This is a genomic window from Pseudomonas sp. FP1154, assembly GCF_030687245.1.
Taxonomy (GTDB): domain Bacteria; phylum Pseudomonadota; class Gammaproteobacteria; order Pseudomonadales; family Pseudomonadaceae; genus Aquipseudomonas; species Aquipseudomonas rhizophila.
This window is the reverse complement of record NZ_CP117465.1, coordinates 515448-573118: the sequence shown is the minus strand read 5'-3', so window position 1 is coordinate 573118 and position 57671 is coordinate 515448. Positions and strand designations below refer to the sequence as shown.

Here is a 57671-nt window from a genome sequence, read left to right as displayed (position 1 = left end):
CCCCTGCGCCATATGTTCGGCATTGCCTAGCGGAAATAAAATGCCGACACCCTCCACCACTTCCTTTGCTCCACCGCAGGCGGTGGCCAGTAGCGGCACACCGGCGGCCATGGCTTCGAGCAGCACCATGCCGAACGGCTCATGGTCAGAACTCAGAGCGAATACATCAAAGGCGCGAAAATAGCGACGCGCTTCAGGCACCTGACCGAGGAACAGCACACGGTCGGCAATGCCCAGTTCCAGCGCCAGTTCCTTAAGGTCTTGTTCCAGACGGCCCTTGCCGAGAATCACCAACTGGCTATTGGCGGGCAAATACTCCAGCGCCAGGGCAAAACCTCGCAACAGCGTGGCCTGGTCCTTGTCCGGGTGCAGACGGCCAACATTGCCGACAATCCAGGCCTGGGCATCCAACCCCAGGCTATGCCGCGCTTCGTCCCGGGACACCAGGCCAGCCTGTATGGCTTCCAGGTCGATACGGTTGTAGAGGGTCTGGATCCGGCTAGCCGGCCATTTCGGCAAGAGACGACGAATGTCGTCACGCACTGCATCGGAGACACCAAGCAGGCTCAGGCGTTTGCGGAAAAACTGGACGAACACCCGTCTGGTCAACCGCTGATAGTCCCCCAACGCGTGGTGCACTCCGATCACCGGCAGACCGGTAGCGAGCAAGGTGATGTAGATCGGCTTAAAGCGATGGGCGATGCAAAAACTGAAATTGCGCGAGGCGGCAATCTTTCTCAAATCGCTGATCGCGCCCAGCTTCAAGCCTCTGATGGCACTGGAGCTGTACTCCATGAACAGCACCTCGTCAGAGGCGCAACGGGCGGCCACTTCCGTATCGGCCGCCCCGGTAAGAAACACTGTCGTCACGCGATAGCCAGTGCCTGCGAACAGACTGGCATACTGACGGGCGCAGTCGAGGAACGGCCCATCGTAACCGTGACAGAACTGCAATACATGCCGCTCAGCCGAACGTGTCATATGCATCCACGCCGTCTTTGACCACCAGAATATCCTCCATGATCAGGTATTGCAGGTCAGAGCCAAAGAACATGTTCAGAGCGTCCGTAGGCGAGCAGATCATCGGTTCGCCACGGCGGTTGAGTGAGGTGTTCAGGGACACGCCGTTGCCGGTCAGTACTTCCAGGGCCTTCATCATGTCGTAATAGCGTGGGTTGTATTCACGCTTGAGTACCTGGGCCCGGGATGTGCCGTCTTCGTGGACGACTTCCGGCACGCGGGTTTTCCACTCTTCAGCCACTTCGAAGGTGAACGTCATGAACGGCGCGGGGTGATCGACCTTGATCATCTGCGGTGCGACCGTGTCGAGCATCGACGGGCAGAAAGGCCTCCAGCGCTCGCGGAACTTGATCTGTTCGTTGATGCGATCGGCCACGCCGCTGGCGCTCGGGCAACCGATGATCGAGCGACCGCCCAAGGCACGCGGGCCAAACTCCATGCGCCCCTGGAACCAGGCCACCGGGTTGCCGTCGACCATGATCTTGGCGATGCGCTCAGGGGTGTTGTCGATCTTGCGCCACGCAGGCTTGCTCGGATGGCGGGCGCAGGCGGCGATGACGTCTTCGTTGCTGTAGGCCGGGCCGAGGTAGACGTGTTCCATCTTCTCCACCGGCACGCCACGGGCGTGGGACACATAAGCTGCCGCCCCCACGGCGGTGCCGGCATCGCCGGAAGCCGGTTGCACGAACAGTTCCTTGACGTCGTCACGGGCGATGATTTTCTGGTTCAGCTTGACGTTCAACGCACAGCCACCGGCGAACGCCAGCTTGCCGGTTTCCTTGAGCACGTCGCCCAGATAGTGGTCGATCATCTGCAGCGCAAGTTTCTCGAACAGCGCCTGCATGCTGGCCGCGTAGTGGATGTACGGCTCGTCGGCGATGTCGCCTTCACGTTTCGGGCCGAGCCATTCGATCAGCTTCGGCGAGAAGTAGAAGCCTTTGCCCTTCTCTTTATATCGACGCAGGCCGATCACGTTGGCGTAGTCGGTATTGATCACCAGTTCGCCGTTTTCAAACGAGGCCAGGCGCGAGAAGTCGTACTTGCTGGCATCGCCGTAAGGCGCCATGCCCATGACCTTGAACTCACCGTCGAGCATCTCGAAACCCAGGAACTCGGTGATCGCGCCATACAGCCCGCCGAGGGAGTCCGGGTCGAAGAATTCCTTGATCTTGTGGATCTTGCCGTTTTCGCCGTAGCCGAAGAAGGTCGTGGCGTATTCACCCTTGCCGTCGATGCCCAGGATCGCGGTTTTCTCCTGGAAGCCCGAGCAGTGGTACGCACTGGAGGCGTGGGCCAGGTGGTGCTCGACCGGCTCGATCTTGATCTTTTTCGGATCAAAACCCAGCTGCTCCAGGCACCAGACAATCTTGCGGCGATAGCGCTTGTAGCGACGGTTGCCCATCAGGATCGCATCGAGGGCGCGATCCGGGGCGTACCAGTAACGCTTGGCGTAATGCCAGCGCGCTTCGCCGAACAGGCTGATCGGGGCGAACGGGATTGCCACCACGTCGACGTCGGACGGCTTGATGCCGGCCTGTTCCAGACAGAACTTCGCCGACTCGTAGGGCATGCGGTTCTTTGCATGTTTATCGCGTACGAAGCGCTCTTCCTCGGCCGCCGCGATCAGCTTGCCGTCGATGTACAGCGCTGCGGAGGGATCATGGCTAAGGGCGCCGGACAGGCCAAGAATCGTCAATGCCACAGGGGTCTAGCCTCTTAATGTCTGCATGCGAGGCGACAAACGCCTCGAAAAAAGATGTGCCGCACGCCGGGGCGCGGGGCAGCTAAAGGGCGGGATTATAGCTTAAAAGCGTTGGCAAGCCTCGTAGGAGCTGCCGAAGCTGCGATCTTTTGATTTTGATCTTTCCCTTGAACCTCAAGGGGTAAAACAAAGATCGCAGCCTTCAGCAGTTCCTACACAGAAGACGTGCCAAAGCAGCTATCGGGGCACCCTTCAAAAGCTTTTGGGCAACCGCTGATCAATCACCTGATACAACGCACTGTCTTGCGGCCAGTTGCGCATGAACCGCGCACGATCCCTGGCATAGGCGGGGGTGAAGCTGGAGAGGCTGCGGTGCTGGCACATGGAGTCCAGGTCGATCAGCGCCCAGCGATCGTCCTGCCAGAGCAGGTTGTGGCCCTTGAAATCGCCGTGACTGATACGCTCGCGGATCAGGCCGGCGAACAACCGGTCCAGCGCCAGCAACTCAGGCTCGGGAGCGGCGCCGTTTTCGACGTAAGGGGCCAGGCGTTCGATGATGTCAGGCCCCGACAGGTGCTCGGTCACCAGGTAGGCGCCGCGACGCAGCCACAGAAAACGCTTTTCCAGCAGCGCCAGCGGCTTGGGCGTGGCGATACCGAGGAACGTCAGGCGATGACCTTCGCGCCAGGCATGCCAGGCGCGGCTCGGACGCCAGAAGCGCTTGAGCCAGTGGGCGAAGTTTTTGATGTTGTAGCGCTTGATCAACACAGAGCGCCCGTCCACATCGACTTTACCAACGCTCGCCGACCCACCGGTCTTGTATAAGTGGCCTTGGTCAAGCAAGGCATCGGCCTGCTCCAGTACCGGCGCCATGACCGCCTCTTCATCACGACGAATCGCTCGCAAACCGAACGGACCACGCTGCACGCTGAACAGACTGCACTCACGCCCGACTTTTTCCAGAAAGTCATTCAGGCGCCAGGCGTACACCTTGTCGATCTGTTTTTGCAGCGCCTCCATGGGCAATGCGTGCTCGGCGTTGCCCAGCAGGTAATGCACCAACAACTCTTCGTTGAAAGGCTCGAGGGATTTGGGCAACTGGGCGAAAAATACCCCCAGGTTTTCAAGCACTTTGTTGCGCGACAATGGCTGGCCCGGGGTTTCGGCGCGGATGCCGCCTCCGTCGATCAAATAGAGTTTGCCGCCGTGACGCAACAGATTGTCCAGGTGCAAGTCTTCCTGCCACAGGCCTTTGCTGTGCAGTTGTGCAATCGCTCCCAACGCCTCGGCCAGTACCGCCGTTTGTTCGTCGGCGAGCAGTGGCAGGCCCTCGACCTGTTTCCAGGCGTCCCCGAGGCTTTCGGCCCCCTCGAGCAATTCGAACAGCAGCCAGCCACCCTCGCCTTCTTTCAGGCCATCGGCCAGCAACAGCGGCGTAGTCAGCCCCTGCTCGGCCAGCAGGCGCACGCCTTGCAGTTCGCGGTGAAAGTGCCTGCCCGCTTTACTGCCGACCAGCAACTTGGCCAACACCGGACGACCGCGCCAGACGCCAGCACCGACGTAGCGCTGTCCCGGCAACACACGCAACAGGGAAAGCAGCTGCAATTGCGCCGGGCCGGCGGCGTCCGCCAGCTCCAGGCTCAAAGGCAGGCTGGGACTGCGGCCGGCGTTCTTCAATTCGGATAAATGCATCAACGAGCCTCCTTATGGCTGCGCCGGGCGGTCAGACGAGTCATCCAGCGGTCAACCAGTGCACTCTTGAGCGGTTGATCCAGGTAGGTGCAGAGCATCTGGCGCACATCGTCGTCACTCCAGGCTCGCGCGCGACGCAGCAAGGGCTCCAGGTCCTTGATTCGATCCCGCTGACCGAACAATAGCGGCCGGGTCTTTTCGAGGTCGATCAACTGCGCCTGATAGCCACTGGCGGTGGCTTGCAGAAAAATGTGCTTGGGGTAGAAGCAACCATGGACCTGGCGCATGCCGTGCAGACGTCGCGCCAACTGCCCGCAAGCCTGCAGGACGGTGGCGCGTTGCGTCGCCGCCAGGCTGGACCAGCGTTGCAGCAATGAATCCAGGTCATCCCAACCGTCCAGGGCACGCGTCAGCAGAATCGCCCGCACCTCCCCGCCCACATTGCGCTGACCATAGAACACCGCTTGCAGGGCCGGAATCCCCAGTTGGCGGTAGCGGCTGATATTGCGAAACTCCCGGGAAAAGCTGGGCTCGCCGAAGGGGTGGGACCACGTCCTGGTGAGGTAATTACTCTGGCGCTTGAGGTAATAACCCCGCCCTTCCAGTTCCAGCCGGAAGACACTGCTCCAACCGCCGCCCGCGGTGTTGGGTTCATCCACCGCATCCAATTGCAGGTCCCAAAGGGCTTCGAAGCTATCCAGGCCGTGGCGTTGCAACAATGACTGGTCTTCAGTCGCCAGAAAATCAGTCATTCACGCCCCTCGAAAAATCTCACTACGTGACGGATGCGCTTCTTGTCACACGCATCGAGCCGGTTACGCTGGCGATACTGCAGGTAAAAACGCAGGCGCTGAGTGGCCGACAAATGATACTTGGCGACCTTGTCCAGGCACGCCAGGTCTTTGGTGATGCGATAGTTGAGCCAGAAACCGCGCCAGAAATCGCCGTTGGGGCAATCGATAAAGAACAGCCGTGACTGCTCGTCGATCAGCAAGTTGCGCCATTTCAGATCGTTATGGGTAAAACGATTTTCGTGCATGGTCCGGGTATAGCCGGCCAGTTGCCGACTCACCCCGTCGACCCAGGCACGATTGGCCAGCCTTGGATCGTGACGCCTTGCCAATGCCGAGAGGTCTTCGGTGCCCGGCAGCTCGCGCGTGATCATCGCGCCACGGTCATAGGCTGCGCCACGTCGCTCCAGCCCCCAGGCCACGACTTCGGCAGTGGGGATGCCCCACTTGGCGAAGCGCTTGAGGTTCTGCCATTCGGACTTGACCCGCGGCTTACCCAAGTATCGCCGCAGCCCCTTGCCGGCCCCGGTGTAGCGTTTGACATAGTAATTCACGCCGCTGCGCTGTACCCGAATCACCTCGGACAGCGGGTCCCGCGTCAGACGCTCGCCCTCGAGGGCGAACACTGCATCAAGACTGCCGAAATCCTCTGCCAGCTCAGCGTAGGAAGGCTCCAGTACCCAACCCGACATCAGAGCGCGCCCCCGTACCGCAGCTTGCGCGCATAAAGCCGGTTGGCTTTGCCTTCGAGCCAGGTCAGCAGCGAAGCTTCTTCGGCCAGGATCCGCCGTAGCGGCTGCTGGAAATAACCCTTGAGGAAGCGCAACTTGTCACGCCGGGTCAGACCGATGTCCAGTGCAGAGAAATACAGCGCCGCCAGGTCCTTGTTGCGCCAACGAAGGGGGATGGCCGGACGGATCTGCGCACGGTGCAGGTCAATCACAGAAAGTTTGAAATCCGTGGCGGTCACGGGCTTATCGGTGTGCAGCAGAAAGTGGCAGATGTAGCAGTCGCGATGGTTGACCCCGGCCCGATGCATCATGCCGGTCATGCGCGCCACTTCGGCGATCAGGGCCCGCTTGAGCTTCGGCTGTGGCGGCTGCTTGACCCAGTCCATGCTGAGATCTTCAAGACTGACGGTCGGCGCCAGTTCTTCGGTGACGATGAACGAATGCTGGTCGGCCGGGTTGCTGCCTTTCTCGCCATAGGCGACGGCGGTCATGGTCGGCACACCGACCTGCTGCAAGCGCTGGATGGCTTTCCATTCCTGTCCCGCACCCAGTACCGGCAACTTGGCGGTCAGCAGGTTCTTGAAGATCTCGCGCCAACCGATGCCACGGTGGATTTTCACGAAAAAGCCACGACCATCCACCTCCGTGCGCAAGGTGCGCCGGGCTTCCAGTTCGCGATAGACCTCGCCCTTGAGCGCCTCGACTTCGGCGAACGCATCGCGTCCGGCCCAAAGGCTCTTGAACGGTTCGGCCAGCATCAATTTCATTGTGCGTGCTCCGCCAATATCACATCGGCCGCGTGCTGCGGCATGCTGTAGAGGTCGGCCGTCTCGGCGAAGGCCAGACCGTTGCGGCTCCAGGCCGCGCGTGCGTCGGCGTCACCCAACATCCGCCCCAGGTACTCGGTGAGCTGCGCCTGTTCGAACGGCTCGTCCAAGACCAGGCCACTGTCGGCCTCGGCGATGTAATGGGCGTATCCACACACCGCGCTGACCAGCACCGGCAAGCCGGCCACCAGCGCTTCAAGCAGTACGGTACCGGTGTTCTCGTTGTACGCCGGGTGGATCAACAGGTCGGCGCCCAGCAGGAAACGCGGAATGTCGCTGCGGCCCTTGAGGAAGCGTACGTTGTCACCAAGCCCCAACGCGGCGCTCTGCAATTGGAATACTTTGGGGTCGTCCTGGCCGATTACAAACAGGCGGGTGCGTTTTTTAAGCTGCGAAGGTAGCGCGGCCAGGGCCTTGAGGCTGCGATCCACGCCCTTGGTCTTGAACCCGGAACCGATCTGCACCAGCAGCAGGTCATCATCGGCCAGATCGAATTCAGCACGAAACGCGGCGCGAACCTCATCGGCGTCGGCGGGCCGGCGACGATCCTGGGCGATGCCCGGTGGCAGCAGGTGAAAGCGCTCCAGCGGCGTGTCGTAGTGCTTGATGAACAAAGGCTGTTGCACTTCGGAAATCATCAGTATTTCGGTCTTGGCATCCTTGGCGAATACCGCTCGCTCGTACTCGGAAAAGTGGCGGTAACGCCCCCAACGCCGGTACAGCGAATTGCGCAGGTTCTGCGCCTTGTCTTCAAAGCAGCCGTCAGCGGCGTAATACACGTCCAGGCCGGGCATTTTGTTGAAGCCGATCAAACGGTCGACCGGACGCTTGGCCAGGTCATTTTCCATCCACGCACTGAGTTTTTCATTGCGACGGTGGTTGAACAGCGCCTTGACCGGCGCCACGAGCACTTCGAAGCCCGGCGGGACGTCACCTTCCCAGATCAGCGTGTAGACGCGGATCTGGTGACCACGCCGCTGGCATTCCAGGGCGATGCGCATGAAGTCACGCTGCAGGCCGCCGAAAGGGAAGTATTTATAAAGGACAAAAGCCAATTGCATCAGCGCGGCTCCTCAGCCAATAACGTGCTCAAGTGGCTGGCAACACGCTCGGGATTCAGACGCGTGAAGCACAGAGGCTGCTCGCGTTTCAGGTCAAACCGACGGGCATCTTCGGCGGTCGGCGGATAAGTGCATTGTTTCTGCATGCAGGGCGCGCAAGGGAAATCACTGGCGAGGTGAATCTGCCCCTTGCCATAGGCACCGGTCAGCACCGGGTTGGTGGGGCCGAGCAATGAAATGGTCGGCACATCCAGGGCCGCGGCCAGATGGCCAAGGCCGGTGTCCACGGCCACACAGGCCTGTGCGCCGGCCAACACCTTGCCCATCCCACCCAGATTCAGCTTTGGCAATACCAGGGCGTTGCGCAGGCCATTGGCAATCCGCTCGGCCCGGGCTTTCTCCAGCGGGCTGCCCCATGGCAGCTTCACCACGACGCCGAACTGCCCCATGCGCTCAACAAGTTGACGCCAGTAGAGCTCAGGCCAGTGCTTGGATTCCCAAGTCGTGCCGTGCAGGAACACCACGTAAGGGTAACTGCGCGGCAATTCAACCAGGCGATCGACATTCAGGCCGTAGCTGCCCATGGTTTTGGGCAGGTCATAACCCAGTGCCACAGCAAACAACTGGCGCACGCGCTCTACCGCATGCTGACCGCGAGCCACGCCCAGGCGACGGGAATAGAAGCGCGCTGCAAGGGGTTCGCGGGCCGATTCTTTATCCAGGCCTGCCACCGGGGCCTTGACGTAGCGGGTCAGCCAGGCGCTTTTCAGCAGGCCTTGGGCGTCGATCACCAGATCGTACTTCTTGGCACGCACGCTTTGCTTGAAACGTCGCCACTCGCCGCTTTTGATGGTTTGCCAGAGGTTCTTGCGCCAGCGACGAATCGCCACCGGAATGACTGTATCCACCGCCGGATGCCAGGTAGGAATTTCGGCAAAGCCTTCTTCCACCACCCAGTCGAACCTGATGCCGGGAATCGCCCGCGCCGCGTCGGTCAGCGCTGGCAGGGTGTGAACCACATCCCCCAGCGAAGAGGTCTTGATCAGCAATACCCGCAAGTTACTGAACCTCCACCGGTGCGCCCTGCAAACGCCCCAGGGCATCGTTCACCGACGGCGGCCTGAGCTGGCGCAGGCAGTTGTAATGACCGAAGCGACAGGTGCGGTCGAAGCACGGACTGCATTCGATGCCCAGGCGTACGACTTCGACTTTTTCGGCCAGCGGCGGCGTAAAGCCCGGCGAAGTGGAACCGTACACGGCCACCAGTGGCCGGTTCAGGGCGGCGGCCACGTGCATCAGGCCGGAGTCGTTGGACACCACCGAATCGGCGCAGGACAACAGGTCGATGGCTTCGGCCAGGGAGGTATCGCCGCTGAGGTTCACCGACTCCTCCCGCAGGCCCGGGATCAGGCGCGAGCGGATGTCCTCGCCCACCGAATGATCGTTTTTCGAACCGAACAACCAGACCTGCCAGCCTTCGCGAATCTTCGTCTCGGCGACCTGGGCGTAATGCTCCGCCGGCCAGCGCTTGGACTCACCGAATTCGGCGCCTGGGCAGAGAGCCAGTACCGGGCGGTCCAGGCTCAGACCGAACTTGGCCAGCGCCGCTTCGCGGGTCACCGGGTCGATCGCAAGACTTGGGCGCGGATACGGCTTGGGCAACTCGGCACCTGGCTCGTAGGCCAGGGCCATGAAGCGCTCGATCATCAGCGGGTAGCGTTCTTTGTCCAGCGTGCGCACGTCATTGAGCAAGCCGTAGCGGAACTCGCCACGCCAGCCGGTGCGTTTGGGGATACTGGCGAAGAACGGCACCAGTGCCGATTTCAACGAATTGGGCAACAGGATCGCCTGGTCGTACTGACCGGCCAGGGACTTGCCGATGCGTCGACGGGTCGCCAGCTCCAGCACACCGTGGCCGAGCGGGAAGCTCAAGGCCTTGCGCACCTGGGGCATGCGCTCAAGAATCGGCCGACTCCACTCGGGGGCCAACACGTCGATTTCGCACTGTGGGTGGCGCTGCTTGAGGCACTGAAACAGTGTCTGCGCCATCACCATGTCACCGACCCAACTGGGCCCTACGATCAGAATATTCATGTGGCTTCCAAAAACGATGCGGGGAGGCCTACGCCTCCCCGCCTCGACAATCACTGTGGCTTAGGACGTTGCCTGCTGCCGTCACTCTACAACTGCGGGAGCGAGCCTGCTCGCGATGAGGCTCTCACATCCAATATCAATGTCGCCTGACACTCCGCTATCGCGAGCAGGCTCGCTCCCACAGGGAAATTCATCTACTTCAAGTATGGTGCAGCACCACAAATCCATTGTGAGAGCGAGCCTGCTCGCGATGGGGCCGGCACATCCAACATCAATGTCGCCTGACACTCCGCCTTCGCGAGCAAGCCCGCTCCCACATTTAAATCTTCAGCTCAGCCCCAGTTCTCGCCAGATTCGCAGCACCTGCCTGCGCTCATCCACAAACTGGTCGCCTGCAATCACCCCGGCGTCTTTCTGTAGAGCCTGGCGGTGGGCGGCTGAGCGGTAGGCTTTGTAGGCCTCGCGCAGCAGGGTAGCGTCTTCGACCGGCATCAGCCCGACGTCCTGCAACCCTTCCAGAATGCGGATGTTATCGGTGTAGCGCAGCAGCGACGGGTGCTCCTCGGACCACGCCAGGGCCGCGTATTGCACCATAAATTCAATGTCGACGATACCTCCGGCATCCTGCTTGAGGTCGAACGGCGCGGTGGCTTCAAAGGCATTCGCTGCGGTTCCGGCAGCGGTGACCTTGCTGCCGAGGTTATCGCGCATCTTGGCGCGCATCTCGCTGACTTCCTGGCGCAGCGTCGACAAATCACGCTTGCGCCCCAGCACCTGGGCACGAACCTTCTCGAACGCCTGACCCACGTCCTGGCTGCCCACCAGCACCCGAGCCCGCACCAAAGCCTGATGCTCCCAAGTCCAGGCCTCGTTCTCCTGATAGCGTGCAAAAGCCCCGAGGGAGCTGACCAGCAACCCCGACGCCCCGGACGGCCGCAAGCGCATGTCCACTTCGTAGAGCTGTCCAGAGTTGGTCTGGGCCGTCAGCAAATGGATGATTCGCTGGCCGAGCCGGGTGAAAAACTGCGCGCCGTCGATGGGTTTCGGGCCATCGGTTTCCGCCTGCGGATCGCCATCGTGGATGAACACCAGATCCAGGTCGGAACCATGCCCCAATTCCAGACCGCCGACTTTCCCATAACCGACAATGATGAAGCCCGGATCGCACAGGCTGCCGTCAGTGCGCAGCGGCACGCCATACTTGGCCACGGTCTGGCGCCAGGCCAGGGCCAGCACTTGTTCAAGAATTGCTTCGGCCAGCCAGGTCAGGTAATCGCTGACTTTCATCAACGGCAGGCTGCCGGCGATTTCCGAGGCGGCCACCCGCAAACGGTGCGCGAGCTTGAAATGCCGCAGGGCCTCCATCTGCTGCTCGAGATCATCCTCGGGGATGCGTGTCAGGCGTTCACGCAACTCCGCCGCCAGTTCCGGCGCCAGGGGGGGCTTGAAAAGTCGCCCCTCGTTGAGCAATTCATCAAGCAACAGGGGAAAGCGGGTGATCTGCTCGGCAATCCACGGGCTCGCCGCGCACAGCGTCAGCAGGCGTCGCAGGGCGCCGGGATTTTCCGTCAGCAGCACCAGATAGGCCGATCGGCGCGCCACGGCTTCCACCAGCGGCAATACGCGCTCAAGCACCAGGTCCGGATTGGCATGCTCCACCGCCTGGGCCAACAGGCGCGGAATGAATGCATCCAGACGCTCGCGCCCCAGACGCTGCATGGCGCGCAATTGCGCACTGCCGCGCAGGGCGGCCAGGGCTTTGAGCGCCTTGGGTGCGTCGGCGAAGCCGCCCTCCTCCAGTTGACGACACGCCGCCCCTTCATCCTGGCTGTCTTCCCACAGCGGCAACCATTCGCCGCCCACCGTCACTTCGCTTTCGCCGTCCTGCTCTTCATCCGGGTCGGCGATGACCTGGCCGAAGTGCCAGGCTACGCGACCGCGCCAGTACATCAATTGCTCATGGAAGGCCGCCCAGTCGGCAAAACCCAGCATGAACGCAATGCGCGCCTGATCCTGCGGGGTGTCCGGCAGCATCTGGGTCTGGCGGTCGGCGATGGCCTGGATCGCGTGTTCGGTGTAACGCAAGAATTCATAACCCTGGCGCAGCTCATCGACCACCTTGGCCGGCAGATAACCCTGGCCTTCCAGGGTCGCCAGCACTTTCAACAACGGGCGCTGCTGCAAACTCAAGTCACGACCGCCATGGATCAACTGGAACGCCTGGGCAATGAACTCCACCTCGCGGATGCCGCCCGAACCCAGCTTGATGTTGTCGGCCATGCCCTTGCGCCGCACTTCCTGCTGGATCAACTGCTTCATGGTGCGCAGCGCTTCGATGGCGGAAAAATCCAGATAACGGCGATAAACGAACGGACGCAGCATGTCGAGCAGTTGCGCGCCGGCCACCTGGTCACCCGCCACCACCCGCGCCTTGATCATCGCGTAGCGTTCCCAGTCACGGCCCTGATCCTGGTAATACTGCTCCAGCGCGTTGAAACTCAGCACCAGCGCTCCGGCCGAACCATAGGGGCGCAGGCGCATGTCGACGCGGAATACGAAGCCGTCGACGGTCATCGGGTCCAGGGCCTTGATCAGGCGCTGCCCCACACGAATGAAAAACTCCTGGTTATCCAGTGCCCGCTTGGCGCCAACAGTCTCGCCGCCCTCGGGGTAGGCGAAAATCAGATCGATGTCCGACGACAGGTTCAGCTCCACCGCACCAAGCTTGCCCATGCCCAGGATAACCATGTGCTGCGGTTCACCACTGCGCCGCCCGGTAGGCGTACCGAATTGCTGACTGTGGCGCTGGTACAGCCATTGATAGGCCTGGTCGATGCAGGTATCGGCCATGTCGGAGAGATCGCGACAGGTCTGGACCAGGTCGGCCTGGCGGGTCAGGTCGCGCCAGATGATCCGCACCTGTTGGCGGCTGCGCTGGCGACGCAGGATGCGACCCAGTTCGTCTTCAGTCTCGGCGGCCTGGACGGCTGCGCCAATCTGAGCGCACATTTCGCCGGGAGCCAGGTGGCGGTCCAGTTCGCCGCTGCGCACCAGTTCCAGCAACATAGAGGGGTCACGAACACTCTGCTCGATAAAAAAATCACTGGCGGCGGCGACACGGTTGAACTCGCTCCAGCGTTCGGGCGCCCAGGTGGACAGCCCGTGGTCGTCGTCCAGGGAAGCGACCGCCGCACGGAACGACTGCTCGGCACGACTGACCAATGACTGGAGAATTGCCGGAACTTCGGTAAGCGGGGGCAGGCTCATGGTCTATCCTTGATCGGCGCGGGGAAAGGCTGGATGTAGTGTTTTTTCAACTGCCACTACCTGATCGACTGTCGAACAAAGATGATAAATAGCTGAAAATCTGATTTTATTGGCAGCCGACATCAAGTTTTTACCTGTACGAGTTGGCTAACGACCAACAGTAACGATTATTCTCACAACGAAACGAGGGGCCATAAGCCGCTCATGTGTAGTTTTACTACTCGTCTATACATTCGAAAGGCTGAAACGGCCGACGATTTGTAGTAAAACTACACGCCGCCGAAACAACCTTCGGCAATCCAAGAATTTATACCGTCTGCCCACAAGGCCAGTCGCAAACTCAGGCAACCGATTCTGGTAGCCTTTCCGCCCTGGAGCAAGCCATGCAAGACCTCGATCCCGTCGAAACCCAGGAATGGCTGGACGCCCTGGAATCGGTTCTCGACAAAGAAGGCGAAGACCGTGCTCACTATCTGATGACCCGTATGGGCGAACTCGCAACCCGCAGCGGTTCGCAATTGCCTTACGCCATCACCACGCCATACCGCAACACAATCCCCGTTACCCACGAAGCACGCATGCCCGGCGACCTGTTCATGGAACGCCGCATTCGCTCGCTGGTACGCTGGAACGCGATGGCCATGGTGATGCGTACGAACCTGAAAGATTCTGACCTGGGCGGTCACATCTCCAGCTTCGCCTCCAGCGCAACCTTGTACGACATCGGCTTCAACTATTTCTTCCAGGCCCCGACCGACGAACACGGCGGCGACCTGATCTACTTCCAGGGCCACACCTCGCCAGGCGTTTACGCCCGTGCATTCATGGAAGGCCGCATCAGCGAAGAGCAGATGAACAACTTCCGCCAGGAAGTGGATGGTCAGGGCCTGTCGTCCTACCCGCACCCTTGGCTGATGCCTGATTTCTGGCAGTTCCCGACGGTATCCATGGGTCTGGGCCCGATCCAGGCCATCTACCAGGCGCGTTTCATGAAGTACCTGGAAGCCCGTGGCTTCATTCCCGAAGGCAAGCAGAAAGTCTGGTGCTTCCTGGGCGACGGCGAGTGCGACGAGCCGGAATCCCTGGGCGCGATCTCCCTGGCTGGCCGCGAGAAGCTGGACAACCTGATCTTCGTCATCAACTGCAACCTGCAGCGCCTCGACGGCCCCGTTCGCGGCAACGGCAAGATCATCCAGGAACTCGAAGGCGTGTTCCGTGGCGCCCAGTGGAATGTGACCAAAGTCATCTGGGGCCGTTTCTGGGACCCACTGCTGGCCAAGGACGTCGACGGCATCCTGCAGCGCCGCATGGACGAAGTCATCGACGGCGAATACCAGAACTACAAGGCCAAGGACGGCGCGTTCGTCCGTGAGCACTTCTTCAACACGCCTGAACTCAAGGCAATGGTTGCCGATCTGTCCGACGACGAGATCTGGAAGCTCAACCGTGGCGGCCACGACCCGTACAAGGTCTACGCGGCGTACCACGAAGCGGTCAACCACAAGGAACAACCGACCGTCATCCTGGCCAAGACCATCAAGGGTTATGGCACCGGTGCCGGCGAAGCGAAAAACACTGCGCACAACACCAAGAAAGTCGACGTCGACAGCCTGAAGTTGTTCCGCGACCGCTTCGACATCCCGGTCAAGGACGAGGAACTGGAAAACCTGCCGTTCTTCAAGCCGGAGCCCAACAGCGCCGAAGCCCGCTACCTGAGCGAGCGTCGCACCGCACTGGGTGGTTTCGTGCCCCAGCGCCGCGCCCAGAGCTTCAGCGTGCCGACCCCATCGCTCGATACCCTCAAGGCCATCCTTGACGGCTCGGGCGACCGTGAGATTTCCACCACCATGGCCTTCGTGCGGATCCTCGCGCAATTGGTCAAGGACAAGGAAATCGGCCCGCGCATCGTTCCAATCATCCCGGACGAAGCCCGTACCTTCGGTATGGAAGGCATGTTCCGTCAGTTGGGCATCTACTCCTCCGTCGGCCAGCTCTACGAGCCAGTCGATAAAGACCAGGTGATGTTCTACAAGGAAGACAAGAAGGGCCAGATCCTCGAAGAAGGCATCAACGAAGCAGGCGCCATGAGCTCCTTCATCGCTGCCGGTACTTCGTACTCCAGCCACAACCAGCCGATGCTGCCGTTCTACATCTTCTATTCGATGTTCGGTTTCCAGCGTATCGGCGACCTGGCCTGGGCCGCTGGCGACAGCCGGACCCGTGGCTTCCTGATCGGCGGTACCGCCGGCCGGACCACGCTCAACGGCGAAGGCCTGCAACACGAAGACGGTCACAGCCACATCCTGGCTGCCACCATCCCGAACTGCCGCACCTTTGATCCAACCTACGGCTACGAGCTGGCGGTGATCATCCAGGACGGCATGAAGAAGATGACCGAAGAGCAACAGGACGTCTTCTACTACATCACCGTGATGAACGAATCCTACCAGCAGCCAGCCATGCCGGCCGGCGTGGAGGAAGGCATCATCAAGGGCATGTACCTGCTCGAAGAAGACACCCGCGAAGCGGCGCACCACGTCCAGCTGATGGGCTCCGGCACCATCCTGCGCGAAGTGCGTGAAGCAGCGAAGATCCTGCGTGAAGAGTTCAACGTCGGCGCTGACGTGTGGAGCGTTACCAGCTTCAACGAACTGCGTCGCGATGGCCTGGCCGTGGAGCGCAGCAACCGTCTGCACCCGGGCCAGAAGCCGAAACTGAGCTACGTCGAAGAATGCCTGAACGGCCGCAAAGGTCCGGTCATCGCTTCTACCGACTACATGAAACTGTTCGCCGAGCAGATCCGTCAGTGGGTTCCTTCCAAGGAATTCAAGGTGCTGGGCACCGACGGTTTCGGCCGTAGCGACAGCCGCAAGAAGCTGCGTCACTTCTTCGAAGTCGACCGTAAGTTCGTTGTGTTGGCAGCCCTGGAAGCCCTGGCTGACCGTGGCGATATCGAACCCAAGGTGGTGGCCGAGGCCATCGTCAAGTTCGGCATCGATCCGGAAAAACGCAACCCACTGGACTGCTGAGGAGAATTTCCGTGAGCGAACTCATTCGCGTACCTGACATCGGCAGCGGTGAAGGTGAAGTAATTGAACTGTTTGTGAAGGTCGGCGACCGTATCGAAGCCGAGCAGAGCATCCTGACGCTTGAATCGGACAAGGCCAGCATGGAAGTGCCTGCGCCGAAGGCCGGTATCGTCAAAAGCCTGAAAGTGAAGCTAGGCGATCGCCTGAAAGAAGGCGACGAACTGCTGGAGCTGGAAGTCGAGGGCGCCGCTGCCGCGCCTGAGGCGGCTCCTGCTGCCCCGGCAGCGGCTGAAAAGCCTGCCGCCGCACCGGTTGCCGAGGCGGCTCCCGCCCCTGCCGCCGCGCCTGCCGCTGCCACGGTCCAGGACATTCATGTTCCGGACATTGGCTCCTCGGGCAAGGCCAAGATCATCGAAGTGCTGGTCAAGGTCGGCGACACCGTCGAAGCCGACCAGTCGCTGATCACCCTGGAATCCGACAAAGCCAGCATGGAAATCCCGTCGCCGGCCGCCGGCGTGGTGGAAAGCGTCGAGATCAAGCTGGAAGACGAAGTGGGCACCGGCGACCTGATCCTGAAGCTGAAAGTGGCCGGTGCTGCGGCACCTGCTGCCCCAGCCCAGGCTGCTGCGCCTGCCGCCAAGGCCGAAGCCGCTCCAGCTCCGGCTCCGGCTGCCGCGCCTGCCGCCAAGGCCGAGACAGCTCCTGCTCCTGCCGCCACACCTGCACCCAGCGGTGCCAAGGTGCATGCCGGCCCTGCGGTGCGTCAGCTGGCCCGTGAATTTGGTGTCGAGCTGTCCGCCGTCAGCCCAAGCGGCCCACATGGCCGCGTGCTGAAAGAAGACGTGCAGACTTACGTCAAGGCCATGATGCAGAAGGCCAAGAACGCTCCGGCCGAAGGCGCTACCGGTGGTGCGGGCATCCCGCCGATCCCGGCAGTGGATTTCAGCCGCTTCGGCGAAACCGAAGAAGTGGCAATGACTCGCCTGATGCAAATCGGCGCGTCGAGTCTGCATCGCAGCTGGCTGAACATTCCACACGTGACTCAGTTCGACCAGGCCGACATCACCGAACTGGAAGCTTTCCGCGTCGCGCAAAAAGCCGTGGCCGAGAAGGCTGGCGTCAAGCTGACCGTGCTGCCCCTGCTGCTCAAGGCCTGTGCGCACCTGCTCAAGGAATTGCCGGACTTCAACAGCTCGCTGGCCCCAAGCGGCAAGGCTGTCATTCGCAAGAAATACGTGCACATCGGGTTTGCCGTCGACACCCCGGAAGGCCTGCTGGTACCGGTCATCCGCAACGTCGACCAGAAGAGCCTGCTGCAACTGGCTGGCGAAGCCGCTGCCCTGGCCGAAAAAGCCCGGAGCAAAAAGCTCACCGCCGACGACATGCAGGGTGCCTGCTTCACCATTTCCAGCCTCGGCCACATTGGCGGTACCGGCTTCACGCCGATCGTCAACGCGCCGGAAGTGGCGATCCTGGGAGTCTCCAAAGCCACCATCCAGCCCGTCTGGGACGGTAAAGCCTTCCAGCCGAAGCTGATGCTGCCACTGTCGCTGTCCTACGATCACCGTGTGATCAACGGCGCCGCCGCTGCACGCTTCACCAAGCGTCTGAGCGACCTGCTGGGCGACATCCGTACCATCTTGCTGTAACACCGGGCGGCCCTCCCCACGGAGGGCCCTTCGGACCGCTGTTTTCCGAGCGCCACGCTCGTACCTCAACCCCGCCCGTTTGGCGGGGCTTTTTTTTGCCTGAAATAAAGTCGAACTTGCAGAGCAGCCCGTTCCAGGGCCCAACTTTCCTACTGCACTTCACCTAGATGACTACGTCATCTATTGGACGTTTCCCACAACACGCGCCCCCTCTCCTATCAATATTTATCCCATGCATCGCTTTAGGATGAGTTCAGGGAAGCCATTAACTACTTACCTAAAAAACTTTAACTTCGAATGGACTCGAATGATGTTCAAACCCACTGTTGGCCCTATTGTCGGCCACACGACACCTCATCACACGCGGATATTCCTGCGAGGGGATAACGATAAGAACAGCCTGGTATTTGCCGCCATCCGTTACCGGCGCCAGGGAGATTCAATCTGGTCGAAAGGACACTTTGTTCAGTTGCATGCTTACCGCGACATGTCCGATGTCATCGTATTGAAGAACCTTCAAGCCGATACCGCCTATGAATACCAAGCCGGCTGGTTCAGCCGCCTGAGCCCTACTCATACAATCGAAACCGTTCAGGAACTGCCGCTGCAATGGCCTCGGGATATTTACCAGATGCGCACGCCGTCCAGCAAAATCGGTGCACCGCGCAGCTATATCGTGGGTTCCTGCCGCTACCTGCGGGTGACGGCCGGCGTCCCCTCCAGACCTGAACTGGGCGACCGGACTTTCGCTGGCATCAACCGCATCGTGGCCCAGGCCGACCCGCCGATCAGTGCTGTAGTGATGACCGGCGACCAGGTTTATCTAGACGATTTGAATATTGTCGCCCCGGACCGGAACCCAAAGGATATTCTTTTCAAATACCGCACCGCCTTTTCCCAGCCGCATATTAGAAAGTTGATAGCGGGAACACCGAGCTACATGATTCTCGACGATCATGAAATCAAAGATAATTGGCCTGCCAGCAAGAAAAAAGGCGACGAAAACTTTTATGCCAATGCCATGGACGCCTATGCGCTTTATCAAGCCAGCCATAGTCCGGCACATGAACTGTTAAGTGACGGAACATTAAGCAAACCATTGAGACAATGTTGGTATCAGTTCGCTCACGGCGATATCGAATGGTTCGTCACCGACAGTCGGACCCAGCGCAATCTATCGCCGGATGATCGACGTATCCTGGATCAAGCGCAGGAACGATCGCTGATCAAATGGCTGGTCAACAGTCCGGCGCGGGTCAAGTTCATCGTGACCGGCGTGATGTTCTACCCGGACCGCAAGCTCAATACCTCGGACGCCTGGCAGGCCTTCCCGGAACAGCGTCTGCGCCTGCTGGAAACCGTTCGCCGCCATCGGATCAAGAACGTTATTTTCGTGTCCGGCGACGTCCATGGCTCTCTCACCAGTCGCCTGAGTCACAGCCAGGACCCTGACTTCGAGGTACATACCATCGTTTCCTCGCCGTTTTGCAACAGCAAACTGCTTCCTTATGCCAGCGCCGCGAGTTTTATTTTTGGTGATGCCATGGCTCGGACGCCCAGCGGGGACTATCGCTATGGGTTGAGCGGCAAGGTCATCAGCCAGGACAACTTCGCCCACCTGAAAGTCACGGCGCAGAGCGTTCAGGTCACGTTTCACGACCGTGATGGCAGCCCATTACAGACAGTAGATATCCCGCTGCGCTGACGGGTGGTATAACCACCCATGCCGTCTGATCGGCGGGCGACTGGAGAAATCCCTTCGTCGGCCGATAAAAGGTTTATAGCACTTGGCCTTCATCTCTCTTGTCAGCCAGTGCCGCAATGATGCAACCTTGCGGCAGTCCGTAATAACGAGGGCGTCAGCCCGGCGCGATCAGCATTTTCGAAGCGAGTTTCCCCATGAAAAGCCAACCCGATGCCGCCAGCCGTATGGCGGCCGAGGTAGTGACGCAGTTACCGGTGCCCTCGCGGCTCGGCATGCTGCGTTTCGAACGGCTGAATGAAGCAAGCTGGGCGCTGCTGTTCCTCGACCCCAACTGCGAGCGTTACTTCGGTCTGCCGGCCGTCGAGCTTTGCTCGCTGGTCAGTTCGCCCTACGCCAGCCTGATGGAGCCCGAAGCGCGCTATCAACTCCACGATGCGATCCAGCAGCAGTTGGCCCAGGCCCCGCATTACCTGATCCGCTACACGCTCCACACCGCCAAGGGCGCCATGAATATGCTGGAAATGGGCGAGCCCTATAAACAGCACAATCGCCATCTACTACGCGGCTACCTGCTGGCCGTGGACGATTTGCTGGCAAGCGAGCCGTCGATGCCGGCCCTGGACCTGGAAACTCAAAACTCGCGCCTGCAAATTGCCCTGGAACTGAACCAGCGCGCCCAGCAGGAGCAGCTGCAACACCTGGACCGGGTGCGCGCCCAGCAGGACCTGATCCTGCTGCTGACCCGCCAGCGCTACAGCGCCAACAATTCCCTGCAGGAAGCCGCCGAGCTCATCACCCGCAGCGCCTGCGACATCTACCAGATTGATTGCGCCAGCATCTGGAACCTGGAAGATGGCCAGTTGGTGCCGATTTCGGCTTATAACCGCGCCTCCCAAGACTACTTTCTGCCGGACGTGATCAACGCCAACGAGTTTCCTGACTACATGGAGGCGCTGCAGACCTGCCGCGCCATCGACGCGCACAATGCGATGCGCGACCCGCGTACCCGGGAAATGGCCGCAAGCCTGCGCACCCGCGAAGTCAACGCCATGCTCGACGCCAGCGTTCGTATCGACGGCCAGGTGGTGGGCGTACTGTGCCTGGAGCAGATAGGCGTCACCCGCGCCTGGCAGTCCGACGAGATCGCCTTTGCCGGTGAACTGGCTGACCAGTTCGCCCAGGTCATCAACAACCACAACCGCCGGACCGCCACCAACGCCCTGCACTTGTTCCAGCGCGCCGTGGAGCAGAGCGCCAACGCGTTCCTGCTGGTCAATTGCGACGGCGTGGTGGAATACGTCAACCCCAGCTTCACCGCCATCACCCAATATTCCACCGAGGAAGTCCACGGCCAGCGACTGTCGGAACTACCGGCCCTGGAAAACCTCAGCGAGCTGCTGTTCGATGCACCGTCGGCCCTCGCCCAGAGCAATAGCTGGCAAGGTGAATTCAAGAGCCGACGCAAGAATCTGGAACCCTACTGGGGCCAATTGTCGATTTCCAAGGTCTATGGCGATAACCGTGAACTGACCCACTACATCGGCATTTACGAAGACATCACCCAGACCAAACTGGCCCAGCAGCGCATCGAGCGCCTGGCCTACACCGACAACCTGACCAACCTGGGCAACCGCCCGGCGTTCATCCGCAACCTCGATGAGCGCTTTGCCCGGGACAGCGATTCGCCCATCAGCCTGTTGCTGGTGGACATCGACAACTTCAAGCGCATCAATGACAGCCTCGGCCATCAGACCGGCGACAAGCTGCTGATCAGCCTGGCCCGCCGCCTGCGCAACAGCCTGAGCCCCAGCGGCAGCCTGGCACGGTTCGCCAGTAATGAATTCGCCGTACTGCTGGACGACACCGACCTGGAGGCCGGGCAGCAGATCGCCAGCCAGTTGCTGATGACGCTCGACAAGCCGATGTTCGTCGATAACCAACTGATCAGCGTGACCGGCTCCGTGGGCCTGGCCTGCGCGCCACTGCACGGCCGCGACCCCCAGACCCTGATGCGCAACGCCGGACTCGCCCTGCACAAGGCCAAAGCCAACGGCAAGCATCAGGTCCAGGTATTCACCGAGGCGCTGAACGCCGAGGCCAGCTACAAGTTGTTCGTGGAAAACAACCTGCGCCGCGCCTTGACCCAGAACGAGCTGGACGTGTTCTACCAGCCAAAACTGTGCCTGCGCAGCGGTCGCTTGCTGGGCATGGAGGCGCTGCTGCGCTGGAACCATCCCGAGAAGGGCATGATTCGCCCGGACCAGTTCATCAGCGTGGCCGAAGAAACCGGCCTGATCATCCCCATCGGCAAATGGATCGCCCGTCAGGCATGCCGCATGAGCAAGCAATTGACCGCCGCTGGCCTGGGCAACCTGCAAGTGGCGATCAACCTCTCGCCCAAGCAGTTCTCCGACCCGGACCTGGTCGCCTCGATCGCCAGCATCCTCAAGGAAGAACAACTGCCGGCCCGCCTGCTGGAACTGGAACTGACCGAAGGTCTGCTGCTGGAGGCCACCGAAGACACCCACCTGCAGCTCGACCAACTCAAGCGCCTGGGCCTGACCCTGGCCATGGACGACTTCGGCACCGGTTACTCATCCCTGAGTTACCTGAAAAAATTCCCGATCGACATCATCAAGATCGATCGCAGCTTCATCCACGAGATTCCGGACAACCAGGACGACATGGAAATCACTTCCGCGGTGATCGCCATGGCCCACAACCTGAAACTCAAGGTGGTGGCCGAAGGTATCGAAACCGCACAGCAACTGGCGTTCCTGCGGCGCCACCGCTGCGACGTCGGCCAGGGCTACCTGTTCGACCGACCGATCCCCGGCGCGGAGCTGATCGAGAAGCTCAAGCGTTATCCGCGCGGCCCAATTGCCTGACAAGCGGTGTAACACTCGGGCACACTGACGGTCTCATTGCTTACATTCGCTCAACTCAATCTGACTGAGAGGACTGATGATGGTCTTGCGCTCGGAAATCCTGGTGAACAAAAACGTGCTCCCTACTCAAGAACAAGCTCTGCCTGGCCGCGAAACCCCAATGACCGTGCCGGAAAAACACTTCGTCCACGATGCGCCGCTGCTGGGTCCGTTTGCCATGGACGTGGATTTCGCGATCTTCGGCCTGGGCTGTTTCTGGGGCGCGGAACGCAAGTTCTGGCAGCGCGAAGGCGTGGTCAGTACAGCGGTGGGTTACGCCGGTGGCTTTACGCCGAACCCGACGTACGAAGAAGTCTGCTCGGGCCTTACCGGCCACAGCGAAGTGGTCCTGGTGGTCTACGAGCCAGAAAAAGTCAGCTACGAGCAGCTTCTGAAGATGTTCTGGGAGCTGCACAATCCGACCCAGGGCATGCGCCAGGGCAATGACATCGGCACCCAGTACCGCTCGGTGATCTATGCCACCAACCCAACCCAACTGGCTGCCGCCAAGCACAGCGCGCAAGTATTTCAGGCTGAATTGACCAAGGCCGGCAAAGGCGTCATTACCACCGAAATCGAAGAAGCCCCGACGTTCTTCTTCGCCGAGGCCTATCACCAGCAATACCTGGCGAAGAACCCTGAAGGTTATTGCGGAATTGGCGGTACGGGCGTGACTTGCCCGATCTGACTTTTTGCCGCTGAAAAGCTTCGCGAGCAAGCCCGCTCCCACAGGGTTCTGAGTCTGACCAATGTGGGCGCGGGCTTGCTCGCGAAGGCGCCCTATCAGACGGTATCAATGCATCTGATCAGCTTTCAGCGATCAGCCAATCCATCTGCCAGCCGCCCTGGGTCTGCCCAAGCTTCTTCGACAACCAAGGCAGCAGCTCGCGCAATTCCTCCTCCAGCCCCCATGGCGGATTGGCAATCGCCAAGCCGGAGCCGTTCAGGCTATTGGGCGTGGCCAACGGATGCACCAGCAATTCCACTCGCAACAATTTCGGCGCACCGGTGCCGGCCAAGTCCTGGTAGAAGCGGCGCAACATCCGCTGGTCTTTCACCGGGTACCAGATTGCTGCCACAGTCTGGCGCATCCGGCCGATGGCCTCCTTGAGTGACGCGGCGCAGCGTTGCATCTCGTCCAGCTGTTCAAAGGGCGGATCGATCAGCATCAGGCCGCGCTTTTCCGCCACCGGCAGCAGCGCCCGGGGCACATGCCAGCCTTCGCCCAAGTGCACCGCCACGCGACGATCGCCTTTCATGTTGTCCTTGAGCAGCACACCGTCTTCTGGATGTTTTTCGTTCAGAAGTACCCGATCCTGTGGACGGGTCAGGCGCCGCGCCAGTTCCGGTGACCCCGGGTAGTAACGCAACTGCCCGTCCGGGTTCATTTCGTGCAGCACTTTCATGTAGTCGGCGGTCAGCGCGGGCAGATCCTCCTGGCCCCACAACCGCGCGATGCCTTCAAGGTATTCGCCGGTACGATTGGCCTGATCGCCCTGCAAGTCGTACAGCCCGATGCCCGCATGGGTATCGAGATAGGCGAAGGGCTGCTCCTTGCGCGACATCAAAGCGATGAGACGGGTCAAGGTCAGGTGTTTGAACACATCGGCGTGATTGCCGGCGTGGAAGGCGTGGCGATAATTCATGGCGGCTCCTGCGAAGGCCGAGGAGTTTACCTTGAAGCGCGCCCAACGTCAGGGGGTCGCAGCCGAGCGGACGGGCCGTGACCACACCCGGTGGTCATCTGCCCAACTCCTGCATCAAGTATTCTTGCAGGGGGGCTTTTGGCCCATGGACCATCCCTGGCTCCCCAAGAAAATGCCTGATCTTGCAGCGCAGGATGCTTTCGTCGGCCTGTTCGAACAGATACGGATGCTCTTCGCTCAACCACTTGAGCAGGTTATTGAGCAGACAGTCCGTCGTATCCCCGGCCAGTTCCTGCAACAACAGCGCAGGCACTTCCCACCAGGGGAACGCCCGGGCCGGGCGCAGGGCATTTCCCGGGATCTCGAAAGACCGACCGTTGATCAGGCAACGGCTGATGGCGGGCAACAGCTGGCTGACCTCCACCGCATCCGATCGCAGGATCGGCTGGATAAAACGCCCATCCCAAAAGCGGAAAAAAACCGACTTGCCACCGGGCAGCAGAACCTGGGTGAGCCCACGCAGATGTTCGGCAAGGCTTTGCTGGCTGCAAGCGGTCACCGCCAGCCAGCCCCAATCAAGCGAGTCGGTCGTCGCGACCCAGTCAAGAAACTCGCTGTCCGGGGCGACAGCTCCGACATAGGGCATGACCGTTTCCCAGTCGGCGTAAGGCGTATCGGCCCAGATCGGGCTGGGCGCCACCGTCATCGAACGCCTCCAGGCCATCAGCGGCCCGGCGGTGCTGGCGCTGCTGAAAATGGCGTAGAGCTGCTCGGATGCCTGCAAGGGCTGTTGCTCAAGCCAGGCGCGGGGAGATTGACCGGTACTCATGGACGCTCCTGGACACCAGCCCGCCTGGGCATCACCGGCAATGGTTCGCAGACGCCTCCTTTGCAACGCTCACACTCCTCACAGAATGGCGCCTGGCCCTGCAGGCTGAAAACTTGCGCGAGGGAAAGTTGCGCGGCTGCGGCCGCGACATGTGTTTCGGGACTGCCGGGTAAACCTGGCGCGGCACTCCTGGCCGTCATCGGTGCCCCACCCACCTGGATCGGCACGCTGCTGAAGATCCCCCCAGCCCCGATGTTGATCCAATGCCCGCCGGCCTGAATGGTCGCGCTGACGCCGCCATCCAGTACCACTTGCTGTCCGGCGTTGACGTGAAATTGCTGGGTGGCATTGAGGGCCTGACTGGTTACCCGAATATGCCGCTCGCCGGCCACCACCAGATGATCATCCTGCCTGACCTCAACCTGGCGCTGACCATGGGTAATGCGCATCTCATCGGCCTTGAGCTCATGCCGCGCGGTGCCGGTGACGACGATGCTGCGTTCGTGATCAACCTGAACCCGCTGATCATGTAGCACATGCTGGGTCCAGTTGCGTTGAGCCCGCAGGTAAATCTCCTCGGCGCCCTGGCGATCCTCGATGCGCAATTCGTTATAACCGCCCCCGCCAGGGCTGCTCTGGCTGCGCAATATGCTGCGGGTTTTATCGGCCGGCAGGTCCAGGGGCACCGGGGTCGCGCCGTTCGGCAGGCAGCCCACGACCAATGGCTTGTCCACATCACCGTCGATGAAACCCACCAGCACCTCCATGCCGACCCGGGGAATCATCACGCTGCCATAGCGATCATGGGCCCAACCCGTGGCCACCCGTAGCCAGCAACTGGAGTGCTCGTCGCGCTGACCGTGGCGATCCCAGATCAGTTGCACCTTGACCCGTCCGTATTCGTCGCAATGGATCTCGCTGTCCACCGGCCCCGTCACCACCGCCGACTGATAACCGTGGGCGGCTGGCTTTTCGTGGGACAGGGGCGGACGAAAGAAAACATCCCAGGGGGTGGCGAGGAACGTATTGCTGTAGCCCTGGAACTCATCCGGGCTGTCACTGACCGTTTCCTCCAGCACTTGTGGCTGGCGCCCATGGTGGGTGACTTGCGTGAGCAGCCAGAGATCGTTCCATTGCGCTCGGGGATGCCCGTTGATTTGGAGGAAGTGCCCACTGACGAGTGCGCATTGGTCGCTGCGCCCCTCGGCCAGACGGTGGTCGGCGCCATGGCGCTCCAGTGCGCGCCGGGTAAGGTGCCGGCCATGGTCGCGATCGGAAAACCGGCCGGGGTAGTGATACGCTTCCAGAGCCGGTTGCTGCTGACTGTCCAGACTGGTTTGCAACAGCAGACCGGGCTTTTGAAAATCGTAGTCACGCAGCGTCACCGCCGTGGTCCGGGCCTGTAGACGCACAGCCAGGCGCTTGATCGCCGGCTCGCTGGCGGCCATGCCACTGCCGGGCAGATACAACGTCGCCTCGGGCAGGCGGGGAAACACCGTCTGGTCGTCACCGAACACCAACAGATGGCCGTCGCGGCTGTGCCGGAAGTGATAATGGATCCCGGCCTCGGCGCAGATCCGCCCGATGAAGGCCAGGTCGCTTTCACCAAACTGCACACAGTATTCGCGCTCGGGGTATTGCCCACCGAGGTTGAACTGGAACGCGTCACCCTGAATCCCGTGATCCGTCAGGATCAGGGTAATGATTGCCGGCACGCTCAGGTGCTGGAAAATCCGCTGGTTGATTCGATGGTCCAGGTAAGCCAGGCGTGGTACCAGTCTGATCTGGTAACGGGTCAAGCGCTTGCCCGAGTCGCCTTGGGCCGCGCTATAAACCTGGCCGTGTATGCCCCGCCCCTGATCATCAAAAGCCAGAAAGGCCTGACGATGCAGGAGCTCTTCCAGCGCCAGATCCGGCCGCTCACTGACCAGTTCCAGATCAAAGCAATAGGGTTGACTGATGGCTTCCTTGCCCCTGAACTCAAGCACCTTGAGTTCATTCGGCCCGCTGTCGAGTGCCAGGGTGAAACGTGGTTGGTTGGCAGGCGCGAACATCCGATGTGCCTCTGCTGAATAAAAGCGGGCGATTCTGCATGAGCACCAGGGAGAGTTGATCGGACCTCAGGAAAAACAGAATTGCCTTACATTCAAGGAGATTAAAGCCGCATTGTCCGCTGCGTTTTCCGACAGACATTCCGCGCATGGTGGTGACCGAAGTCGCCGCAGGAAACAATCAGCAAATTCCTACAACCTGACGGCCTCAGGACCGCACTGGGCCGTGCTAACGTCCTTTCGTCGCAAAAAAGCAAAGGACGCAACCCATGACGACTCGCTACGCAAAAATCGCAATGACCCTGGCTCTCGCCGCTTTCGCCTTGCTGACCGTGTTCAACAACATCACGGACTACCATTCCAACTTCAATTTCGTCCATCACGTGCTGAGTATGGACACCACCTTTCCCGACAATGCCGCGCGCTATCGCGCCATCGACCAGCCTTGGGCATGGCACGGCGCCTACTGGCTGATCATCCTTGGCGAAGCGCTCACCGCAGGCTTGCTGGGCTATGGCGCGCTCGAACTATGGCAGGCACGTAAAACCCCGAGCGTGGTTTTCGCTCAGACCAAACGCTGCGCCATCATCGGTTTGACGGTGGGTTTCTTCGTCTGGTTCTTTGGCTTCATGGTCGTCGGCGGGGAATGGTTTCTGATGTGGCAATCAGAAATCTGGAATGGCCAGGACGCAGCCTTCAGGTTCTACATGGCGCTACTGGGCGTGCTGATATTTCTCAATCAGCCCGACACAGAGCTGGACTGATGCCCATAAAAAACGGCCCGTCTCCATGGGAGGACGGGCCGTTTCTCTATTCAGAAGCTTCGCGCGAGCCGTCAAGGCCTCGCTGGAGGTCTTACTGGTTCAGGCGGAAATCTTTCTCAGCCGCTTCGAAGCGCTGCAGCATACCGGCGGTAGGCGAGCCCATCTTGCTGACGAAGTAGATAGCCAGGCTGGCGAAGATGAAGCCTGGGATGATTTCGTACAGGCCCAGCAGCTCGAAGTGTTTCCAGACGATCACGGTGATCGCCCCCACCAGGATGCCTGCCAGCGCGCCGTTACGGGTCATGTTTTTCCAGATCACCGAGATCAGGACCACAGGACCGAAGGCAGCACCGAAACCGGCCCAAGCGTAGCTCACCAGACCCAGGACACGGTTCTCCGGGTTGGCAGCCAGGAAGATGGCAACCACTGCCACCAGCAACACCATGGCGCGGCCGACCCAGACCAGCTCCAACTGGGAAGCATGCTTGCGCAGGAAAGCCTTGTAGAAGTCTTCGGTCAGGGCACTGGAGCACACCAGCAACTGACAGCTCAGGGTGCTCATGACAGCTGCCAGGATCGCCGACAGCAGCACACCGGCCACCCATGGGTTGAACAGCAGCTTGGCCAGCTCGATGAACACACGCTCAGGGTTCTCGGTCACGGGGCCGGCCACTTCCGGGTGCGCCGAGAAGTAAGCGATACCGAAGAAGCCGACAGCCACGGTGCCGCCCAGGCAGAGAATCATCCAGGCCATCGAGATACGACGAGCCTTGGCGATGGACTTGACCGAGTCAGCAGCCATGAAACGCGCCAGGATGTGCGGCTGGCCGAAGTAGCCCAGGCCCCAGCCCATCAGCGAGATCACGCCGATGAACGTGGTGTTTTTCAGCATGTCGAAAGCAGTAGGATCTTTCGCTTCGATGGCCAGGAACGTGGTGTCCACGCCGCCGGTCGCCAGCAGCACGATGATCGGCGTGAGGATCAGCGCGAAGATCATCAGGGTCGCTTGTACGGTGTCGGTCCAGCTCACGGCCAGGAAGCCACCAATGAAGGTGTAGGCAATGGTTGCCGCCGCACCGGCCCACAGCGCTGTCTCGTAGGACATGCCGAAGGTGCTTTCAAACAGACGGGCACCGGCCACGATGCCGGAAGCGCAGTAGATGGTGAAGAACACCAGGATCACCACCGCAGAGATGATCCGCAGCAGGCCGCTTGTATCTTCAAAACGGCTGGAGAAGTAATCCGGCAGTGTCAGCGCGTCACCGTTGTGCTCGGTCTGTACCCGCAGGCGACCGGCCACGAACAGCCAGTTTAGGTAGGCACCGATGATCAGGCCGATGGCGATCCAGCCTTCCGACAGGCCGGACATGTAGATAGCACCGGGCAAGCCCATCAACAGCCAGCCGCTCATGTCGGAGGCACCGGCGGACAATGCAGTCACGACGCTGCCCAGGCTGCGACCGCCCAGGATGTAATCGGAAAGGTTATTGGTGGAGCGATAAGCCATCAGGCCGATCAGGACCATTACAGCGATATAGATCACGAAAGTGATCAGGGTGGGATTACTAACACTCATGAGTTACGCCCTGGCTTTGTTTTTATGTAGCGGTGGCAGTAGGAAGCGTCGACAAGACAACCATAGACCTTGCTTGACGTTTCCAGGACCCGCGAATTTATGACTGATGTTTCCCCAGGAAAGCCATCAGCCGATGCCCCTCGGCTTCGAGCCGGTTGCACCTTGGCGACGAATGCTATTCAACAAATGAAATAAGGTGCAACCAGTTTCGCTCGATTCAGTTGCACCCAGTCGGTTTTTTCGCCAAATGACCGTTTTTTGCTCCCTTTTAGTGCGATATCAACCTTTGGCTAGAAACCAATGCACTAAGCAGAAGCACCGCTCACGCCGCGAATTTTGCTTTCCTGATGAGCTGCTTATTTTTTCGACGAAAAAAGGTTGCACCCGGTTGCACCTCGGCCAGCTCGCAGCTAATCTTGCCGCCAGCTGATGCCACGCAATACGTGGTAAACATGAGGATAAAAATATGGCTACCACCACCCTTGGGGTCAAACTCGATGACCCAACCCGCGAACGCCTCAAGGCGGCCGCAACCTCGATTGATCGCACGCCCCACTGGCTGATCAAGCAGGCAATTTTCAATTACCTGGAAAAACTCGAGGGTGGTGCAACCCTGACCGAACTGAACGGTTCGACTCGCGCCGACAACGATGAAGCCGGCGACGTCCAGGTCGACCACGCGCACCAGTGCTTCCTGGAGTTTGCCGAAAGCATTTTGCCGCAATCGGTCCTGCGCGCCTCTATCACCGCCGCTTACCGTCGTCCGGAGCCGGAAGTGGTGCCGATGCTGATCGAGCAGGCGCGCCTGCCGGCCGACATGGCCGAAGCCACCAACAAACTGGCCTCCTCGATTGCTGAAAAACTGCGCAACCAGAAGAGTGCCGGCGGCCGTGCTGGTATTGTTCAGGGGCTGTTGCAGGAGTTTTCCCTGTCGTCCCAGGAAGGCGTGGCGCTGATGTGCCTGGCCGAGGCGCTGCTGCGTATCCCGGACAAAGGTACTCGCGACGCACTGATCCGCGACAAGATCAGCACCGGCAACTGGCACCCGCACCTGGGCAACAGCCCATCGCTGTTCGTCAACGCCGCCACTTGGGGCCTGCTGCTGACCGGCAAACTGGTCGCCACCCATAATGAAGCGGGCCTGACTTCCTCCCTGAGCCGCATCATTGGCAAGAGTGGCGAGCCGATGATCCGCAAGGGCGTCGACATGGCCATGCGCCTGATGGGCGAGCAGTTCGTCACCGGTGAAACCATCGCCGAAGCCCTGGCCAACGCCAACAAATTCGAGACCAAGGGTTTCCGCTATTCCTACGACATGCTGGGTGAAGCCGCACTCACCGAACATGACGCCCAGAAGTACCTGGCCTCGTACGAACAAGCCATCCACTCGATCGGCAAGGCGTCCCACGGCCGCGGGATTTATGAAGGTCCGGGCATTTCCATCAAGCTCTCGGCCCTGCATCCCCGCTACAGCCGCGCCCAGTACGAGCGCGTCATGGAAGAGCTGTACCCGCGCCTGCTGTCGCTGACCCTGCTGGCCAAGCAATACGACATCGGTTTGAACATCGACGCCGAAGAAGCCGACCGCCTCGAACTGTCCCTGGACCTGCTGGAACGCCTGTGCTTCGAACCACAGCTGACTGGCTGGAACGGCATTGGCTTCGTGATCCAGGCCTATCAGAAGCGTTGCCCGTACGTGATCGACTACGTCATCGATCTGGCCCGCCGCAGCCGTCACCGCCTGATGATCCGCCTGGTGAAAGGCGCCTACTGGGACAGCGAGATCAAGCGCGCCCAGGTCGAAGGCCTGGAAGGCTATCCGGTCTATACCCGCAAGGTGTACACCGACGTGTCCTACATCGCCTGCGCCCGCAAACTGCTGTCGGTGCCGGAAGCCATCTACCCGCAATTCGCCACGCACAACGCCCATACCCTGTCGGCCATCTACCACATCGCCGGTCAGAACTATTACCCGGGCCAGTATGAGTTCCAGTGCCTGCACGGCATGGGTGAACCGCTGTACGAGCAGGTTGTAGGCAAAGTCTCCGAAGGCAAGTTGAACCGTCCGTGCCGCGTGTACGCTCCGGTCGGCACCCACGAGACACTGCTGGCTTATCTGGTTCGTCGCCTGTTGGAAAACGGTGCCAACACCTCGTTCGTCAACCGCATCGCCGACCAGTCCATTTCCATTCAGGAGCTGGTGGCCGATCCGGTTGCCAGCATCGAGCAGATGGCAACCCTGGAAGGCGGTTTCGGCCTGCCGCACCCGCGTATCCCACTGCCGCGTGATCTTTATGGCAGCGAACGCGCCAACTCCAGCGGCATCGACCTGGCCAACGAACATCGCCTGGCCTCGCTGTCCTGCGCCCTGCTGGCCACCGCCCATAACAACTGGAAAGCCGCGCCGATGCTCGGTTGCGCAGCCAGCGAAGAAACACCGGCACCGGTGCTGAACCCGTCCGATCACCGTGACGTGGTCGGCCATGTGCAGGAAGCCACGGTCGCTGACGTCGACAACGCCATCCAGTGCGCCCTCAACGCGGCGCCGATCTGGCAGGCCACGCCACCGGCCGAGCGCGCTGCGATCCTGGAGCGCGCCGCCGACCTGATGGAAGGCGAGATCCAGCCGTTGATGGGCCTGCTGGCCCGCGAAGCCGGCAAGACCTTCGCCAACGCCATCGCCGAAGTGCGTGAAGCCGTGGACTTCCTGCGTTACTACGCAGTGCAGGCCCGCAACGACTTCACCAACGATGCCCACCGCCCACTGGGCCCGGTGGTCTGCATCAGCCCGTGGAACTTCCCGCTGGCGATTTTCAGCGGACAAGTGGCCGCCGCGCTGGCCGCCGGTAACCCGGTACTGGCCAAGCCTGCCGAGCAGACGCCGTTGGTGGCTGCCCAGGCCGTGCGCCTGATGCTCGAAGCCGGTATTCCGGAAGGCGTGCTGCAACTGCTGCCGGGCCGTGGCGAAACCGTCGGTGCCCGCCTGGTGGGTGACGATCGGGTCAAAGGCGTGATGTTCACCGGCTCCACCGAGGTCGCTCGTCTGTTGCAGCGCAACATCGCCGGGCGCCTGGACAACCAGGGGCGTCCGATCCCGCTGATCGCCGAAACCGGTGGCCAGAACGCGATGATCGTCGACTCCTCGGCCCTGACCGAACAAGTGGTCATCGACGTGGTGTCTTCAGCATTCGACAGCGCCGGCCAGCGTTGCTCCGCCCTGCGGGTCCTGTGTTTGCAGGAAGACTCGGCCGACCGCGTCATCGAAATGCTCAAGGGTGCCATGGCTGAATCGCGTCTCGGCAACCCGGAGCGCCTGTCGGTAGACATCGGCCCGGTGATCGATGCTGAAGCCAAGGCCGGTATCGAGAAACACATCCAGGCCATGCGCGACAAAGGTCGCACCGTGTACCAGATGGCAATCGCCGACAGCGCCGAGTGCAAGCGCGGCACGTTTGTGATGCCGACCCTGATCGAGCTGGAAAGCTTCGACGAGCTGCAGCGTGAGATCTTTGGTCCGGTGCTGCACGTAGTGCGCTACAAGCGCAAGGAACTGGATCAACTGATCAACCAGATCAATGCCTCCGGTTATGGCCTGACCCTGGGCGTACATACTCGCATCGACGAGACCATCGCCAAGGTGATCGATAACGTCCATGCCGGTAACGTCTATGTGAACCGCAACATCGTGGGTGCCGTGGTCGGCGTGCAACCGTTCGGTGGCGAAGGCCTGTCGGGCACCGGTCCCAAGGCCGGTGGTCCGCTGTACCTGTACCGCCTGCTGTCGACACGGCCTACCGATGCGATCCAGCAGTCGTTCGTCCGTGACGACGCCCTCAACGCGCCAGACCTGCGCTTGCGTGACGCCATGAGCAAGCCGCTGACCGCCCTGCAAGCCTGGGCAGACAGCCAGAAACTCGCCGAATTGAGCGCCCTGTGCGTACAGTTCGCGGCTCAGTCGCAAAGCGGTATCACCCGCCAACTGACCGGCCCGACCGGCGAACGCAACAGCTACGCCATTCTGCCCCGCGAGCACGTGCTGTGCCTGGCGGACGTAGAGGGCGATCTGCTGACGCAACTGGCCGCGGTGCTGGCGGTAGGCGGCTCGGCTGTTTGGCCGGAAACCGACACCAGCAAAGCTCTGTTCGCACGCTTGCCGAAAGAAATTCAAGCGCGCATCCAGCGGGTTTCCGACTGGGCCAAGGACGAAGTGGCTTACGACGCCGTCCTGCATCATGGCGACTCGGATCAACTGCGCAGCGTTTGCCAGCAAGTGGCCAAGCGTGCCGGCGCCATTGTCGGAGTCCAGGGCTTGTCCCAGGGCGAAACCAACATCGCACTGGAGCGCCTGGTGATCGAACGGGCGTTGAGCGTCAACACCGCTGCGGCGGGTGGCAACGCCAGCCTGATGACCATCGGCTAAACCGCTGTAGACCAGGCATCTGCAATGGGTGCCTGGTCATCAAAATCCCTGTGGGAGCGAACCTGCTCGCGATAGCGGTGGATCAGTCGACAACATTCCTGACTGACCCACCGCTATCGCGAGCAGGCTCGCTCCCACATTTAGATTAGTGTTGCCCTCACCTCTGCATCACTGCCATCAATCATCCTGTTCAGCCTCTATTGCCACGCCTAGACTCGGCCCATTCCAAAAAAAGGTAAGCCGCCATGTCCGAGACGTTGCTCAGTTCCCGAAATCTGGCTTTCGAGCTGTATGAAGTCCTTGATGCCGAGGGCTTGACCCAGCGCGAGCGGTTCGCCGAGCACAATCGCGAAACCTTCGACGCGGCCATCGGCACCGCCCGCAGCATCGCCGAAAAATATTTCGCACCGCATAACCGCAAGAACGATGAAAACGAGCCGCGCTACGAGGACGGTCAGGCGATCCTGATTCCGGAAGTAAAGCCGGCGGTGGATGCCTTCCTGGAGGCCGGTTTTCTCAATGCCGCACGCAGTTTCGACGCCGGCGGCATGCAATTGCCGACGCTGCTGTCCCAAGCCTGCTTCGCGCACTTTCAGTCGGCCAACGCCGCTTCGACCTCTTACCCGTTCCTGACCATGGGCGCGGCGAACCTGATCGAAAGCTTCGGCAGCGAGGAGCAGAAACAACGTTTCCTGCAACCGATGATCGATGGTCGCTTCTTCGGCACCATGGCCCTGACCGAACCCCACGCCGGATCTTCGCTATCGGATATTCGTACCCGTGCGGAGCCGGCATCCGACGGCACTTATCGGCTCAAGGGCAACAAGATCTTCATCTCCGGCGGCGATCATCCGCTGTCGGAAAACATCGTGCACATGGTCCTGGCGAAACTGCCGGACGCGCCACCCGGCGTTAAGGGCATCTCGCTGTTTATCGTGCCCAAGTTCCTGGTCAACGACGACGGCAGCCTCGGCCAGCGTAACGACGTGCTGCTGGCCGGGCTGTTCCACAAGATGGGCTGGCGCGGCACCACCTCCACGGCGCTGAACTTCGGCGACAACGGCGAATGCGTCGGTTACTTGGTAGGAAAACCGCACCACGGCCTGAGCTACATGTTCCAGATGATGAACGAAGCGCGGATCGGCGTTGGCATGGGTGCGGTCATGCTGGGTTACGCCGGCTACCTGTATTCCCTTGAATACGCCCGCGAACGTCCGCAGGGCCGGGTGCCCGACAGCAAGGACCCCACCACCGCTCCCGTGGCGATCATCCAGCACGCCGATGTACGTCGCATGCTGCTGACCCAGAAGGCCTACGTTGAAGGCGCATTTGACTTGGGCCTGTACGCCGCACGCCTGTTCGACGACACCACCACCCTTGAAAGCGAAGCCGAGCGCAGACGCGCCCATGAGTTGCTGGATCTGCTGACCCCCATCGTCAAATCCTGGCCATCGGAGTTTTGCCTGAAAGCCAACGAACTGGCGATCCAGATTCTGGGGGGCCACGGCTATACCCGCGAATACCCGGTCGAACAGTATTACCGCGACAACCGCTTGAACCCGATTCACGAAGGCACCCACGGCATCCAGTCCCTGGACCTGCTGGGACGTAAACTGGCGCAAAACGGCGGTGCAGGGCTCAAGCAACTGATCCGCCTGGTGGCCGACACCAGCGAACGCGCCCAGGCGTACGAATCATTGGCGGCGTTGCGTCAGCCGCTGGAAGCCCTGGTGGCGCGCCTGCAAACGGTGACCCTGGGCCTGCTGACGGACCTGGCCCAAGGCAAGGTCAACAGCAGCCTCGCCAACTCGGCGCTGTATCTCAAGGTGTTTGGGCACATGGTGATTGGCTGGCGCTGGCTGGAGCAGGCGATTCGGGCCGAGGAAGGCCTGGCCAAGGGGAACGCAGCGGACACCGACTTCTATAAAGGCAAGCTGCAAGCAGCGCGGTATTTCCTGACCTGGGAAGTCCCAGGTTGTCAGCATGAGCTGGCGCTGCTTGAGGCGCGGGATGATACCTGCCTTGGGATGCGGGATGAGTGGTTCTGATCCAGTTCTTGCGGCGCGGCTGAAATCCAATCGCGAGCAGGCTCGCTCCCACAGTGGCTCGGCGGTGAACACGGATATTGCGTTCACTCAGCCCCATGTGGGAGCGAGCCTGCTCGCGATGACTTAAGTACAGACAACGACGCTTTGTAAGCCAAGTTGCGACTTCAAGCCTGCTGAATCGTCTTGGAAATGACCTCGACCGTGGCGCTGACTTGCTCTTGGTAACGGTCGAGTTCCGCTTGATGTTGCTTCTGCATTTCCATCTGCTGCGAGCACAGGTTCATGGCCGCCAGCACCAGCAGACGATCACCGATCAGCGTCGGGTATTTCCTTTTGGTGTCGGCCAGAGCGGCCTTGAGCATCGAAGCGGCGTCCAGCAGGGCCTGTTCCTGCCCGGCCGGCGCCTTGATTGAATAGTCCTCTCCCAGAATCGAGACGACCGTCACCCCGTCGGCGCCATGCTTCATGCGCTGACAGGACCGGCGCTGGCGCGCTCGATCAGGGCCTGGATGCGCGCGGCGGTGGTGCCGTGCAGCTCTTCCTGTTCCATCAGGCTCAGTTGCAGGCTTTCATTTTCATCCTTGGCCTTGGCCAGTTCCGCGTTCAGGGTCTCATTCAGGCCGGCCAGTTGACGGTTCTGTTGCACCAGGTCGTTGACCAGTTGTTCCAGTTGGCTGAGGGATGTTTCCAACATATTGATTTCCAGGCTTTTTCAAGGGGGCGCGTACGATAAAGAAAAGTCACCGTCAATGCCACGACTTGGGGCGGCGGTGCTTCGCTGGCGAGCTGTAAAGACTGTGAATGGAAGATCTGGTTCCCGCCCTTCGTCGCGCAGCAGGCGCCGCCCTGCGACAAAAGCACGCAGCGACTCAAGACTTTAGTCGTATGACCGATAAGTCAGGGAACACCTGTCACCACCCCCGCACGGACGCGCCCCCTTCCGGTACTTTCCATGTCCCTACGTAATATGAATATCGCGCCGCGGGCGTTCCTGGGGTTTGCCCTGATCGGCGCCCTGATGCTGGCCCTCGGGGTGTTCGCCCTGAGCCAGATGAGCAAAATCCGTGCATCCGGCGAAAGCCTCGTCCAGAACAGCGTGCCCAGCATCAAGGCCCTGGATGAATTCACCTCGCTGACCCTGCGTCTGCGCGTGCTGTCCTATCGCTTGCTGGTCAACCGCGAACCGGACGTCCAGCAGAAAACCTTCAGCTTGTTCGAGCAACGCAACCAGCAGATCCAGACGGCTCAAAGCGCCTACGAAAAACTCATCAGCTCCCCGCAAGAGCGGGCCGCCTACGATCAATACGTTCAATTGCTGGGCCAATACCGCCAGCTCGAAGAGCGGATGAAAACGTTGTCGCGCAACAATCAGCTCGATGAACTGCGCGCATTGCTCAACACTGAACTGCTGAGCAACTCAGACGCCATCAACGCGGCGATCGCCCGCTTGGTGGACATCAACAACCAGCAAGCCGAGGCCCTCAATCAGGGTGCGACCCAACAATATTCAACGGCCTTCAATTGGGTAGTCACGCTGCTGGTCATCGCCACCGGCCTGACCCTGCTGTTCGCCTGGCTGCTGACCAACAGCATTACCCGTCCGATCGGCAGCGCCCTGGACGCCGCCGAAGAAATCGCCAAGGGCAACCTGACCCGACCGATTACCGTGGATGGCAACGATGAAGCCGGTCGCCTGCTGCGGGCGATGTCGACCATGCAGGACAAACTGCGCGACACCCTGCAACGGATCTCCGGCTCGGCCACCCAACTGGCTTCCGCCGCCGAAGAGCTCAACAGCGTCACCGACGAAAGCGCCCGTGGCCTGACCCAGCAGAACAATGAAATCGAACAGGCCGCCACCGCAGTCAACGAGATGACCAGCGCCGTCGAAGAAGTGGCGCGCAACGCGGTCAGCACCTCCGAAGCCTCGAAAGACGCCACCGCCTCTGCCGGTGACGGTCGCGACCTGGTACAGGAAACTGTCAGCGCCATCGAGCGCATGAGCGCCGATGTGCAAAGCACCGCCACGTTGATCGGCGACCTGGCCAACGAGTCCCGTGACATCGGCAAGGTGCTGGACGTTATCCGCGGCCTGGCTGACCAGACCAACCTGCTGGCCTTGAACGCCGCCATCGAAGCGGCCCGTGCCGGTGAGGCCGGTCGTGGTTTCGCCGTGGTGGCCGACGAAGTGCGCGCTCTGGCCCATCGCACCCAGCAGTCGACCAGCGAGATCGAACGCATGATCGGCAGCATCCAGAGCGGCACCGAACACGCCGTGGATTCGATGCGCAACAGCACCGAACGTGCCGAGTCGACGCTGAACATCGCCCGTGGTGCCGGCCTGTCCCTGGACACCATCAACACCGCCATCGTCGAAATCAACGAACGCAACCTGGTGATCGCCAGCGCCGCCGAGGAACAGGCCCAAGTGGCCCGTGAAGTGGACCGCAACCTGGTGAACATCCGCGACCTTTCGGTGCAATCGGCCACTGGCGCCAACCAGACCAGCGCCGCCAGTGCCGAACTGTCGCGTCTGGCCGTGGACTTGAACAGCATGGTTGGGCGGTTCAGCCTTTAAGCGAAACCTGCCCTTGCGGCGTGGGGATTTATCCCCGCTGGGCTGCGAAGCGCCCCCCAATACTGTACTGCCATGCAGTCAGCAGGCGAGCGCTTCGCACTCGATCGGGGATAAATCCCCTCGCCACAAGGGCTGTGCCCTGCCCCCAATCCGCCAACCTTTTTTGACAGCATCACATTTCAACAGGTTAGAATCGCTGGCACGCAGACTGCATGGTCAGTTTGCGCCCGCCCCTCACGCTTGCTCGGAGTACTGCCTTTGACTGCGACGACCATCAACAGCCTGTTCTTGATCGGCGCGTTGCTGGTAGGTGCGAGCATTCTGGTCAGTTCTCTTTCGTCCCGCCTGGGCATCCCGATTCTGGTGATCATCCTGGCCGTGGGCATGGTTGCCGGTGTCGACGGCGCCGGGATTCTGTTCGATAACTACGCCACGGCCTATCTGGTCGGCAACCTCGCGCTGGCGGTCATTCTGCTGGACGGTGGCCTGCGCACGCGGGTGTCGAGCTTTCGCGTGGCGTTGTGGCCAGCATTGTCGCTGGCCACGGTTGGCGTCCTGATCACCACCGGGCTGACCGGCCTGGCGGCGGCGTGGCTGTTCAATCTGAACCTGATGCAAGGTCTGCTGATTGGCGCCATCGTCGGCTCGACCGATGCCGCGGCGGTGTTTTCGCTGTTGGGCGGCAAGGGCCTGAACGAGCGGGTCAGCGCGACGCTGGAGATCGAGTCCGGTAGCAACGACCCCATGGCAGTGTTCCTGACCGTAACCCTGATCGGCATGCTCGCCAGCGGTGAAACCGGTCTGCATTGGAACCTGCTGGGGCACTTGTTGCGTGAATTCGGCATCGGCGGGGTGATCGGCCTGGGTGGTGGCTGGCTGATGCTGCAACTGGTCAACCGCATCAACCTGGCCAACGGGCTCTACCCGATCCTCGTCATCAGCGGCGGCCTGGCGGTGTTCGCTCTGACCAATGCCCTGCACGGCAGCGGCTTCCTCGCGGTTTACCTGTGCGGCCTGGTGATCGGCAACCGCCCGGTGCGCAGCCGTCATGGCATCCTGCACATGCTCGATGGCATGGCCTGGCTGGCGCAGATCGGCATGTTCCTGGTGCTGGGGCTGCTGGTCACGCCCCATGACCTGTTGCCGATCGCCCTGCCGGCCCTGGGCCTGGCCTTGTGGATGATCCTGATCGCACGTCCGCTGTCGGTGATGGTGGGGCTGTTGCCGTTCAAGGCTTTCCATGGCCGCGAGAAAGTGTTCATTTCCTGGGTCGGCCTACGCGGCGCGGTGCCAATCATCCTGGCAGTGTTCCCGTTGATGGCCGGCCTGCCCAACGCCCAGCTCTACTTCAACCTGGCGTTCTTTATCGTGCTGGTGTCGTTGCTGGTGCAGGGTACGAGTCTGCCGTGGGTCGCCAAACTGTTGCACGTTACCGTCCCGCCAGAACCCCTGCCGATCTCCCGGGCAGCGCTGGAGGTCCACGTCACCAGCGAGTGGGAACTGTTCATCTATCGCCTCGGCGCGGAGAAATGGTGCATCGGCTCGCCCCTGCGGGATCTGAAAATGCCCGACGGTACACGGATCGCGGCCCTGTTTCGTGGCCAGCAACTGCTCCATCCGTCGGGTAGTACGGTGCTGGAAGTTGGTGATTTGCTGTGTGTGATCGGCCATGAACACGATTTGCCGGCCCTTGGAAAACTGTTCAGCCAGGCACCGCAAAGGGGCTTGGATCTGCGCTTCTTCGGCGACTTCGTACTCGAAGGAGACGCCCAGCTGGCCGCGGTTGCGGCCCTGTACGGGCTGAAGCTGGACGGCATCGATCCGGACATGTCCCTGGGCCGTTTCATCGCCCAGAAAGTCGGTGGCGCGCCAGTAGTCGGTGACCAGGTGGATTGGAACAACACCCTTTGGACCGTTGCGGTCATGGACGGGAACAAGATCGGCAAAGTGGGCGTCAGATTCCCCGAAGGAAGTCGCCCGGGTCCCGGCTTGTTCCTCTAAACTGCTCCCACTTTCACTTGCTCGACCGGTCTCTATGCCTACCCTGCGCTCCTTTTTAACCATTGCCCTGCTGGGCCTGAGTCTTTCCGTCTGCCCACTGCAAGCCGCCGAACCGCTCACCAGCGCTTCGGTCCAGGCCAGCCTGGACAAAATCGCTGACCGCAAACTGCCGGAAGCCGAGCAGAAGGCCTTGCAGGAGACCCTGCAAAAGACCCTGGCACAGCTCACCAGCAAGGCCGAATACGAGCAGAAGCTGGTCGATCTCAAACAACAGCTGGCCAGTGCCCCCAAGCAAAACATTGAAAACCAGCGCGAGCTGGCCCGGCTCAAGAGCACCCCCGTGGTGCCGGTGGCGCAGCGTTACGCCAACCTGCCGGTGCCCCAGCTCGAACAGATGCTGACGGACCGTTCCACCCAGCAGAGTGACCTGCAAAAAGCCCTGGCCGATGCCAACAGCCTGATCATCACCGCCCAGACCCGCCCCGAGCGCGCCCAGGCCGAAATCGCCAGCAGCCAGACCCGCATCCAGCAGATCAACACCATCCTCAAGACGGGCAAGGATGCCGGTAAAACCCTGAACGGCGAACAGCGCGACCAGCTCAACGCCGAACTGGCCGCACTCAATGCCCTGATTCCGTTGCGGCGCCAGGAGCTGGCCGGCAACAGCCAGTTGCAAGACCTGGGCAACAGTCAGCACGACTTGCTGACGGAAAAGATCGACCGCATGGAGCAGGAAATCCAGGACCTGCAGACGCTGATCAACCAGAAGCGCCTGGCCCAGTCCCAGGAAACGGTGACCCAGCAATCCATCGAAGCCCAGAAGGCCGGCGGCAGCAGCCTGCTGGCGACCGAAAGCACGGCCAACCTGAAACTTTCCGACTATCTGCTCAAAAGCACCGACCGCCTCAATGAGGTCACCCAGCAGAACCTGCAGACCAAGCAACTGCTGGACAGCGTTACCCAGACCGACGCGGCCCTGGACGAGCAGATCAGCGTACTCAAGGGCAGCCTGCTGCTGTCCAAGATTCTCTACAAACAGCGCCAGACCCTGCCGCGCCTGGAACTGGACAAGAATCTGGCGGACCAGATTGCCGACATTCGCCTGTACCAGTTCGAAGTCAGTCAACAACGCGAGCTGCTGAACAACCCAAGCGCCTATGTCGACAATCTGCTGGCCTCGCAGCCTGCCGAGCAAGTCACGCCGCAACTGCGCAAGACCCTGCTGGAACTGGCCCTGACCCGGGTCGACCTGCTGGAAAGGCTGAACCGCGAGTTGAGCGCGGTGCTTAACGAATCCATCACCTTGCAGCTCAACCAGAAGCAACTGCTCAGTACCGCCCAAAACTTGCGGGCGACCCTGGAAGAGCAAATGTTCTGGATTCCCAGCAACAAGCCGCTGGATTTCGAATGGATGCGGGGCGTGCCAGCGCGCCTGGAAAAACAGGTCGACTCGCTACCCTGGGCCTCGAGTCTCAGTGAGCTGGCGGACGGCCTGACCCAGCGGCCGCTGCTGTTCCTGCCCCTGGCGCTGCTCATCGGTGCGCTGCTGTGGCGACGCAAGAATCTGTATGCCCGGTTGAACAAGGTTCACCAGGACGTCGGCCACTTCAAGCGTGACAGTCAGTGGCACACCCCCCAGGCGATTCTGATCAATATCCTGCTGGCGATGCCGGTAGCCCTGGCGCTGGCCCTGTGCGGCTACGCCCTGCAGATCGACGCCCGGGGCCAGAACGCCAACCTCGGCGCGGCGCTGCTGCAGATCGGCCAGGCCTGGCTGGTGTTCTATACCGCCTATAGGGTGCTGGCGCCCGGTGGCGTGGCCGAGTTGCATTTCCGCTGGGAAAAACCCCAGGTCGAATTCCTCCAGGGCTGGATCCGCCGGCTCGGGCTGGTGGTACTGGCGCTGGTCGCGGTGGTGGCCGTGGCCGAATTGCAACCCTCGGCCCTGGCCGACGATGTATTGGGCATGCCGGTGGTGCTGACCTGCTACGCCCTGATGGCCTGGCTGCTCAGCCGCCTGTTGCTCAGCAGCCCGACCCACCAGAACACCTCGCTGTTCCGCAAGGCCGTCGGGGTGATGTTCACCGCGCTGCCAATCGCCTTGTTCGTAGCGGTGTGCTTCGGCTACTACTACACCGCGCTCAAACTCAGCGACCGACTGATCAATACCCTGTACCTGCTGATGTTCTGGCTGGTGATCGAGGCCACCTTCGTGCGCGGCCTGTCCGTCGCGGCGCGGCGCCTGGCCTACCAGCGCGCCCTGGCCAAGCGTCAGGCGACCAAGGAAGCCGGTGATGGCGAAGCAGTGGTCGAGGAGCCGACCCTGGACATCGAAAAGGTCAACGAACAGTCCCTGCGCCTGATCCGCCTGGCGCTGCTGGGCGGTTTCATCGCCGCGCTGTACTGGGTCTGGTCGGACCTGATCAGCGTGTTCTCCTACCTGGACAACATCACCCTCTACGAGTACACCAGCGGTACCGGCGCCACCATGAGCATGGTGCCCATCAGCATCGGTGACATGCTCGGCGCCCTGATCATCATCGGCATCACCTTCGCCCTGGCACGTAACCTGCCGGGACTTTTGGAAGTGTTCGTCCTGTCCAAGCTCAACCTGGCCCAGGGCAGCGCCTATGCCGCCACCACGCTGCTGTCCTATGTGATCGCCGGCATCGGCTTCGTCACCACACTGTCCACCCTGGGCGTGAGCTGGGACAAGCTGCAATGGCTGGTGGCCGCGCTCTCAGTCGGCCTGGGCTTCGGCATGCAGGAAATCTTCGCCAACTTCATCTCCGGGATCATGATCCTGTTCGAACGTCCGGTGCGGATCGGCGACACCATCACCATTGGCAACCTGTCGGGCACGGTCAGCAAGATCCGTATCCGTGCCACCACCATCACCGACTTCGACCGTAAAGACATCATCGTTCCGAACAAAACGTTCATCACCGGACAGTTGATCAACTGGTCGCTGACCGACACCGTCACCCGAGTAACCCTCAAGCTGGGTGTCGACTACGGATCAGACCTTGATCTGGTCAAGGAACTGCTGCTCAAGGCTGCCCGCGAGAACCCGCGCGTGCTGAAAGAACCAGAACCACTCGTGTACTTCCTCAACTTCGGGGAGAGTACCCTGGACCATGAGCTGCGCATGCATGTGCGCGACCTGGGTGACCGCAATCCTGTGCTGGACGAGATCAACCGGTTCATCAGTCGCGAATTCAAGAAGCAGAACATCAGCATTGCGTTCCGGCAGGTAGAAGTTTCCTTGAAAAATCTTCAAGGCCTCGAATACAAGCTGACACCTGTCTTGCCTGGAGACAAAACCGCGACGCCTGAGCCTCCCCTCACGCCAGGGCCCAAGTCCTTGCCAGAGCCGCCGGCAGCCACCCTCGACTGATCGCGCGAAGCCTGCGGGCATCGCGCCGGAGACGGCCATGAAAACCCTGGAAACATTGACCTTCGATAACCGCTTCGCCCGTCTTGGCGACGGTTTCTCGGCCCACGTGCTACCCGAGCCTATCGACAATCCCCGGCTGGTCGTTGCCAGCGACCAAGCCATGGCATTGCTGGACCTGGACCCGGTCGAAGCCCAGGCGCCGCTGTTCGCCGAGCTGTTCGGCGGACACAAGCTGTGGGCTGAAACCGAGCCCCGGGCGATGGTGTATTCGGGGCACCAGTTCGGCCATTACAACCCACAACTGGGGGACGGCCGCGGGTTGCTACTGGGGGAGGTATACAACGAGGCCGGGGACCACTGGGACCTGCACCTCAAGGGTGCCGGCCAGACACCGTTCTCACGCATGGGCGATGGACGGGCGGTATTGCGCTCCTCGATCCGCGAGTTCCTGGCGTCCGAAGCGCTGCACGCCCTGGGCATACCCACCACGCGGGCCTTATGCGTGATCGGTTCCGACACCCCGGTATGGCGCGAAAAGCAGGAGCGCGCCGCCATGGTGTTGCGGATGGCGCCGAGCCATGTGCGCTTCGGGCATTTCGAATACTTCTACTACACCAAAAAGCCCGAGTTGCATGCCACCCTCGCGGAGCATGTGCTGAACATGCACTTTGCCGAGTGCCGCGAACAACCGGAGCCGTACCTGGCGATGTTCCGCGAAATCGTCGAGCGCAACGCCGAACTGATCGCCAAATGGCAAGCCTACGGCTTCTGCCACGGTGTGATGAACACCGACAACATGTCGATCCTGGGCATCACCTTCGATTTCGGGCCGTTCGCCTTCCTCGACGACTTCGACGCCAACTTCATCTGCAACCACTCCGACGACCAGGGCCGCTACTCGTTCAGCAACCAGGTGCCAATCGGCCAATGGAACCTCAGCGCACTGGCCCAGGCCCTGACGCCGTTCATCAGCGTCGAGGCCCTGCGTGAAACACTCGGTTTGTATTTGCCGCTGTACCAGGCCCACTACCTGGACCTGATGCGCCGCCGCCTGGGCCTGACCAGCGCCGAGGAGGATGACCAGAACCTGGTGGAGCGCCTGCTGCAATTGATGCAAAACAGCGGCGTCGACTACAGCCTGTTCTTCCGCCGGCTAGGCGATCAGTCCCCCGAACAGGCCGTCGCCGCCCTGCGCGATGACTTCGTCGACCTCAAGGGCTTCGACGCCTGGGGCGAGCTATACGTTGCCCGCGTCAGCCGCGAAGGCCCTGTCGATCAAGACCTGCGTCGCGTCCGCATGCACGCGGTGAACCCACTGTATGTGCTGCGCAACTACCTGGCGCAGAAAGCCATCGACGCCGCCGAGGCAGGCGACTACGAAGAAGTCCGCCGCCTGCACACGGTGCTGAGCAGGCCGTTCGAAGAACAGCCGGGCATGGACAGCTACGCGCAACGCCCGCCGGAGTGGGGCAAACATCTGGAGATCAGTTGTTCGTCGTAAAACCTTCAGTCCTGCGAGGGCAAGGCATGTGGGAGCAAGGCTTGCCCGCGATGAAAGCAACTCGGTCTTCCCCATAAACCGAGGAGCCTGTATCGCGAGCAAGCTTTGCTCCCACAGGGAAACGTCAAATAAAGGTTTCAACCGACACGCCGAAGCGCCCCGCCAGCCAGCGGATCTGCCTCAAATTGAGCTGGCGCTTGCCGCTCAACACCTCCGATACCACCGACTGGGTGCCGACGCCCGGCAAGTCGCTCTGGCTCATCCCATGCTCGCGCATCAGGTAGCGAAGTGTCTCGACGCCGCTGGCCTTGGGCATTGGCCGATGTTGGTGATCCCAAGCCTCGATCCATTCGCCGATGATGTCCACCAGGCTCATAAGGGGATGGGCTTCGTCTTCACCAATCAATTCCAGCAATTCATCGAGAGCTGCGACCAACCGGTCGTAGTCCTCCTCGTTCCTGGGTTTGCGCAGCAGGGGCGACACAAACTCCCAATGGGCGGCGACTTGTTCGATTAGTGCACTCATCCCTTTTCCTCCTTCCACTTGCCTCTGTCGTATTCCTGATGATCCAGCACGCATTTGATGTACAAGCGCTGAGGCCGATAGCGAACCACGGCAATCAGTCGCAATTTATTGCCACCAATATCGAACACATGTAGCGGACCGACCTTGTCGGTTGCGGGAAAAATGGATTTCATCGCAGCGAAGTCAGCCGGGCTGTTGCGTTTGATAAGCCGATACCATTGATCCAGCGAATTGGCGCAGCGCGGCCATTTTTCCTTGGCCTCCCAGATGCGCTTCTCAGTGATCACATGCATGCAATGTCCTTATCGCATTTTGCTATGGAGGAGTTAAACACAGATCGGACGCATCGCAAATTGCGATAGAGCCAAATAGACAGAAGGTTGCCGAAGTGTTTTTTTAGCCTAGTCACTCAAGGCTTCAAGACTTCGGCAAAAATGTGAGCGGATGTGAGCCTTGCTCACCCCACCTTATCGTTGCCCTGCTCAGGCGTCTCGATGCCCGGTTCTGCCTCGCCACTCTCTGCTTCACCAGCCGGTTTGGCCGGCGGTTTTTTCTCGGGGTAGCCGGGCATGCCGCGGGCGTCTTCGGGAGTCAGTTCATCCCGTTCGTGGCGACGGTCGATGGCGTAGGACGGGGCGGCGTTCGGGTCTTCGTCGCGGCCGGCGGTGCCGAGTACGAAGCCGTCGTCGTTAGGGTTGGTGGGTGCCTGGGGGATGGTTGGGTCTTGAGGATTGCTCATGGGGCCTCCTGGGTTGCGAACAGGTGCTGTGTGTTTTTTGAGGGCCTGGGGCGTTTTCAGTGCGGCGCACCTGATGAATGGCAGTCTTGATAAATGTCCTGGGAAAATGCCTGGATCGTGAGTCCGCTCCCACAAGGGAAATCCGGTGGTAATGCTGCCTGCGCCCTACGCCATATCACTCTGGCTGAATTCTTCGGCCAGAAAATCAATCAGCGTGCGCACCGACGGCAGCAACCCGCGCCGGGAGGCGAAGATCGCATGGACGATCCCGCACTTGGGCGTCCAGCCCGGCACCAATTCCACCAGCCGGCCAGCAGCCAGGTCTTCGCGCACCACCACGGCGGGCAGGTGAGCGATGCCGATACCCGCCAGTACCGCGTGACGCAGGGCCAGCAGGTCATCGGTGACCATGCGTGGTTCATGGCGAATCAACGCGCTGGCGCCGTCCGGGCCGAACAATTCCCACTGGTATTCACGCTGCGCCGCCCCCCAGTGCACGCTCGGCAAACCGTGCAGGTCTGCCGGTGAAGCGGGTGAGGACAGGCGCTCGCGGTAGGCCGGGCTGCCTACCAGGCACTGGGTGCTGTTGCCCAGTACTTTCATGACCATGTCGGTGTTTTCCAGCGGCGGAAAACGTACCCGCAACGCGATATCGAACCCCTCATGGATCAGGTCGACCCGGCGGTTGGTGCTCTCAATGAACAACTCCACCCGTGGGTACTTGAGCATGTAGCGGGTCAGCATCGGCCCGACCCAGCTGTTGAGCAACGCTGTCGGGCAACTGATACGCACCAGGCCCTGGGGCTCGGAGCGGTTGCGCTCGATCACTTCGGCCGCGCTCTCGGCCTCGACCCGCATCGCCAGGCAGCGCTGGTAGTAGGCCTGGCCGATCTCCGTCAACGAGCAATGACGACTGGAGCGATGGATCAACCGCACCCCAAGGCGTTCTTCCAGTTGGGCAATGCGCCGGCTGAGCTTCGATTTGGGCATGTCCAGCGCTCGGCCGGCGGCGGCGAAACCGCCGTGCTCGACCACTTGGGTGAAGTAGTAAAGCGTGTTGAGGTCTTCGATGATCGTTCTCCAAATAGAACGCTAAGGCTGATTTTTGCAGTCTAGCGCATCAAAGGTGCCAGTTTTAATCTATGTCCATCGCTTAGCAACACACCAACACTGAAAACTTTAACCACGCCGAACCGTTCGGCAGCCAAAACTTAGAGGACTAACGCCATGACCACTTCCTACAAGCGTCTCGACAAAGATAACGCCGCCGTTCTGCTGGTGGACCACCAGGCTGGCCTGCTGTCGCTGGTGCGTGACATCGACCCGGACCGCTTCAAGAACAACGTGCTGGCCCTGGCCGACCTGGCCAAATACTTCGAGCTGCCGACCATCCTCACCACCAGTTTCGAAACCGGCCCCAACGGCCCGTTGATGCCCGAGCTCAAGAGCCTGTTCCCGGACGCGCCGTACATCGCCCGTCCCGGCCAGATCAACGCCTGGGACAACGAAGATTTCGTCAAGGCGATCAAAGCCACCGGCAAGAAGCAACTGATCATCGCCGGCGTCGTCACGGAAGTCTGTGTAGCCTTCCCGGCACTGTCGGCCCTGGCCGAAGGTTTCGAGGTGTTCGTGGTCACCGATGCCTCTGGCACCTTCAACGAGCTGACCCGTCAATCGGCCTGGGACCGCATGTCCTCCTCGGGCGCGCAATTGATGACCTGGTTCGGTCTGGCCTGCGAACTGCACCGCGACTGGCGCAACGATGTGGAAGGGCTGGCGACCTTGTTCTCCAACCACATCCCGGACTACCGCAACCTGATGACCAGCTACAACACGCTGACCAGCGCGAAGTAACCGGCAACGCGTAACCCCTGTGGGAGCGAGCCCGCTCGCGATGACGGCAGGACAGTCAATGACGTATTGACTGTCAGGCCGCAATCGCGAGCAGGCTCGCTCCCACAAGTGTTTGCGGTGTGCTCTACACGGTGGTCAAATCTTTACCAATGATCTTTTCTGGAGTTGTCCCAATGCTGATCCCCTGCCCCCACTGCAACGGGCTCAACCGCATCCCCGCCGAACGCCTGGGCGATGAGCCCAAGTGCGGGCGCTGCAAGGCCCAGGTGCTGTTGAGCAAACCGTTCGAACTCAAGCAAGGCGACTACGCCAGCCAGATAAAGGGTGACCTGCCGTTACTGGTGGATGTGTGGGCCGATTGGTGCGGGCCATGCAAATCCTTCGCGCCCGTGTTCGAACAGGCCGCCACGCAACTGGTGGGTAAATGCCGCCTGGCCAAGCTCGACAGCGAAGCCAACCAGCAGCTATCGGCACAGCTGGGGATCCGCTCGATACCCAGCCTGATCCTGTTCAAGGACGGCCGCGAAGTGGCGCGCCAGAGCGGGGCATTGCCGTTGCCGCAGTTGATGAGTTGGTTGCGCGGCCAGGGGATTTGACCTCAGCACTGTGGGAGCGAGCCTGCTCGCGATAGCGGACTGCCTGGCTACCTCTATGTTGAATGTGCCACCGCAATCGCGAGCAGGCTCGCTCCCACAGTGGACTTGTATACGCCAGTCAATCAGGCGCTTTCCAGCAAGCTATGCAACTCCATGAACTGCTGGGTCAGCTTGTGCCGCGGGTCCAGATGGATCAGGGGCAAGCTCGCCTGATGGGATTCTCGCATGCGCACCGAACTGCTCAGGTACACCGGCAAAACCGGCAAGCCTTCGGCAATGAGTTCGTCAAGGATCTGCTGCGGCAGGCTGGCCCGCGCCTGGAACTGATTGACGACGATGCCTTCGACTTCGAGCCCTTCGTTGTGGTCGTCCTTGAGCTCTTCTATTTCCGCCAACAGACCGTACAACGCCTGACGTGAAAAGCTGTCGCAATCGAAGGGAATCAGCACACGATCAGCGGCGATCAGTGCCGAAACCGCATAGAAGTTCAAGGCGGGCGGGGTATCCAGATAGATCCGGTCGTAATCCTCGCCCAGCTCTTCGAGCAACTTGCGCAGTTTGTTGATCTTGTGTTTCGCCTCAAGCTTGGGTTGCAGATCCGTCAGCTCGGCGGTGGCAGTGATGACGTGCAGGTTGTCGAACGGTGTTTCGTAGATATCCACCTTGTTCTTTTTCGAGAAGGGCCCGGACGACAGGGTTTGCTTGAAGAAATCGGCGATACCCATGGGGATGTCGTCGCCGGTAAGGCCCGTCAAGTATTGAGTCGAATTGGCCTGGGCATCCAGGTCCACCAACAGCGTGCGATACCCCTCGCTGGCACTGACCGCTGCCAGATTGCAGGCGATGCTGGACTTGCCCACGCCACCTTTCTGATTGAATACCACGCGCCGCATGTCAAAACCTCCGTGTATCAAAGATTCCCGAGTGTAGTAGGCCTCGATACCCCTTCGCTACCTTCGCTGCGGATGGACTACGACGCCGGAGGTTTTTTCCACCCCTGAAGCATCAACTTGGCGCGAGAGTGACAGAAACGTCCGACAGACATACTCGTCATAATCGCGACAATGGCTCTTGTCTGCGCCTGGACGAACGAACCGGTACATTTCGCTGAGCAAAATGTAACCAGCATTTGCTACAAGCCAACCGCACCCTGATAATGCGCGCCACTTGGGTCGCAAGACCATGCAGGGTTGGACGCGGGTCAAACCACTGAACCGTGACAATAAAAGCCCGCAGGGGTGGGGTGTATTTGTGATCAATTTCAACATCGCCCAATGGCGCGCGTGGGCCCCTGGGCTCGAAAGCGTGGACGACTGGCAGGCATGGAGCCGACAGCCGGTCGTGTTGCCCGCCAGCGATGCCGCCCCTGACGTTTCGTTTCTGCCGGCCATGCAGCGCCGTCGCCTCAGTCGCCTGGCGCGGATGGCCTTCAGCGTGGGCTGGCCGCTGGCCGAAGGCCGGTCGAACCTGCCGTTGGTCTTTATTTCCCGTCACGGCGAAACCCCGCGTACTTTTGAGATTCTCAAGGACCTGGCAGCCAACCAACCGTTATCGCCGACTCAATTCAGCCTGTCGGTGCATAACGCCGTGATCGGCCTGTGGTCGATCCTGCGCGGCGAAACCAGCGAAATGACCGCCCTGGCGGCCACGGGCGACGGGCTGGAACACGGGATCCTGGAAGCCGTTGCGCTGCTGAACGAGGGAGCGGCGGCGGTGCTGCTGGTGATCACCGAAGAGCAGCCGCCCCAGGTCTACGCTCCCTGGGTCAACGATGTGCCCTTCCCCTATGCAGTGGGCTTGCTGTTGACTCCAGGCGACGATTGGCAACTGGACCTGTCCACCCAGGCCGATCAAAGGCCCGCCAGCGACTGGCCCCATGCCCTGGGTTTGTTGCGTACGCTGCTGAACAACCTATCCACCTGCCAACATGCCTGGAAGAATCGTGTATGGACCTGGCAACGCAACCGGTGAACGGCAAACATCGCGACGCCTACTACTGGCGCCTGATCGCGACTGCGGCAAGCTTCGTCCTGTTCGGGCTAGGCGGGCTGTGCCTGCGATTGCTGGTGTTTCCATTGCTGGCCTGGCTGCCCGGCGACGCCCAGGCCCACCGCCTGCGAGCCCGCCGCACTGTGGGGCGACTGTTCTGGTTCTTTATCCGTTTCATGGCCCGCACCGGCGTGCTCACCTATCAGATCGACGGCGCGGAGAAACTCGGTCGCCCCGGGCAAATGATCATCGCCAACCATCCGTCGCTGATCGACGTGGTGTTCCTGATCGGCCTGGTGCGCGACGCCAACTGCGTGGTCAAGCAGAGCCTGTGGGAAAACCCCTTCACCCGCGGCCCGCTGCGTTCGACCCAATACATCAGCAACGACGGCAGCATGGACATGCTTGATGCCGCCAGCGACGCCCTGCAGGACGGCCAGAGCCTGATCGTGTTCCCCGAAGGCACCCGTACTCGGCCAGGCCAACCACCGGCCTTTCATCGGGGCGCAGCGGCCATCGCGCTGCGAGGTGCGAAAATCCTCACTCCGGTGACCATCAAGGTCAGCCCCACCACCTTGACCAAGGCCGAACCCTGGTATCGCATCCCTCAGCGCCGCGTGCACTTCAGTTTCCACGTGGGGGCCGATATAGATCCACAGGCGTTCGCCGCGCTCGGCCCTGCGCCGCAGGCTTCGCGCAGGCTCAACGATTTTCTGCATCACTATTACATCAAGGAGCTCGCCGAAGATGAGCGATCTGCACCATGACATCAAACAGCTGATCATCGACGCCCTCGGCCTGGAGGACATCAGCACCGACGATATCGGCGACCATCAGACCCTGTTCGGCGAAGGCCTGGGCCTGGACTCGGTGGATGCCCTGGAGCTGGGCCTGGCGATCCAGAGGGAGTACGGGATCAAGATCGATGCCGACGCCAAGGACACCCGCAACCATTTCAGCAATGTGGCAAGCCTTGCGGCCTTCGTCACTGCAAATCGCGTAGCCTGAGACCGGACCATGCAAACTCGTGACGACATTTTCAATACCCTGCGCGATGCTCTGGTCGAGCTTTTCGAGCTGGACCCTGAGCGCGTGACGCTGGAGTCGAACCTGTACCAGGACCTGGAAATCGACAGCATCGACGCGGTCGACCTGATCGACCACATCAAGCGCCAGACCGGCAAGAAGATCGCCGCCGAAGAGTTCAAGTCGGTGCGCACCGTCAACGACGTGGTCGAGGCGGTCTATCGACTGGTTCAACCGGCCGCATGACCCGGCTGATTGGCCTCGGCCTGCTGCTGGTGGGCCTGCTGTACCCCTTTGCGGTGTATTTCGGCATGGAGCATTTCGCCCCATGGCAGTTCGGCCTGCTGCTGGGTAGCCTGTGGCTGGCCCGGGCATTGCTCGGTAAAAGCGGGCCCGGCAGCCGCTGGATGGCGGTTACGGCAATTACCTTCAGTGTTTTGCTCGCGCTGTTCGACAGCCCGCTCCTGCTGCGCTGGTATCCGGTGCTGATCAGCGCCTTCATGCTCGGGCTGTTCGCCCTGAGTCTGAAATACGGTCCGCCGATGGTCGAGCGCCTGGCGCGCCTGCGCGAACCGCAGCTACCGGCCAACGCGGTGGTGTATACCCGCCAGGTCACGGTGGTCTGGAGTGTGTTTTTCCTGTGTAACGGCTTGCTCGCCGCCGCCCTCACCCTCTGGGCGCCGCTGAGCTGGTGGATGTTGTACACCGGCCTGATTTCCTACGGATTGATGGGGCTGCTGTTTGCCATTGAATGGCTTATACGACAACGGGTAAGAGGCCGCCCATGAATTGGATAACACTTGAGCAGATGTTGCTCAGCGCCCAGCCGGACCGTGCTGTGGCCGTCGACCCGGCGCTGAGCCACTCGCAACTGCGGGACGCGGCGCTGGGCCTGGCCGCCGGTCTGCAGGCCCGCGGCGTACGGCGCATAGCGGTGCACCTGGAAGACGCCGCCGACCTGGCGGTGGCCCTGCTCGGTGCCTGGCGCGCCGGGGCCAGCGTCCTGCTCCCGGCCGACCTGCAAGCCCAGACCCGCCAGCGCTGGTCGGCGGACGTCGACCTGTGGTTGACCGATCAACCCACGGACATCCGTCTCGACGACCTGCGACAAGCCCCCCTTGAGGCCACTGAACTGGACCTCGATCAGTGCTGGCTGAGCCTGTGCACCTCCGGGTCAAGCGGCGAGCCCAAGCGCATCGAGAAAAATCTGCGTCAGTTGAGCAACGAAGTCCAGGCCCTGGAACAATTGTGGGGCACCGACCTGGGCCCGGCCTGCGTGATCGGCAGCGTCGCCACCCAGCACATCTATGGCCTGCTGTTTCGGGTGCTGTGGCCGCTGTGTGCCGGGCGTACATTCGTGCGCCGGCAACTGGCTTTTCCCGAAGACCTGCAACGCGCCAGCCGTCAGTACCCGGCTTTTGCCTGGGTCGCCAGCCCGGCCTTGCTCAAGCGCATGGGCGATAACCTCGACTGGCCAGCCTTGAGCTGCGTACGCCGGGTATTCTCCTCCGGTGGTGCCTTGCCGACCGAGGCCGCCCAAAGCCTGCACCAGCGGCTGGGGCAATGGCCGACGGAAATCTTTGGCAGTTCGGAAACCGGCGGCATCGCCTGGCGTCAGGGCGCAGGCTTATGGCAGCCCTTCGCCGACGTAAAGCTGAGCCAGGACAGTGACGGCGCCTTGCTGATCGCCTCGCCTTATCTGCCGGCCGGCCATGTGGAACACACCGCCGACGCGGCGCGGATCGCCGGGGATGGACGCTTCGAACTGCTCGGGCGGCTGGATCGCATCGTCAAGCTTGAAGAGAAACGCATCTCCCTGCCCATGCTGGAACAGGCGTTGATCGCCCACGACTGGGTCAGCGAAGCCCGACTGGGGGTGGTCCAGGAAAACCGCGCCTCCCTCGGGGCGCTGCTGGTGCTGAGCGAAAGCGGCCTGCACGCCTTGCGCAACCTGGGTCGACGCGCCGTGACCGAGGCCTTGCGCCGTCACTTGAGCGAACACTGCGAAACCCTCGCCTTGCCTCGGCGCTGGCGCTGGCTGCGGCAGTTGCCGCTCAACGCCCAAGGCAAGCTGCCCCAGGCCGAAGTCGAAGCCCTGCTGATGGCTGCGCGCCCCAAAGCCCCGCAAGTGCTCGAACAGGTCGAAACCGACGGGCAATGGAGCCTGCAACTGCTGGTGCCCCCGGACCTGGCGTATTTCAGCGGCCACTTTCCCACCGCACCGGTCCTCCCCGGCGTGGTGCAGGTCGACTGGGCCTTGAGCCTGGGCCGACAACTGATGGACCTGCCGCCGCGGTTCGTCGGCATGGAAGTGCTGAAGTTCCAGCAACTGATGCGCCCCGGCGATGAAATCCAACTGCACCTGCGTTTCGACCGCGAGCGCGGCAAGCTGTACTTCGCTTATCGCAATGACACGGCGGCCTGTTCGAGTGGGCGGATTGTCCTGGGGGTGGCCGATGATTGATTCATGCAAAAACACCGCTCCGTTGTGGCGAGGGGATTTATCCCCGCTGGGTTGCGAAGCAACCACAAAAGCTGCGCAACGACACCGCCCGATGACGAGCGCTTCGCACTCGAGCGGGGATAAATCCCCTCGCCACAATGGAATGGGGCAGGACGGAAATTATGCATAACCCCTGCGCCGTCATCCCGGTCTACAACCACGAAACCGCCGTCGCGACCGTGGTGCAGGCACTGCTCGCCAACGGCTTGCCCTGCGTGCTGGTGGACGACGCCAGCAGCCCGGCCTGCGCGGCGGTATTGGAGCAGCTGGCCGAGGGCGAGCAGGTTCATCTGGTCAGGCTGGCGGTCAATCAAGGCAAGGGTGGCGCGGTGATGACCGGTCTGCGGGAAGCGTCGCGCCTGGGCTTCAGCCACGCCCTGCAGGTCGATGCCGACGGGCAACACGATCTTGGCGACGTAAGGAACTTCATCGAGCAATCCCGCGCTCACCCGGAGGCGGTGATCTGCGGTTATCCCCAATACGATGAGAGTGTGCCCAAAGGCCGCTTGTATGCACGCTACCTGACGCATGTCATGGTCTGGATCAACAGCCTGTCCCTGCAAATCCGCGACTCGATGTGCGGGTTTCGGGTCTACCCCCTGCCACCGGTCCTGACGCTGATCAATTCGGCGAACATTGGCAAGCGCATGGATTTCGACTCCGACATCCTGGTGCGCCTGGCCTGGCGCAATCAACCGATGCGCTGGTTGCGTACCCGGGTTCACTACCCCTTGGACGGGGTTTCGCACTTTCGCCTGTTCCACGACAACGTACTGATTTCCAGCATGCACACCCGGTTGTTCTTCGGCATGCTGGTGCGCTCCCCCCTGATTCTCTGGCGACGGTGGCGAACATGAGCCTTGAGACAGACAAGCAGCACTGGGCCGACCGCCAGGAGCGCGGCAGTTTCTGGCTGATGAAACTCACCGCGTTCGCCGCCAAGGTGTTGGGCCGCCGCTTATTGAGCCCGTTGCTCTACGGCATCGTCCTGTACTTCTTCATTTTCGGCCGCAGCGCCCGGCAGGCAGCCTGGCAATACCAGCAGCGCCTGGCCGACTGGAGCGGCCGCACCGAGCTGCGCCCAAGCCATTGGCGAGTATTCGGGCAGTTCATGGCGTTTGCCGACTCCCTGCTGGACAAGCTCGACGTCTGGAACGGCAAGCTGAGCCTGGAACAGATCGAAATCGTCGATCCGGCATTGCTGCGCAATCACTTGCGCGACGGCCGTGGGCAGATGCTGGTGGGCGCACACCTGGGCAACCTGGAAATGTGCCGGGCCCTGGCCGAGCTGGGCGAGAAAGTGACCATGAACGTGCTGGTGCACACCAAGCATGCCGAACAGTTCAATCGTTTGCTGGGGGAAGCCGGCGCCACGCATCTGCGGCTGATCCAGGTCAGCGAGCTGGACCCGGTGATCATGCTGCAACTGAGCGAACGCCTGGAACGCGGCGAGTGGCTGTCGATAGCCGGCGACCGCATACCGCTGCACGGCGCACGCACTGTGACCGTGGACTTCATGGGTCGCCCGGCGGCATTTCCCCAAGGGCCCTGGCTGCTGGCCGGGCTGCTCAAATGCCCGATCAACCTGCTGATGTGCCTCAAGCACGAGGGACGCTATCGGGTCACCCTCGAACCCTTCGCCGAGGCCGTGGTGTGGAAACGCAGCGACCGCGAGCAGGTCATCACCCATTGGGCCGGCCTCTACGCCCAGCGCCTGGCGCACTATTGCCTCCAGGCACCGCAACAGTGGTTCAACTTTTACCCTTTCTGGAAGACCGATGACGATGCCCACTCTTGAGCCGGTAACCTTCGGCGAACGCCCCTTGCGCATCGAGGACGTACTGGCCCTGGCCAATCGTCAGGTGCAGACGCGGTTGCAGGATGATCCGGCATTCCGCCAGCGCATCGCCAAGGGTGCGCAATTCCTCGACTCTTTGCTGGACAAGGAAGGCGTGATCTACGGCGTGACCACCGGTTACGGCGACTCCTGCGTGGTGGCCGTGCCGTTGCACCACGTCGAGGCCCTGCCCCGTCACTTGTATACGTTCCACGGTTGCGGCCTGGGCAAACTGCTGGACCCGCAGGCCACCCGCGCCGTGCTGGCCGCGCGTTTGCAGTCGCTGTGCCACGGCGTGTCCGGGGTGCGCGTGGAACTGCTGGAGCGGCTCCAGGCCTTTCTCGAACATGACATCCTGCCGCTGATTCCGGAAGAAGGCTCGGTGGGCGCCAGCGGGGACCTGACGCCCCTGTCTTACGTCGCCGCCACCCTCTCCGGCGAGCGGGAAGTGATGTTCGCTGGCGAACGCCGCCTGGCCGCCGATGTGCACCGCGAACTCGGTTGGACTCCGTTGGTGCTGCGGCCCAAGGAAGCCCTCGCGCTGATGAATGGCACCGCCGTGATGACCGGCCTGGCCTGCCTGGCCTTCGCCCGCGCCGACTACCTGTTGCAACTGGCAACCCGCATCACCGCGCTGAACGTGGTCGCGCTGCAAGGCAACCCGGAGCACTTCGACGAGCGCCTGTTCGCCGCCAAGCCGCATCCGGGGCAAATGCAAGTGGCCGCGTGGCTGCGCAAGGACCTGGCGATCGACGCACCCACCGCGCCGCTGCATCGCCTGCAGGATCGCTACTCCCTGCGCTGCGCCCCCCACGTGCTCGGCGTGCTGGCCGACAGTCTGAACTGGTTGCGTTCATTCATCGAAATCGAGCTCAACAGCGCCAACGACAACCCGATCATCGACGCCGAAGCCGAGCGCGTACTGCACGGCGGGCATTTCTACGGCGGGCATATCGCCTTTGCCATGGACAGCCTCAAGAACCTGGTGGCCAACGTCGCCGATCTGCTGGACCGCCAGCTCGCGCTATTGGTCGACGAACGCTACAACCACGGCTTGCCGAGCAACCTGTCCGGCGCCAGCGCCGAGCGAGCGATGCTCAACCATGGCTTCAAGGCGGTGCAGATCGGCACCAGCGCCTGGACCGCCGAAGCCTTGAAAAACACCATGCCGGCCAGCGTGTTCTCGCGCTCCACCGAATGCCACAACCAGGACAAAGTGAGCATGGGCACCATCGCTGCCCGGGATGCGATCCGCGTGCTGGAACTGACCGAACAAGTGGCCGCCGCGACGCTGC

Annotated in this window: 44 protein-coding genes and 1 pseudogene (2 of these 45 cut by a window edge); 24 read left to right on the top strand and 21 right to left on the bottom strand. The window is 61.3% G+C overall.

What is annotated here, in order from left to right; all coding sequences use genetic code 11:
• From PSH91_RS02535 to glnE, 10 genes are all read right to left on the bottom strand, one after another.
• Nucleotides 1-981 carry the 5' portion of a glycosyltransferase gene (locus PSH91_RS02535; RefSeq protein WP_305467195.1) on the bottom strand. 150 nt of this gene lie to the left of the window's left edge, so 981 of the gene's 1131 nt are visible here — the first part of the coding sequence; its start codon is at nucleotides 979-981; its stop codon lies beyond the left edge, outside the window.
• Complete coding sequence (locus PSH91_RS02530) at nucleotides 965-2722, bottom strand: carbamoyltransferase (protein ID WP_047225903.1); 1758 nt, start codon at nucleotides 2720-2722, stop codon at nucleotides 965-967. Before PSH91_RS02530 ends, PSH91_RS02535 begins: the two co-directional genes overlap by 17 nt.
• A 252-nt stretch (nucleotides 2723-2974) precedes the next feature.
• A complete protein-coding gene (locus tag PSH91_RS02525; protein ID WP_173407454.1) occupies nucleotides 2975-4414 on the bottom strand; it encodes a lipopolysaccharide kinase InaA family protein in 1440 nt (479 codons plus the stop codon).
• Nucleotides 4414-5166: a lipopolysaccharide kinase InaA family protein gene (locus PSH91_RS02520; protein WP_076382930.1), complete on the bottom strand. Its 753-nt coding sequence runs from the start codon at nucleotides 5164-5166 to the stop codon at nucleotides 4414-4416. The genes PSH91_RS02525 and PSH91_RS02520 overlap by 1 nt, the downstream gene beginning before the upstream one ends.
• Nucleotides 5163-5897 (bottom strand): lipopolysaccharide kinase InaA family protein, encoded by a 735-nt coding sequence (locus PSH91_RS02515; protein WP_076382932.1) that lies wholly within the window; start codon nucleotides 5895-5897, stop codon nucleotides 5163-5165. Before PSH91_RS02515 ends, PSH91_RS02520 begins: the two co-directional genes overlap by 4 nt.
• Nucleotides 5897-6703, bottom strand: a complete 807-nt coding sequence (gene rfaP / locus PSH91_RS02510) for a lipopolysaccharide core heptose(I) kinase RfaP (protein ID WP_047225907.1) — start codon at nucleotides 6701-6703, stop codon at nucleotides 5897-5899. The genes PSH91_RS02515 and rfaP overlap by 1 nt, the downstream gene beginning before the upstream one ends.
• Nucleotides 6700-7824 carry a glycosyltransferase family 4 protein gene (locus PSH91_RS02505; RefSeq protein ID WP_139048600.1) on the bottom strand — a complete coding sequence of 375 codons (1125 nt, stop codon included), beginning with the start codon at nucleotides 7822-7824 and terminating at the stop codon, nucleotides 6700-6702. The genes rfaP and PSH91_RS02505 overlap by 4 nt, the downstream gene beginning before the upstream one ends.
• Nucleotides 7824-8882, bottom strand: a complete 1059-nt coding sequence (gene waaC / locus PSH91_RS02500) for a lipopolysaccharide heptosyltransferase I (RefSeq protein ID WP_047225909.1) — start codon at nucleotides 8880-8882, stop codon at nucleotides 7824-7826. The genes PSH91_RS02505 and waaC overlap by 1 nt, the downstream gene beginning before the upstream one ends.
• Before the next feature lies 1 nt (nucleotide 8883).
• Entirely contained in the window at nucleotides 8884-9918 is a 1035-nt protein-coding gene (gene waaF, locus PSH91_RS02495) for a lipopolysaccharide heptosyltransferase II (RefSeq protein WP_305467192.1), read from the bottom strand.
• A 327-nt stretch (nucleotides 9919-10245) separates the two neighbouring features.
• The gene (glnE, locus tag PSH91_RS02490; protein WP_305467191.1) at nucleotides 10246-13185 is read right to left on the bottom strand and encodes a bifunctional [glutamate--ammonia ligase]-adenylyl-L-tyrosine phosphorylase/[glutamate--ammonia-ligase] adenylyltransferase; all 2940 of its coding nucleotides are present in this window, start codon (nucleotides 13183-13185) and stop codon (nucleotides 10246-10248) included.
• A gap of 383 nt (nucleotides 13186-13568) precedes the next feature.
• Here glnE and aceE point away from each other — a divergent pair, with 383 nt between their 5' ends.
• The 5 genes from aceE to msrA all read left to right on the top strand — a co-directional run bounded on the left by aceE (nucleotide 13569) and on the right by msrA (nucleotide 23183).
• Nucleotides 13569-16214, top strand: coding sequence for a pyruvate dehydrogenase (acetyl-transferring), homodimeric type (aceE, locus tag PSH91_RS02485; protein WP_047225912.1), 2646 nt, complete (start codon nucleotides 13569-13571; stop codon nucleotides 16212-16214).
• Between the two features lie 11 nt (nucleotides 16215-16225).
• A complete protein-coding gene (aceF, locus tag PSH91_RS02480; RefSeq protein ID WP_288911019.1) occupies nucleotides 16226-17863 on the top strand; it encodes a dihydrolipoyllysine-residue acetyltransferase in 1638 nt (545 codons plus the stop codon).
• Nucleotides 17864-18173: 310 nt separating this feature from the next.
• Entirely contained in the window at nucleotides 18174-19568 is a 1395-nt protein-coding gene (locus tag PSH91_RS02475; RefSeq protein WP_107321429.1) for an alkaline phosphatase D family protein, read from the top strand.
• A 194-nt stretch (nucleotides 19569-19762) separates the two neighbouring features.
• A complete protein-coding gene (locus PSH91_RS02470; protein ID WP_047225915.1) occupies nucleotides 19763-22456 on the top strand; it encodes a bifunctional diguanylate cyclase/phosphodiesterase in 2694 nt (897 codons plus the stop codon).
• Between the two features lie 79 nt (nucleotides 22457-22535).
• Nucleotides 22536-23183: a peptide-methionine (S)-S-oxide reductase MsrA gene (msrA, locus tag PSH91_RS02465; protein WP_047226186.1), complete on the top strand. Its 648-nt coding sequence runs from the start codon at nucleotides 22536-22538 to the stop codon at nucleotides 23181-23183.
• Between the two features lie 118 nt (nucleotides 23184-23301).
• Here the strand turns inward: msrA and PSH91_RS02460 are convergent, their stop codons facing one another.
• The 3 genes from PSH91_RS02460 to PSH91_RS02450 all read right to left on the bottom strand — a co-directional run bounded on the left by PSH91_RS02460 (nucleotide 23302) and on the right by PSH91_RS02450 (nucleotide 27024).
• Nucleotides 23302-24141, bottom strand: a complete 840-nt coding sequence (locus tag PSH91_RS02460) for a 23S rRNA (adenine(2030)-N(6))-methyltransferase RlmJ (protein ID WP_076382940.1) — start codon at nucleotides 24139-24141, stop codon at nucleotides 23302-23304.
• A gap of 94 nt (nucleotides 24142-24235) precedes the next feature.
• Entirely contained in the window at nucleotides 24236-24970 is a 735-nt protein-coding gene (locus PSH91_RS02455; RefSeq protein ID WP_305467188.1) for a DUF4123 domain-containing protein, read from the bottom strand.
• Nucleotides 24967-27024: a type VI secretion system tip protein VgrG gene (locus PSH91_RS02450; RefSeq protein WP_305467187.1), complete on the bottom strand. Its 2058-nt coding sequence runs from the start codon at nucleotides 27022-27024 to the stop codon at nucleotides 24967-24969. Before PSH91_RS02450 ends, PSH91_RS02455 begins: the two co-directional genes overlap by 4 nt.
• Nucleotides 27025-27290: 266 nt before the next feature.
• Between PSH91_RS02450 and PSH91_RS02445 the strand changes: the two genes are divergently transcribed.
• Nucleotides 27291-27785 (top strand): DUF2165 family protein, encoded by a 495-nt coding sequence (locus tag PSH91_RS02445; RefSeq protein WP_047225919.1) that lies wholly within the window; start codon nucleotides 27291-27293, stop codon nucleotides 27783-27785.
• A 91-nt stretch (nucleotides 27786-27876) separates the two neighbouring features.
• On the opposite strand, the gene putP is transcribed toward PSH91_RS02445, so the two are convergent.
• Nucleotides 27877-29361, bottom strand: coding sequence for a sodium/proline symporter PutP (putP, locus tag PSH91_RS02440; protein ID WP_047225920.1), 1485 nt, complete (start codon nucleotides 29359-29361; stop codon nucleotides 27877-27879).
• A 466-nt stretch (nucleotides 29362-29827) separates the two neighbouring features.
• Here putP and putA point away from each other — a divergent pair, with 466 nt between their 5' ends.
• Together putA and PSH91_RS02430 are read left to right on the top strand one after the other, a co-directional pair.
• The gene (gene putA, locus PSH91_RS02435) at nucleotides 29828-33781 is read left to right on the top strand and encodes a trifunctional transcriptional regulator/proline dehydrogenase/L-glutamate gamma-semialdehyde dehydrogenase (protein WP_076382950.1); all 3954 of its coding nucleotides are present in this window, start codon (nucleotides 29828-29830) and stop codon (nucleotides 33779-33781) included.
• A gap of 245 nt (nucleotides 33782-34026) precedes the next feature.
• Nucleotides 34027-35829: an acyl-CoA dehydrogenase gene (locus tag PSH91_RS02430; protein WP_076382952.1), complete on the top strand. Its 1803-nt coding sequence runs from the start codon at nucleotides 34027-34029 to the stop codon at nucleotides 35827-35829.
• 164 nt (nucleotides 35830-35993) lie between these two features.
• Here the strand turns inward: PSH91_RS02430 and PSH91_RS02425 are convergent, their stop codons facing one another.
• The gene (locus PSH91_RS02425) at nucleotides 35994-36296 is read right to left on the bottom strand and encodes a cell division protein ZapA (protein WP_047225923.1); all 303 of its coding nucleotides are present in this window, start codon (nucleotides 36294-36296) and stop codon (nucleotides 35994-35996) included.
• Nucleotides 36293-36523 carry a hypothetical protein gene (locus PSH91_RS02420; protein WP_047225924.1) on the bottom strand — a complete coding sequence of 77 codons (231 nt, stop codon included), beginning with the start codon at nucleotides 36521-36523 and terminating at the stop codon, nucleotides 36293-36295. Before PSH91_RS02420 ends, PSH91_RS02425 begins: the two co-directional genes overlap by 4 nt.
• A gap of 258 nt (nucleotides 36524-36781) precedes the next feature.
• On the opposite strand from PSH91_RS02420, the pseudogene PSH91_RS26640 reads away from it, so the two are divergent.
• The 5 genes and pseudogenes from PSH91_RS26640 to selO form a co-directional block, all read left to right on the top strand.
• Nucleotides 36782-37504 (top strand): annotated as a pseudogene (locus PSH91_RS26640) (MCP four helix bundle domain-containing protein); the annotation flags it as partial.
• A 30-nt stretch (nucleotides 37505-37534) separates the two neighbouring features.
• Complete coding sequence (locus PSH91_RS26635; protein WP_370695185.1) at nucleotides 37535-38407, top strand: methyl-accepting chemotaxis protein; 873 nt, start codon at nucleotides 37535-37537, stop codon at nucleotides 38405-38407.
• 258 nt (nucleotides 38408-38665) lie between these two features.
• Complete coding sequence (locus PSH91_RS02410; protein WP_047225926.1) at nucleotides 38666-40408, top strand: potassium/proton antiporter; 1743 nt, start codon at nucleotides 38666-38668, stop codon at nucleotides 40406-40408.
• Between the two features lie 34 nt (nucleotides 40409-40442).
• Nucleotides 40443-43805 (top strand): mechanosensitive channel MscK, encoded by a 3363-nt coding sequence (gene mscK, locus PSH91_RS02405; protein ID WP_274090509.1) that lies wholly within the window; start codon nucleotides 40443-40445, stop codon nucleotides 43803-43805.
• Between the two features lie 37 nt (nucleotides 43806-43842).
• A complete protein-coding gene (gene selO, locus PSH91_RS02400; protein ID WP_107321425.1) occupies nucleotides 43843-45306 on the top strand; it encodes a protein adenylyltransferase SelO in 1464 nt (487 codons plus the stop codon).
• A gap of 124 nt (nucleotides 45307-45430) precedes the next feature.
• Here the strand turns inward: selO and PSH91_RS02395 are convergent, their stop codons facing one another.
• From PSH91_RS02395 to PSH91_RS02380, 4 genes are all read right to left on the bottom strand, one after another.
• Nucleotides 45431-45832, bottom strand: coding sequence for a type II toxin-antitoxin system HigA family antitoxin (locus PSH91_RS02395; RefSeq protein WP_076382957.1), 402 nt, complete (start codon nucleotides 45830-45832; stop codon nucleotides 45431-45433).
• Entirely contained in the window at nucleotides 45829-46125 is a 297-nt protein-coding gene (locus PSH91_RS02390; protein WP_188252186.1) for a type II toxin-antitoxin system HigB family toxin, read from the bottom strand. The genes PSH91_RS02395 and PSH91_RS02390 overlap by 4 nt, the downstream gene beginning before the upstream one ends.
• A gap of 164 nt (nucleotides 46126-46289) precedes the next feature.
• Complete coding sequence (locus PSH91_RS02385; protein WP_047225931.1) at nucleotides 46290-46571, bottom strand: hypothetical protein; 282 nt, start codon at nucleotides 46569-46571, stop codon at nucleotides 46290-46292.
• 165 nt (nucleotides 46572-46736) lie between these two features.
• Nucleotides 46737-47642, bottom strand: coding sequence for a LysR family transcriptional regulator (locus tag PSH91_RS02380; protein ID WP_188252209.1), 906 nt, complete (start codon nucleotides 47640-47642; stop codon nucleotides 46737-46739).
• 156 nt (nucleotides 47643-47798) lie between these two features.
• Here PSH91_RS02380 and ycaC point away from each other — a divergent pair, with 156 nt between their 5' ends.
• Together ycaC and trxC are read left to right on the top strand one after the other, a co-directional pair.
• The gene (gene ycaC, locus PSH91_RS02375) at nucleotides 47799-48425 is read left to right on the top strand and encodes an isochorismate family cysteine hydrolase YcaC (RefSeq protein WP_047225933.1); all 627 of its coding nucleotides are present in this window, start codon (nucleotides 47799-47801) and stop codon (nucleotides 48423-48425) included.
• Nucleotides 48426-48598: 173 nt separating this feature from the next.
• A complete protein-coding gene (trxC, locus tag PSH91_RS02370) occupies nucleotides 48599-49021 on the top strand; it encodes a thioredoxin TrxC (RefSeq protein WP_171061286.1) in 423 nt (140 codons plus the stop codon).
• Between the two features lie 122 nt (nucleotides 49022-49143).
• On the opposite strand, the gene PSH91_RS02365 is transcribed toward trxC, so the two are convergent.
• Complete coding sequence (locus tag PSH91_RS02365; protein WP_047225935.1) at nucleotides 49144-49914, bottom strand: ParA family protein; 771 nt, start codon at nucleotides 49912-49914, stop codon at nucleotides 49144-49146.
• 358 nt (nucleotides 49915-50272) lie between these two features.
• Here PSH91_RS02365 and PSH91_RS02360 point away from each other — a divergent pair, with 358 nt between their 5' ends.
• The 9 genes from PSH91_RS02360 to hutH form a co-directional block, all read left to right on the top strand.
• The gene (locus PSH91_RS02360; RefSeq protein ID WP_047226187.1) at nucleotides 50273-50992 is read left to right on the top strand and encodes a beta-ketoacyl synthase chain length factor; all 720 of its coding nucleotides are present in this window, start codon (nucleotides 50273-50275) and stop codon (nucleotides 50990-50992) included.
• Nucleotides 50968-51777 (top strand): 1-acyl-sn-glycerol-3-phosphate acyltransferase, encoded by an 810-nt coding sequence (locus PSH91_RS02355; protein WP_047225936.1) that lies wholly within the window; start codon nucleotides 50968-50970, stop codon nucleotides 51775-51777. Before PSH91_RS02360 ends, PSH91_RS02355 begins: the two co-directional genes overlap by 25 nt.
• Nucleotides 51758-52018: a phosphopantetheine-binding protein gene (locus PSH91_RS02350; RefSeq protein ID WP_047225937.1), complete on the top strand. Its 261-nt coding sequence runs from the start codon at nucleotides 51758-51760 to the stop codon at nucleotides 52016-52018. Before PSH91_RS02355 ends, PSH91_RS02350 begins: the two co-directional genes overlap by 20 nt.
• A gap of 9 nt (nucleotides 52019-52027) precedes the next feature.
• Entirely contained in the window at nucleotides 52028-52282 is a 255-nt protein-coding gene (locus PSH91_RS02345; RefSeq protein WP_030140951.1) for an acyl carrier protein, read from the top strand.
• Nucleotides 52279-52824, top strand: a complete 546-nt coding sequence (locus tag PSH91_RS02340) for a hypothetical protein (protein ID WP_305467177.1) — start codon at nucleotides 52279-52281, stop codon at nucleotides 52822-52824. Before PSH91_RS02345 ends, PSH91_RS02340 begins: the two co-directional genes overlap by 4 nt.
• Complete coding sequence (locus tag PSH91_RS02335) at nucleotides 52821-54500, top strand: AMP-binding protein (protein WP_107321424.1); 1680 nt, start codon at nucleotides 52821-52823, stop codon at nucleotides 54498-54500. The genes PSH91_RS02340 and PSH91_RS02335 overlap by 4 nt, the downstream gene beginning before the upstream one ends.
• Before the next feature lie 161 nt (nucleotides 54501-54661).
• Complete coding sequence (locus PSH91_RS02330) at nucleotides 54662-55396, top strand: glycosyltransferase family 2 protein (RefSeq protein WP_047225940.1); 735 nt, start codon at nucleotides 54662-54664, stop codon at nucleotides 55394-55396.
• Complete coding sequence (locus PSH91_RS02325) at nucleotides 55393-56337, top strand: glycosyl transferase (protein WP_305467176.1); 945 nt, start codon at nucleotides 55393-55395, stop codon at nucleotides 56335-56337. The genes PSH91_RS02330 and PSH91_RS02325 overlap by 4 nt, the downstream gene beginning before the upstream one ends.
• Nucleotides 56318-57671: the 5' portion of a histidine ammonia-lyase gene (gene hutH, locus PSH91_RS02320; protein WP_047225942.1), read on the top strand. 191 nt of this gene lie beyond the right edge of the window; only the first 1354 of its 1545 coding nucleotides appear in the window; its start codon is at nucleotides 56318-56320; the stop codon falls past the right edge of the window. Before PSH91_RS02325 ends, hutH begins: the two co-directional genes overlap by 20 nt.

Coding starts and splice junctions, on each gene's coding strand:
- PSH91_RS02385 (WP_047225931.1), bottom strand. CDS start 46,571: ATGAGCAATCCTCAAGACCCAACCATCCCCCAGGCACCCACCAACCCT.
- PSH91_RS02325 (WP_305467176.1), top strand. CDS start 55,393: ATGAGCCTTGAGACAGACAAGCAGCACTGGGCCGACCGCCAGGAGCGC.
- PSH91_RS02455 (WP_305467188.1), bottom strand. CDS start 24,970: ATGAGTACCGGTCAATCTCCCCGCGCCTGGCTTGAGCAACAGCCCTTG.
- PSH91_RS02390 (WP_188252186.1), bottom strand. CDS start 46,125: ATGCATGTGATCACTGAGAAGCGCATCTGGGAGGCCAAGGAAAAATGG.
- PSH91_RS02430 (WP_076382952.1), top strand. CDS start 34,027: ATGTCCGAGACGTTGCTCAGTTCCCGAAATCTGGCTTTCGAGCTGTAT.
- PSH91_RS02505 (WP_139048600.1), bottom strand. CDS start 7,824: ATGCAATTGGCTTTTGTCCTTTATAAATACTTCCCTTTCGGCGGCCTG.
- PSH91_RS02425 (WP_047225923.1), bottom strand. CDS start 36,296: ATGAAGCATGGCGCCGACGGGGTGACGGTCGTCTCGATTCTGGGAGAG.
- PSH91_RS02460 (WP_076382940.1), bottom strand. CDS start 24,141: ATGAATTATCGCCACGCCTTCCACGCCGGCAATCACGCCGATGTGTTC.
- ycaC (WP_047225933.1), top strand. CDS start 47,799: ATGACCACTTCCTACAAGCGTCTCGACAAAGATAACGCCGCCGTTCTG.
- PSH91_RS02445 (WP_047225919.1), top strand. CDS start 27,291: ATGACGACTCGCTACGCAAAAATCGCAATGACCCTGGCTCTCGCCGCT.
- PSH91_RS02525 (WP_173407454.1), bottom strand. CDS start 4,414: ATGCATTTATCCGAATTGAAGAACGCCGGCCGCAGTCCCAGCCTGCCT.
- PSH91_RS02395 (WP_076382957.1), bottom strand. CDS start 45,832: ATGAGTGCACTAATCGAACAAGTCGCCGCCCATTGGGAGTTTGTGTCG.
- putA (WP_076382950.1), top strand. CDS start 29,828: ATGGCTACCACCACCCTTGGGGTCAAACTCGATGACCCAACCCGCGAA.
- PSH91_RS02515 (WP_076382932.1), bottom strand. CDS start 5,897: ATGTCGGGTTGGGTACTGGAGCCTTCCTACGCTGAGCTGGCAGAGGAT.
- waaF (WP_305467192.1), bottom strand. CDS start 9,918: ATGAATATTCTGATCGTAGGGCCCAGTTGGGTCGGTGACATGGTGATG.
- rfaP (WP_047225907.1), bottom strand. CDS start 6,703: ATGAAATTGATGCTGGCCGAACCGTTCAAGAGCCTTTGGGCCGGACGC.
- PSH91_RS02470 (WP_047225915.1), top strand. CDS start 19,763: ATGAAAAGCCAACCCGATGCCGCCAGCCGTATGGCGGCCGAGGTAGTG.
- trxC (WP_171061286.1), top strand. CDS start 48,599: ATGCTGATCCCCTGCCCCCACTGCAACGGGCTCAACCGCATCCCCGCC.
- PSH91_RS02450 (WP_305467187.1), bottom strand. CDS start 27,024: ATGTTCGCGCCTGCCAACCAACCACGTTTCACCCTGGCACTCGACAGC.
- PSH91_RS02340 (WP_305467177.1), top strand. CDS start 52,279: ATGACCCGGCTGATTGGCCTCGGCCTGCTGCTGGTGGGCCTGCTGTAC.
- PSH91_RS26635 (WP_370695185.1), top strand. CDS start 37,535: ATGTCGACCATGCAGGACAAACTGCGCGACACCCTGCAACGGATCTCC.
- PSH91_RS02520 (WP_076382930.1), bottom strand. CDS start 5,166: ATGACTGATTTTCTGGCGACTGAAGACCAGTCATTGTTGCAACGCCAC.
- selO (WP_107321425.1), top strand. CDS start 43,843: ATGAAAACCCTGGAAACATTGACCTTCGATAACCGCTTCGCCCGTCTT.
- PSH91_RS02345 (WP_030140951.1), top strand. CDS start 52,028: ATGCAAACTCGTGACGACATTTTCAATACCCTGCGCGATGCTCTGGTC.
- aceE (WP_047225912.1), top strand. CDS start 13,569: ATGCAAGACCTCGATCCCGTCGAAACCCAGGAATGGCTGGACGCCCTG.
- PSH91_RS02355 (WP_047225936.1), top strand. CDS start 50,968: ATGGACCTGGCAACGCAACCGGTGAACGGCAAACATCGCGACGCCTAC.
- PSH91_RS02335 (WP_107321424.1), top strand. CDS start 52,821: ATGAATTGGATAACACTTGAGCAGATGTTGCTCAGCGCCCAGCCGGAC.
- PSH91_RS02330 (WP_047225940.1), top strand. CDS start 54,662: ATGCATAACCCCTGCGCCGTCATCCCGGTCTACAACCACGAAACCGCC.
- PSH91_RS02365 (WP_047225935.1), bottom strand. CDS start 49,914: ATGCGGCGCGTGGTATTCAATCAGAAAGGTGGCGTGGGCAAGTCCAGC.
- mscK (WP_274090509.1), top strand. CDS start 40,443: ATGCCTACCCTGCGCTCCTTTTTAACCATTGCCCTGCTGGGCCTGAGT.
- PSH91_RS02475 (WP_107321429.1), top strand. CDS start 18,174: ATGTTCAAACCCACTGTTGGCCCTATTGTCGGCCACACGACACCTCAT.
- glnE (WP_305467191.1), bottom strand. CDS start 13,185: ATGAGCCTGCCCCCGCTTACCGAAGTTCCGGCAATTCTCCAGTCATTG.
- PSH91_RS02420 (WP_047225924.1), bottom strand. CDS start 36,523: ATGTTGGAAACATCCCTCAGCCAACTGGAACAACTGGTCAACGACCTG.
- PSH91_RS02350 (WP_047225937.1), top strand. CDS start 51,758: ATGAGCGATCTGCACCATGACATCAAACAGCTGATCATCGACGCCCTC.
- msrA (WP_047226186.1), top strand. CDS start 22,536: ATGGTCTTGCGCTCGGAAATCCTGGTGAACAAAAACGTGCTCCCTACT.
- putP (WP_047225920.1), bottom strand. CDS start 29,361: ATGAGTGTTAGTAATCCCACCCTGATCACTTTCGTGATCTATATCGCT.